Origin of the sequence: Pseudomonas citronellolis, assembly GCF_001586155.1 — a bacterium.
Taxonomy (GTDB): domain Bacteria; phylum Pseudomonadota; class Gammaproteobacteria; order Pseudomonadales; family Pseudomonadaceae; genus Pseudomonas; species Pseudomonas citronellolis.
In genome coordinates, this window is the sequence record NZ_CP014158.1 from 2,872,874 (window position 1) to 2,927,038 (window position 54,165).

58 protein-coding genes, 1 pseudogene and 3 riboswitches (2 of these 62 only partly in view) are annotated in these 54,165 nt (G+C 59.6%); of the genes and pseudogenes, 14 read left to right on the plus strand and 45 right to left on the minus strand.

Translation table 11 applies throughout. The annotated features are described in order from the left end of the window. From PcP3B5_RS12685 to PcP3B5_RS12725, 9 genes are all read right to left on the minus strand, one after another. Window positions 1-158: the 5' portion of a DUF1543 domain-containing protein gene (locus PcP3B5_RS12685; RefSeq protein ID WP_061561441.1), read on the minus strand. It extends 343 nt beyond the left edge of the window; only the first 158 of its 501 coding nucleotides appear in the window; its start codon is at window positions 156-158; the stop codon falls past the left edge of the window. A gap of 139 nt (window positions 159-297) precedes the next feature. Next, window positions 298-732 carry a TIGR03751 family conjugal transfer lipoprotein gene (locus tag PcP3B5_RS12690; protein ID WP_061561442.1) on the minus strand — a complete coding sequence of 145 codons (435 nt, stop codon included), beginning with the start codon at window positions 730-732 and terminating at the stop codon, window positions 298-300. Further along, window positions 713-2,134 (minus strand): TIGR03752 family integrating conjugative element protein, encoded by a 1,422-nt coding sequence (locus tag PcP3B5_RS12695; protein ID WP_061561443.1) that lies wholly within the window; start codon window positions 2,132-2,134, stop codon window positions 713-715. Before PcP3B5_RS12695 ends, PcP3B5_RS12690 begins: the two co-directional genes overlap by 20 nt. Next, entirely contained in the window at window positions 2,124-3,011 is an 888-nt protein-coding gene (locus PcP3B5_RS12700) for a TIGR03749 family integrating conjugative element protein (RefSeq protein WP_061561444.1), read from the minus strand. Before PcP3B5_RS12700 ends, PcP3B5_RS12695 begins: the two co-directional genes overlap by 11 nt. After that, on the minus strand, window positions 3,008-3,682 hold the full coding sequence (locus tag PcP3B5_RS12705) for a PFL_4703 family integrating conjugative element protein (RefSeq protein WP_061561445.1): 675 nt from the start codon (window positions 3,680-3,682) through the stop codon (window positions 3,008-3,010). Before PcP3B5_RS12705 ends, PcP3B5_RS12700 begins: the two co-directional genes overlap by 4 nt. Further along, window positions 3,679-4,074, minus strand: coding sequence for a TIGR03750 family conjugal transfer protein (locus tag PcP3B5_RS12710; protein ID WP_061561446.1), 396 nt, complete (start codon window positions 4,072-4,074; stop codon window positions 3,679-3,681). The genes PcP3B5_RS12705 and PcP3B5_RS12710 overlap by 4 nt, the downstream gene beginning before the upstream one ends. Window positions 4,075-4,084: 10 nt before the next feature. Continuing rightward, a complete protein-coding gene (locus PcP3B5_RS12715; RefSeq protein ID WP_082816306.1) occupies window positions 4,085-4,444 on the minus strand; it encodes a TIGR03745 family integrating conjugative element membrane protein in 360 nt (119 codons plus the stop codon). 11 nt (window positions 4,445-4,455) lie between these two features. Further along, the gene (locus PcP3B5_RS12720) at window positions 4,456-4,689 is read right to left on the minus strand and encodes a TIGR03758 family integrating conjugative element protein (protein ID WP_061561447.1); all 234 of its coding nucleotides are present in this window, start codon (window positions 4,687-4,689) and stop codon (window positions 4,456-4,458) included. After that, window positions 4,686-5,063, minus strand: coding sequence for an integrative conjugative element protein, RAQPRD family (locus PcP3B5_RS12725; protein ID WP_061561448.1), 378 nt, complete (start codon window positions 5,061-5,063; stop codon window positions 4,686-4,688). Before PcP3B5_RS12725 ends, PcP3B5_RS12720 begins: the two co-directional genes overlap by 4 nt. Before the next feature lie 175 nt (window positions 5,064-5,238). Here PcP3B5_RS12725 and PcP3B5_RS31425 point away from each other — a divergent pair, with 175 nt between their 5' ends. Both PcP3B5_RS31425 and PcP3B5_RS31430 read left to right on the plus strand, forming a co-directional pair. Beyond that, on the plus strand, window positions 5,239-5,805 hold the full coding sequence (locus PcP3B5_RS31425; protein WP_145923898.1) for a hypothetical protein: 567 nt from the start codon (window positions 5,239-5,241) through the stop codon (window positions 5,803-5,805). Between the two features lie 224 nt (window positions 5,806-6,029). Then, the gene (locus PcP3B5_RS31430) at window positions 6,030-6,440 is read left to right on the plus strand and encodes a hypothetical protein (RefSeq protein WP_145923899.1); all 411 of its coding nucleotides are present in this window, start codon (window positions 6,030-6,032) and stop codon (window positions 6,438-6,440) included. 14 nt (window positions 6,441-6,454) lie between these two features. On the opposite strand, the gene PcP3B5_RS12730 is transcribed toward PcP3B5_RS31430, so the two are convergent. The 17 genes and pseudogenes from PcP3B5_RS12730 to crcB all read right to left on the minus strand — a co-directional run bounded on the left by PcP3B5_RS12730 (window position 6,455) and on the right by crcB (window position 19,136). Further along, window positions 6,455-7,204: a TIGR03747 family integrating conjugative element membrane protein gene (locus PcP3B5_RS12730; protein WP_061561449.1), complete on the minus strand. Its 750-nt coding sequence runs from the start codon at window positions 7,202-7,204 to the stop codon at window positions 6,455-6,457. Next, complete coding sequence (gene traD, locus PcP3B5_RS12735; RefSeq protein ID WP_061561450.1) at window positions 7,201-9,372, minus strand: type IV conjugative transfer system coupling protein TraD; 2,172 nt, start codon at window positions 9,370-9,372, stop codon at window positions 7,201-7,203. The genes PcP3B5_RS12730 and traD overlap by 4 nt, the downstream gene beginning before the upstream one ends. A gap of 10 nt (window positions 9,373-9,382) precedes the next feature. Then, entirely contained in the window at window positions 9,383-9,910 is a 528-nt protein-coding gene (locus tag PcP3B5_RS12740) for an integrating conjugative element protein (RefSeq protein ID WP_061561451.1), read from the minus strand. Beyond that, on the minus strand, window positions 9,907-10,488 hold the full coding sequence (locus tag PcP3B5_RS12745) for a lysozyme family protein (protein WP_061561452.1): 582 nt from the start codon (window positions 10,486-10,488) through the stop codon (window positions 9,907-9,909). Before PcP3B5_RS12745 ends, PcP3B5_RS12740 begins: the two co-directional genes overlap by 4 nt. Beyond that, window positions 10,473-11,096, minus strand: a pseudogene (locus PcP3B5_RS12750) (TIGR03759 family integrating conjugative element protein); the annotation flags it as partial. The gene PcP3B5_RS12745 and the pseudogene PcP3B5_RS12750, both read right to left, overlap by 16 nt. 92 nt (window positions 11,097-11,188) lie before the next feature. Next, window positions 11,189-11,854, minus strand: coding sequence for a type II toxin-antitoxin system HicA family toxin (locus PcP3B5_RS12755; protein WP_061561454.1), 666 nt, complete (start codon window positions 11,852-11,854; stop codon window positions 11,189-11,191). Continuing rightward, window positions 11,851-12,378 carry a PFGI-1 class ICE element type IV pilus protein PilL2 gene (pilL2, locus tag PcP3B5_RS30640; RefSeq protein ID WP_082816307.1) on the minus strand — a complete coding sequence of 176 codons (528 nt, stop codon included), beginning with the start codon at window positions 12,376-12,378 and terminating at the stop codon, window positions 11,851-11,853. Before pilL2 ends, PcP3B5_RS12755 begins: the two co-directional genes overlap by 4 nt. Before the next feature lie 118 nt (window positions 12,379-12,496). Then, window positions 12,497-12,895 carry a hypothetical protein gene (locus PcP3B5_RS12760; protein WP_061561455.1) on the minus strand — a complete coding sequence of 133 codons (399 nt, stop codon included), beginning with the start codon at window positions 12,893-12,895 and terminating at the stop codon, window positions 12,497-12,499. Window positions 12,896-12,995: 100 nt separating this feature from the next. Next, a complete protein-coding gene (locus PcP3B5_RS12765; protein ID WP_061561456.1) occupies window positions 12,996-13,823 on the minus strand; it encodes a DUF932 domain-containing protein in 828 nt (275 codons plus the stop codon). A gap of 183 nt (window positions 13,824-14,006) precedes the next feature. Continuing rightward, window positions 14,007-14,873: a DUF3577 domain-containing protein gene (locus PcP3B5_RS12770; RefSeq protein ID WP_061561457.1), complete on the minus strand. Its 867-nt coding sequence runs from the start codon at window positions 14,871-14,873 to the stop codon at window positions 14,007-14,009. 560 nt (window positions 14,874-15,433) lie between these two features. Continuing rightward, a complete protein-coding gene (gene cfa / locus PcP3B5_RS12775; protein ID WP_082816308.1) occupies window positions 15,434-16,594 on the minus strand; it encodes a cyclopropane fatty acyl phospholipid synthase in 1,161 nt (386 codons plus the stop codon). Beyond that, complete coding sequence (locus tag PcP3B5_RS12780; RefSeq protein ID WP_061561458.1) at window positions 16,591-17,031, minus strand: hypothetical protein; 441 nt, start codon at window positions 17,029-17,031, stop codon at window positions 16,591-16,593. Before PcP3B5_RS12780 ends, cfa begins: the two co-directional genes overlap by 4 nt. Before the next feature lie 117 nt (window positions 17,032-17,148). Then, window positions 17,149-17,214: riboswitch (Fluoride riboswitch) on the minus strand. 48 nt (window positions 17,215-17,262) lie between these two features. Then, window positions 17,263-17,409, minus strand: a complete 147-nt coding sequence (locus PcP3B5_RS31820; protein ID WP_160336928.1) for a hypothetical protein — start codon at window positions 17,407-17,409, stop codon at window positions 17,263-17,265. Between the two features lie 45 nt (window positions 17,410-17,454). Then, entirely contained in the window at window positions 17,455-17,847 is a 393-nt protein-coding gene (locus PcP3B5_RS12785) for a hypothetical protein (RefSeq protein WP_061561459.1), read from the minus strand. Further along, window positions 17,844-18,377, minus strand: a complete 534-nt coding sequence (ppa, locus tag PcP3B5_RS12790) for an inorganic diphosphatase (RefSeq protein WP_061561460.1) — start codon at window positions 18,375-18,377, stop codon at window positions 17,844-17,846. The genes PcP3B5_RS12785 and ppa overlap by 4 nt, the downstream gene beginning before the upstream one ends. After that, window positions 18,374-18,739 (minus strand): DUF190 domain-containing protein, encoded by a 366-nt coding sequence (locus tag PcP3B5_RS12795; protein ID WP_061561461.1) that lies wholly within the window; start codon window positions 18,737-18,739, stop codon window positions 18,374-18,376. The genes ppa and PcP3B5_RS12795 overlap by 4 nt, the downstream gene beginning before the upstream one ends. Before the next feature lie 13 nt (window positions 18,740-18,752). After that, window positions 18,753-19,136, minus strand: a complete 384-nt coding sequence (gene crcB, locus PcP3B5_RS12800; protein WP_061561462.1) for a fluoride efflux transporter CrcB — start codon at window positions 19,134-19,136, stop codon at window positions 18,753-18,755. 145 nt (window positions 19,137-19,281) lie between these two features. Next, window positions 19,282-19,344, minus strand: a riboswitch (Fluoride riboswitch). Window positions 19,345-19,523: 179 nt separating this feature from the next. Here crcB and PcP3B5_RS12805 point away from each other — a divergent pair. The 3 genes from PcP3B5_RS12805 to PcP3B5_RS12815 all read left to right on the plus strand — a co-directional run bounded on the left by PcP3B5_RS12805 (window position 19,524) and on the right by PcP3B5_RS12815 (window position 22,230). Continuing rightward, window positions 19,524-20,066 carry a Chromate resistance protein ChrB gene (locus PcP3B5_RS12805; RefSeq protein ID WP_061561463.1) on the plus strand — a complete coding sequence of 181 codons (543 nt, stop codon included), beginning with the start codon at window positions 19,524-19,526 and terminating at the stop codon, window positions 20,064-20,066. A gap of 17 nt (window positions 20,067-20,083) precedes the next feature. Then, on the plus strand, window positions 20,084-20,884 hold the full coding sequence (locus PcP3B5_RS12810; RefSeq protein WP_061561464.1) for an endonuclease/exonuclease/phosphatase family protein: 801 nt from the start codon (window positions 20,084-20,086) through the stop codon (window positions 20,882-20,884). Window positions 20,885-20,973: 89 nt separating this feature from the next. Next, window positions 20,974-22,230 carry an MFS transporter gene (locus tag PcP3B5_RS12815; RefSeq protein WP_237143090.1) on the plus strand — a complete coding sequence of 419 codons (1,257 nt, stop codon included), beginning with the start codon at window positions 20,974-20,976 and terminating at the stop codon, window positions 22,228-22,230. A 9-nt stretch (window positions 22,231-22,239) separates the two neighbouring features. Here PcP3B5_RS12815 and PcP3B5_RS12820 read toward each other — a convergent pair whose 3' ends face one another. The 4 genes from PcP3B5_RS12820 to PcP3B5_RS12835 form a co-directional block, all read right to left on the minus strand. Further along, window positions 22,240-23,466 (minus strand): MFS transporter, encoded by a 1,227-nt coding sequence (locus tag PcP3B5_RS12820; RefSeq protein WP_203228548.1) that lies wholly within the window; start codon window positions 23,464-23,466, stop codon window positions 22,240-22,242. A 34-nt stretch (window positions 23,467-23,500) separates the two neighbouring features. After that, window positions 23,501-23,866 (minus strand): hypothetical protein, encoded by a 366-nt coding sequence (locus PcP3B5_RS31980; protein WP_061561465.1) that lies wholly within the window; start codon window positions 23,864-23,866, stop codon window positions 23,501-23,503. 31 nt (window positions 23,867-23,897) lie between these two features. Beyond that, window positions 23,898-23,960: riboswitch (Fluoride riboswitch) on the minus strand. A gap of 356 nt (window positions 23,961-24,316) precedes the next feature. Then, window positions 24,317-25,882, minus strand: a complete 1,566-nt coding sequence (locus tag PcP3B5_RS12830; protein WP_061561466.1) for an ATP-binding protein — start codon at window positions 25,880-25,882, stop codon at window positions 24,317-24,319. Between the two features lie 803 nt (window positions 25,883-26,685). Then, window positions 26,686-28,689 (minus strand): DNA topoisomerase III, encoded by a 2,004-nt coding sequence (locus PcP3B5_RS12835; RefSeq protein WP_061561467.1) that lies wholly within the window; start codon window positions 28,687-28,689, stop codon window positions 26,686-26,688. Between the two features lie 379 nt (window positions 28,690-29,068). Between PcP3B5_RS12835 and PcP3B5_RS12840 the strand changes: the two genes are divergently transcribed. Next, complete coding sequence (locus PcP3B5_RS12840) at window positions 29,069-29,437, plus strand: histone-like nucleoid-structuring protein, MvaT/MvaU family (RefSeq protein ID WP_061561468.1); 369 nt, start codon at window positions 29,069-29,071, stop codon at window positions 29,435-29,437. Between the two features lie 166 nt (window positions 29,438-29,603). Here PcP3B5_RS12840 and PcP3B5_RS12845 read toward each other — a convergent pair whose 3' ends face one another. The 9 genes from PcP3B5_RS12845 to PcP3B5_RS30655 form a co-directional block, all read right to left on the minus strand. After that, complete coding sequence (locus PcP3B5_RS12845) at window positions 29,604-29,999, minus strand: single-stranded DNA-binding protein (RefSeq protein WP_061561469.1); 396 nt, start codon at window positions 29,997-29,999, stop codon at window positions 29,604-29,606. Continuing rightward, a complete protein-coding gene (locus PcP3B5_RS12850; protein ID WP_061561470.1) occupies window positions 29,996-30,553 on the minus strand; it encodes a DUF3158 family protein in 558 nt (185 codons plus the stop codon). The genes PcP3B5_RS12845 and PcP3B5_RS12850 overlap by 4 nt, the downstream gene beginning before the upstream one ends. Continuing rightward, on the minus strand, window positions 30,550-31,329 hold the full coding sequence (locus PcP3B5_RS12855; RefSeq protein WP_061561471.1) for a PFL_4669 family integrating conjugative element protein: 780 nt from the start codon (window positions 31,327-31,329) through the stop codon (window positions 30,550-30,552). Before PcP3B5_RS12855 ends, PcP3B5_RS12850 begins: the two co-directional genes overlap by 4 nt. 162 nt (window positions 31,330-31,491) lie before the next feature. After that, on the minus strand, window positions 31,492-32,676 hold the full coding sequence (locus PcP3B5_RS30645; RefSeq protein WP_082816310.1) for an STY4528 family pathogenicity island replication protein: 1,185 nt from the start codon (window positions 32,674-32,676) through the stop codon (window positions 31,492-31,494). 2 nt (window positions 32,677-32,678) lie between these two features. Further along, entirely contained in the window at window positions 32,679-33,239 is a 561-nt protein-coding gene (locus tag PcP3B5_RS12870) for a DUF2857 domain-containing protein (RefSeq protein WP_061561474.1), read from the minus strand. A gap of 22 nt (window positions 33,240-33,261) precedes the next feature. After that, window positions 33,262-34,944, minus strand: a complete 1,683-nt coding sequence (locus PcP3B5_RS12875) for a ParB family protein (protein ID WP_061561475.1) — start codon at window positions 34,942-34,944, stop codon at window positions 33,262-33,264. Window positions 34,945-35,141: 197 nt separating this feature from the next. Next, window positions 35,142-36,005, minus strand: coding sequence for a ParA family protein (locus PcP3B5_RS12880; RefSeq protein ID WP_061561476.1), 864 nt, complete (start codon window positions 36,003-36,005; stop codon window positions 35,142-35,144). A 30-nt stretch (window positions 36,006-36,035) separates the two neighbouring features. Beyond that, window positions 36,036-36,248: an AlpA family phage regulatory protein gene (locus tag PcP3B5_RS30650; protein WP_082816311.1), complete on the minus strand. Its 213-nt coding sequence runs from the start codon at window positions 36,246-36,248 to the stop codon at window positions 36,036-36,038. Window positions 36,249-36,360: 112 nt separating this feature from the next. Further along, a complete protein-coding gene (locus tag PcP3B5_RS30655) occupies window positions 36,361-37,104 on the minus strand; it encodes a hypothetical protein (RefSeq protein WP_082816312.1) in 744 nt (247 codons plus the stop codon). A gap of 642 nt (window positions 37,105-37,746) precedes the next feature. Between PcP3B5_RS30655 and PcP3B5_RS30660 the strand changes: the two genes are divergently transcribed. Next, the gene (locus tag PcP3B5_RS30660; RefSeq protein WP_082816313.1) at window positions 37,747-38,565 is read left to right on the plus strand and encodes an SDR family NAD(P)-dependent oxidoreductase; all 819 of its coding nucleotides are present in this window, start codon (window positions 37,747-37,749) and stop codon (window positions 38,563-38,565) included. A 67-nt stretch (window positions 38,566-38,632) separates the two neighbouring features. On the opposite strand, the gene PcP3B5_RS30665 is transcribed toward PcP3B5_RS30660, so the two are convergent. After that, complete coding sequence (locus PcP3B5_RS30665; protein WP_160336929.1) at window positions 38,633-39,586, minus strand: AraC family transcriptional regulator; 954 nt, start codon at window positions 39,584-39,586, stop codon at window positions 38,633-38,635. A gap of 153 nt (window positions 39,587-39,739) precedes the next feature. On the opposite strand from PcP3B5_RS30665, the gene PcP3B5_RS12890 reads away from it, so the two are divergent. Continuing rightward, a complete protein-coding gene (locus PcP3B5_RS12890; RefSeq protein ID WP_061561478.1) occupies window positions 39,740-40,813 on the plus strand; it encodes an aromatic ring-hydroxylating dioxygenase subunit alpha in 1,074 nt (357 codons plus the stop codon). A 65-nt stretch (window positions 40,814-40,878) separates the two neighbouring features. On the opposite strand, the gene PcP3B5_RS12895 is transcribed toward PcP3B5_RS12890, so the two are convergent. Genes PcP3B5_RS12895 through PcP3B5_RS12900 form a run of 4 tightly spaced genes read right to left on the minus strand, consistent with a single transcriptional unit; the run spans window position 40,879 to window position 43,596 of the window. Further along, complete coding sequence (locus PcP3B5_RS12895) at window positions 40,879-41,322, minus strand: nuclear transport factor 2 family protein (RefSeq protein ID WP_070065496.1); 444 nt, start codon at window positions 41,320-41,322, stop codon at window positions 40,879-40,881. A gap of 12 nt (window positions 41,323-41,334) precedes the next feature. Beyond that, the gene (locus PcP3B5_RS31440; RefSeq protein ID WP_145923900.1) at window positions 41,335-41,739 is read right to left on the minus strand and encodes a hypothetical protein; all 405 of its coding nucleotides are present in this window, start codon (window positions 41,737-41,739) and stop codon (window positions 41,335-41,337) included. After that, the gene (locus tag PcP3B5_RS30670; protein ID WP_082816316.1) at window positions 41,726-42,076 is read right to left on the minus strand and encodes a c-type cytochrome; all 351 of its coding nucleotides are present in this window, start codon (window positions 42,074-42,076) and stop codon (window positions 41,726-41,728) included. The genes PcP3B5_RS31440 and PcP3B5_RS30670 overlap by 14 nt, the downstream gene beginning before the upstream one ends. A gap of 11 nt (window positions 42,077-42,087) precedes the next feature. Next, window positions 42,088-43,596, minus strand: coding sequence for an FAD-binding oxidoreductase (locus PcP3B5_RS12900; protein ID WP_061561479.1), 1,509 nt, complete (start codon window positions 43,594-43,596; stop codon window positions 42,088-42,090). Window positions 43,597-43,722: 126 nt separating this feature from the next. Here PcP3B5_RS12900 and PcP3B5_RS12905 point away from each other — a divergent pair, with 126 nt between their 5' ends. The 6 genes from PcP3B5_RS12905 to gabD all read left to right on the plus strand — a co-directional run bounded on the left by PcP3B5_RS12905 (window position 43,723) and on the right by gabD (window position 53,169). Next, window positions 43,723-44,607 (plus strand): LysR family transcriptional regulator, encoded by an 885-nt coding sequence (locus tag PcP3B5_RS12905; RefSeq protein WP_061561480.1) that lies wholly within the window; start codon window positions 43,723-43,725, stop codon window positions 44,605-44,607. A gap of 434 nt (window positions 44,608-45,041) precedes the next feature. Further along, the gene (locus PcP3B5_RS12910; protein WP_061561481.1) at window positions 45,042-46,667 is read left to right on the plus strand and encodes a DUF1302 domain-containing protein; all 1,626 of its coding nucleotides are present in this window, start codon (window positions 45,042-45,044) and stop codon (window positions 46,665-46,667) included. 13 nt (window positions 46,668-46,680) lie between these two features. After that, entirely contained in the window at window positions 46,681-48,036 is a 1,356-nt protein-coding gene (locus PcP3B5_RS12915) for a DUF1329 domain-containing protein (RefSeq protein WP_061561482.1), read from the plus strand. A 20-nt stretch (window positions 48,037-48,056) separates the two neighbouring features. Further along, window positions 48,057-49,196: a YCF48-related protein gene (locus tag PcP3B5_RS12920; RefSeq protein ID WP_082816317.1), complete on the plus strand. Its 1,140-nt coding sequence runs from the start codon at window positions 48,057-48,059 to the stop codon at window positions 49,194-49,196. 6 nt (window positions 49,197-49,202) lie between these two features. Next, window positions 49,203-51,680: an efflux RND transporter permease subunit gene (locus PcP3B5_RS12925; protein ID WP_082816318.1), complete on the plus strand. Its 2,478-nt coding sequence runs from the start codon at window positions 49,203-49,205 to the stop codon at window positions 51,678-51,680. 40 nt (window positions 51,681-51,720) lie between these two features. Then, the gene (gene gabD, locus PcP3B5_RS12930; RefSeq protein ID WP_061561484.1) at window positions 51,721-53,169 is read left to right on the plus strand and encodes an NADP-dependent succinate-semialdehyde dehydrogenase; all 1,449 of its coding nucleotides are present in this window, start codon (window positions 51,721-51,723) and stop codon (window positions 53,167-53,169) included. A 540-nt stretch (window positions 53,170-53,709) separates the two neighbouring features. Here the strand turns inward: gabD and PcP3B5_RS12935 are convergent. Beyond that, window positions 53,710-54,165, minus strand: the 3' portion of a protein-coding gene (locus tag PcP3B5_RS12935) for an aldo/keto reductase (protein WP_061561485.1). 570 nt of this gene lie beyond the right edge of the window; only the last 456 of its 1,026 coding nucleotides appear in the window; its start codon lies off the right edge, out of view; it ends in the stop codon at window positions 53,710-53,712.

The following is a 54,165-nucleotide window of genomic DNA, read 5'->3' on the forward strand; positions in this document are numbered from 1 at the left end:
ATCCAGCAGTCAATGTGCAGTCCGTCCTGGCTGCCGAACCAGGCGTTACGCAGTTGTGGGTAGGTGTCTTCCAGGCTATCGGCAACGGCGAAGACCACATCATGAACTTCGATCCTGGCCCGCGGATGTTTGCCTCCCAGCATTACGATATAGAGCATTGGGTTGTCCGTGCATGAAGGTCTGAGGAAGGGCGATTTCGCAATATTCTGGTTGAGGCAGCGAGTGAATGACCAGCTTGAATGGCTTCCTCTCGCTGGCTTTTGGTCGAATACAGCTCTACTGAAGAGGCCAGGTGTTTCAGTAGTCCTCGACCCGCTCACCGGGCATGGCGTATTGCACTCGCTGGTACAGAGGGAACACGGAGGTGTAGCCAGGCACCGGGACGGGATCGCTGCCGGCAAGATGCGGGTACACGTACATCACCAGGTCGGGATTGGGCAGGCGGTGGAATTGTCGATAGATTTCATTGGCTGCGGTGCGGGTATAGCGGGCCTGTTCCGCCATTGCCGCCTGCCGGTCGGGCGCCTGCAGAGGGCGGCGCAGCGACTGGCGCGCATCGAGCAACTGCCGGGCTGCCTGGCCGCCGCCGGCGCTGCCGCCTGTACCGGCATTCCAGACATCGAGCATGGTGGCGTCGTCGTGTGGCAGCAGTTCTTCCTTGCTGGTCGTACAGCCTGCAAGGATGAGCGTGATGGCCAGCAGCGCCGGTCCGTCAATCCAGGTCCTGAGCATGGGGCGTTCCTCCAAGGCGATGGTCGACCCGTCGGCCGGCCGGTGCGTAGTCGATAGTCAGGGGCTCCTCGAGGTGTACGGCAACCTTGGCGCCGGGCTTGACGTACACGGCGGCAAAGGCCTGTCCATACAATTTGTTGACCCACTGCGACATGTCCTGCACGCCACCCGCGAGGATGCGGCCCATGGCCTCGTTGGCACCGATGCCGACAGTGCCGATGGCGCCGTTGTTATTCACGTAGGAGAGCTGCCCGCTGCTGGTGTCGAGCAGGGAGGCGACGCCGGCTCCCGCAGCAGTGATCAGGGCTTGGCTGCCGAGGTACTGCTGGGCGTTGCTGCGCCGCTCGCCGCTGACGCAGGGAATGCCGTAGGGATCGCTGATCCAGCCCAATCCGTTCTGTGTGGAGCTGTTGTTCCCGGCGCGTTGCGAGGTGGTATTGCGCCCGTGGTCTTCCGGAAGGGTGCGAATGGTGCCGTCCTGGAACACGAAGGTGACCGAGCGCACCTGGCCGCGGACGCAAGAGAGCGTCCAATCCCCGGAGGCGGTGCCACTGATCACGGCGCCGGCGACGTCGGGAAGATCGATGCCGTTGGCGGTGAGGTTGTCCGGACCGATCAAGATTTTGAAGGGGTAGGGGTCGTTGACCGTGCCGTCCACCGGGACTCGGCCGATCAGCGCCGTCATGGCGATCGAACCGATCAGCGTGGCATTGGTGGGAAGGGTGTAGACCGCCTGCGTTGCCGGTACGCCAGCGGCCTGACGCCCCGCGTCGAGCGCGGGGCCGGCTGTCGTCTCGAGTGTCTTCTGCGCCGGGCCGAAACTGGTGGGGAAGGCGGAGCCCAGGGTGTTCTTCCCGGTACGATGCTTGTCGTCATGGGTGTCATCTGGCTCTACCCAACGCAGGGTCTCCTCGCCATCCCCGGGCTCCAATCCCAGCCCGACCGGTAGGTCCGCGGGCTTACCTTTGCCACCGCCGATGCCGTCGAGGCGTTGTTGTAGCTCCTGCAGCAGGCCCTGAGTTCGCTGACGTTCGTTCGCAACCTGGTCCCGGTCCTCGCGCAGTTGGTTGCGTCCGCTCTCAAGGGCGCCCTGGATGCGCCGATCGATGCTGCTCTCCCGTTGGCGCAGGCGCGTATTCTCTTCGCGTTGAGTCTTGTTGTCGGCCAGCGCGGTCTGCAGTTCGGTGCGCAGTTGGCGAACCTGCGCAACCAGGGTGGCCACCGTGTCGCGCGGCGTGTCGCCCTCGATGCCGAGTGCCTTGGCTTCCTCTGGTGTGAGGCGGCTGCTGGCGTCCGATGAGGGGGGGGTAGCACCGCGGCCTGAGAAGAGTTTGACGCCGACGAATACCAGTAGCAGGAGCATCGGGATCATCAGCCACTTGAGCAGGCCATTACTGCGCATCGCGGCCTCCGTCTTGCGTCGCTGGTTGGTTGAGCGAGGCATCGATGGGGGAGAGAGTCGGCAGCAACGCTCGCTCCAGGCCGTGACCGCGGGTCACGAGGTACACGACGGTGGTGTCCTCGGGCGTGCCGACGGGGCCCAGGGTGGGGTGCTGGAAAGTTGCTGCCAGAAAATCCCCCTGGAGCGCCCGTGGGTCCAGGTCAAACCAACGCGGGCTGGTATTGCGCAGCCGCACGGCGGTGACCCAGAGATCGTCCAGGCGCCAGGCGGCTAACACCTGGGCTTGTATCGGCAAGGTTGGCAGAAGGGTACCCAGTGGCATCCCCGCTGGCAGGTTGGCGCGAGCAATACCGGGCACGGGCTCGACGGTGCGCAGCGGCGCATAGAGGTTCTGTGCGGCATAGCGGGTCAGCACCACTGGGAGTGGTGTTTCGTGCTTGGATAGAGGCGTTGCTGAGTCACCGGTTTCGGTAGGTTCCTTGGCCGCCGAGGCGACACCGTACCGGGGGTTGGCGGTTGGCTCTTCGACGATGCGTACCGGTTCCAGTGGTTGCTGCTTGTCCTGTGCGGGCTCAGCCGCAATGTCGAGCAGGATGACTGCACCGGTATCGGCGTCCTGGAGCTGCAGGCGTATGGGCTTGATCGGTTCGTTTGCCAACAGGTAGACGGCGCCGGCAGCGCTCTGTACGCGCAGTCGGTTGCCCAGCGAGGTGGGAACACCGACGCGGACGTTACGGTCGATGAAGACGATGCGCTCCTGGCCCACTACCAGTGGGACGGCCAGGGGCAGGCGTTCCCAGCGCAGAATCTCGGTGGCATTGGCGGAGTTGAAGGTGGCCAGCGCGAGCACGGCGATAGTTAGCGGGATACGACTCATGGGACGTCTTCCGGTGGCGGGGGCGTGGTCTGTGCGGAGTCGATCGGAGCGGCGATACGCTGCGGGGCTCCTTCGTAGCAGTCGATGACCAGGCCGAACGGATTTCGTTGTGGATCGACGTCGAGCCGCAGGACCTTCAGCGGGTAGCGCACCAGGGCGCGCTTGACCTGTTCCGAGGCGTAGTACTCGTCAGCGGTGACATCCAGGGTGACGACCCACGCCTGGTTGGAAATCGTGCGCACGCGCAGGGTCGGGTTGTCGCTATAGCCGCGACCGAGAATCTCGTAGATGCCCCGCACACGACGGCGCAGTTCGCCGGCGTTGCGGCGATACTCGTAGTCCTGTTGCAGGAAGGCTTTGCAGGCAGGGGTGAAGTAGCTCGACAGGGCGTACAGGTTGCGGGGGTAGTCGTCATCGCCGTTGGTAGGCCAGCGCTGCAGCTGTTGCCAGACATAGAAGGCGAAGGCGTACACGCTTTCCGGTGGTACTTCCCACCAGGGGCGGGTACTGCCCGAGCGCAGGTCCGGTGGTACATGAACCGTCAGGTTGCGTGGCGCACTCCACCAGCCGATGCCCATGACCAGGGCCAGCGCGGTGAGTGCGCCAGCGCCGGTACGCAGGGTGCGAATGTGTGCCTGAAGATGCAGGACCTCGTTCTTGAATCGGCTCATGGCGCGCGGCTCCTGCGCGTCGTCCAATGGCCGGAGCGGGTCACCAGTGTGTGTCCGCCGACGAAGGCCGCAGCATGGGGCAGGTGCGTAGCGGTCCACCATTGCAACTGCCGATACAGCCAGGTCTCAGGACGGCCGCGTTTGATGCGACGGAGCGCGCCACCACCGGCGAAGATCCCACCCGTGATGGCCAGCAGCATCGCAGAGGGCACCACTGCGAGGGTCGAGCAGGCGATAGCCAGTGGAATCCCGCAGAGCAGGCCGATTGCGCCTGAGGAGCCAGCGCACACCCACAGTTCGTTAGCGGTGAGACCGCGTACCACGACCGGGTGGCGGTTGAGCCGATGGGGCAGGAAGGCCACTGTGCCGTCCGCGCGGATATCGTCGCTCATGGTGGGAGGGTCACAGCACGCCGGTGGCTTCGGTCAGCAACCAGATGCCGACCACCAGCAGCATCGCGCCGACCGCCACCGTCAGCCCGAACTGGCCCCAGGTGGCGCGGCCGGTGTGGATCTCCGCGTAGCGGGCGTAGGCGTGGTAGCACACACCCACGAACATCGAGGCGACCACCAGCAGCGCGATGAGCATCACGATGTCATAGCCGTAGTTGCGCAGCGTCTCGAGGATGCCGGAGCCGGCGCCCCGAGATGGGTTTTCCAGAGTAGGCAGGTCGGCCTGGGCGAAGGATGACAAGGCGGCGACTACGGACAGCCCTGACCAGCGACCAACATGGCTGAGACGCAGACGAAGAAAGGGCCTCATGGCGACGACCTCTACGACAGCAGGAAGAAGGTCAGCACCAGATACAGGGCGATGATGCGCACCATGACGCCTGTAAGCTGACGTTGGGACAATTGGGCTTCGGCCCAGCCGCTGTAGGCGCCTCGGAGCGCCCAGGCGCTCCACAGCAGCAGCGTGGCGAAGACGGTGCACAGGAGTACTGTTGAGACACCTGACGGCGTGAGGCCGCTGTTGGCCTGGAATGCGCTGGCTTGGGCGGCGTTCATGGAGTGCCCCCTGTGTCCGCGGGTACAACGGTGGCCTGGCGGTAATCACCGAAGAGCTGGCTGGCATCGCGCGGCTGAGCGCGGGAGGGGGACAGATAACCGTGAATGCCGGCGCGGATGCGCTCCAGGTCGGCGTTCAGGCGGGCATAGTCGAAGTAGTAGCGAGCCCGCTCGTTGAGCGGCTGCTCAGTCTGTGTCGCAACGAGCCGCTCGATGCTGTCGAGTTGGCGCAGGGCGATGGTGAGGCGTTCTTGCTCCGGCACAGCCGACGTCGCTCCGGCTGGTGCTGAAATACCCAAGCTGTAGAGGCTGAGCAGTAGCACCCGAACCCGACCGGAAGTGGATTCCTTGTTGGCTGGAAAAAAGGGGAGCATTGGCCTGCCCTCGTGGGAAGAGGAGTGGAGCCATGCTCATCTGGATGTCGATCGTTCTGCCTTAAGTAATGAGAACTTGATTCTGCCCCGATTTATTGAGTCAATGCTTATCTGAAGGGGTAGGTCCACTTTTTCGTGGTTTATATGTGTGAGGAAAAGGAGCTTTGAGAGGATAATGACAGAGTCATTTTTAGAGTCTAATGAGACTCATGACGCAAAGGTTTTGGCGGGCTGGCGATGGCTAGTATTTATTATTCGGTCGCTGCATCCTCTGCTACGTATGGTTTCTATCTTGTTGTTGGTGGTGGGGTGGAGTGTCTCTAAGTTAGAATGGCCGGGATTTTACCTGATTCCAGGTGATGTCGCGTGGCTAGTAGACTCGCGAGCAGTAGGGCATCTGGTTGGTATGACCGGTGTTGTTGTGTTTATGTGCGCTTTTGCTTTGCTAGCGCCTATCATTCAGAAAGATTTTGAGCGGCGAAAAAAATCAAGGTGGCCTATATATTGGGTCAGTAAGTATTCTCTTCGGCTTAGCCGGTGGGCTCCATTTTTAAGTGCATTGCTGGTGGGTTTTATTTTGTCTTTGGCCTGGGAACTTCTCATTCAGCCATTTATTATGGTGTATTTGGGGCCGGCTCGAGGATGGGTGCAATGGGCGCAGGTTCTGTGTGATGGTGTGGGGATAACGATTGGGTCAGCACTAGCCAAGACACTTGTGCTAAGATTTAGAAAATTTAATTGAATGGCTTTGCATATCTGGGGGGTGATTTGAATCCGTTTTGGTGGGAGAAGACTGTTGAGTATGCTTGGGTCATAGCATTGGCCTGCAACCGACGGTTGAACTTTTTTGCGCCTCTATCTGGTCGGCATGAAAGAACCCTAGGAGATGGGATCTTTGGAGAGAATGACAAATTAGTGCTTGTCGAGTTCAAAAGGGACCGGTCGCAAATTTCTACTGAGGAGTCGATGTTCTATAACTATGACTCTGCCAGGATGGCTCTGGCTGAGTACTCGCATCACTGGTTTGTCTATGGGCAGCAAACTGAAGGTGGCAAGCTGGGATTGTGTGGTGAGCACTACTTTCGCCACGGGGAGACCTATAGTGCAGTAGATTTAATTGATAATGGCGTGCCTCCTGGTGTGTTCAGGTATTACTTGGAATTGCTCCAGGCGCACAAAGAGCCTGATGCTCGAGGTGGCGGAGGAGGGCATGTATCTTCTGAAAGCATGTCTACAGTGCTAGGTATCTCTCCAGAGGGAGAGTTGGTTGGAACTATGGCGTTGTTTGAATATGCTCCTGATTTATTCCCATCTCCGCCGAGTCCCCAGTTCAACCAAAATCCACCGTCTCGAACGTTGAATATGACTATGGGTTAGTGTCTATGCACCTGTCAGAGGTATTTTTTGAAGCTACTGGCAGTGATGTTCGCCACCACAGCGAGTAGTACCGCGCATGGCAGTAGGATCAGCAGTGGGTGAACACTGATGGGAAGGGTGAGGTAGAGGATCCAGGGCATCACCGCAATGGGCATAAGTGCAGCTTTTGCACGGTGATAGACGAAGCCGGACTCATGACCAGCGCCGAACTTGCGGATGTCGCGCCGTACCAACCCATCCACGAAACCGACGAAGGCTGCCATGACGAACAGCGGCAGCGTCAGGATCAGCACCAGTAATCGCACCAGGAAGGTGAGCACGGTGAATGCCGCGGCGATTAGGTAGCCTTCCGTCCAGCGATAGACCTGGCTCAGGTAATAGCGGATGTCCCATGTGTTGCTCTGGCTTGGAGCGCGAGCGTGTGCCGAGGCGTGTTCTATCCATTCGAGCAGACCGGTTTTCACGAAGATCCACTCGTAGGCGCCATTGATGACCTGCTGTGCCGTACGGCCTGGTTCCTGGATGAGCAGGCTGCGGGTGAACTGGCTGGACAACTGCGCCAACTCGTAGTCCAGCATGCCCTGGGCGTGATGCCAGCCTTGGTCAGGCCAGAAGCAGTACATACCAACGCATTCGATGACGATGGACAGCAGCAGCGACCCCATCAGTACGCCGAGCATGCGTAGCGGCAGGGTGATGGTATTGACGACCAGGCTCTGCTGTCTGACCTGTTGGCGTTGCGCGGTAGCGGCCGGGTCCCTCATGGCCGGGCCTCGTCGTTGCCCTTGCCGGCACTGGCTGAGGGAGAAACGCCTTCGAGCAGGTCATCAGGCAGTTGGCCCTCTTGAAGGCCTGGCAGCTCCTGGCCATTCCACCATTCGCCCGCTTCGGCATAGTGCTGTCGCATGTAGCCTGCGAGTTCCTGTAGATCCGCCGGAATGGTCTCGTCCGGATCGGGGGCTGGCAGCGGCATGCGAATCTTCCACAACTGACCGCCTTGCAGAAGGGCGAACGCTTGGCCCTTCGGCAAGCTGACCAGATGTGCCGGCTCGATCAGGGGCACGCTCGAAGTGGTGACACGGTCCTGGGCGGTGGAGGTGAAGGCCGTCGAGCCATGGATGTCGGAGCTGTCGGTGGCACCGCTGACCAGGGTGGTGGTGTAGACGTCAACCTTGGGTAATTGCTTGGTCAGTAACTCGGCGGTGGCGGTTTCCCGTACCCGCAGCATGATCAGGTTGTTGAAATTGCCGATCGTTTGGCCTGCTTTGGCACGGCTGCCGATGCGCGCCTCGATATCCGAGAGTGTCTGGGTGTAGGCCGTGACCCGCAGCCCGGCTCCGCCCCCCTTGTTGATCAGCGGAATGAACTCATCACCCATCAGTTCGTTGAACTCATCCGCGTGGACGTTGATCGGCAACGTACTGCTGCTACCTCCGCCTGGTAAGCCATCGTCGATGCCGAATTTGTAGATGTGCCCAGCTACCGACACCAGGTCGGCGAACATCGAGTTGCCGACGGCCGCGGCAACCTCCGCGTCAGAGAGCGCATCGAGGCCGACATAGACCACCGCACGTTGGCGTACGATCTGCATCCAGTCGAAGATCGGCCTTGGGTCCGCGAGGTCGGCATAGTCTGGCGCAAGCAGTTGGGCGATCTTGCCGGTGGTCAGCTTCTCGAGGAGTGGTAGGAGGCTTGCAACAATCTTGTCGAAGTAGGTGCGGTCGTATCTGACCGCGCTGCGCAGGCCGTCGAGCACGGGGTCATATACCCGGACTTGCGACAGGTACTGCTCAAGCGCGACCACGCGCTTCTCCCGACCGATCATGTTGCGCGGGGTGTTCTTGTCGTTCAGCCGGCCCTCGATCTGGACGATGATCTCCCAGGCCTTGGGCTCGGTGCGGGCGAAATAGTGAGCGGCGTACTCGATGAACAGGGCATCGATGTTGACCACGTGCCGCTGGATCAGCAGGTAGTCGGGTCGTTGCCCCAATTCGACCAGCGCGCGGGCGATGATGTTGACGAAACGCCAGGCAAACTCCCGGAATGCGGCCGAGTTGCCTTCACCCGAAAGCTGTCCCGCGATACGCGTGGCGACTTCGCTGATGCGCCCGAACCGGCCCACCGCGTTATAGCGCGCCGAGAGGTTCGGCCAGCCGAGGTGGAACATGTAGAACTCACCTTCGCGGCCAGCGCGTTTGGCCTCCACGTACATCCGTTTGAGTAAGTCCCCATCGCCTTTGGGATCGAAGACGATCACCGGTTCGAACTCGCCGTCGGTATTGCGCCGGCGGATGTCCTGGGTGATGAGCAATTCGGCGAGCCTGGTCTTGCCGACGCGCGTCGAGCCCAGCACCAGGGTCTGCCCGACACGTTCGGCCAGCGGCAGGCTGACGTCGGATTCGTGAGGTTCGATACCGTGTAGCCGTGGCAGGCCGCCGACTGGAGGCAGCGGTCGCACGGGGTTGAAGGGGCTGTCCCAGCCTGTGAGCCTGGCTAGACAGGACACTGGGAAGGGCGCGAACTCCAGGCGCTCCTCCAGGTGACGGGCCAGGTTGTACGTCGCGGAGGGTTCGACGTAGCGGCGAAACTCCGGTCGGTAGGTTTGCATCAGCCGGTGGGTGTGGCGTTGCTCCCAGCGAAAGCCCCGACCGATGAACAGACGTTGCTGACTGACCGGTACTTCGCGGCTGGTCATGACGTAGCGTGGTAGGCGACGGAGATTGCGGCGATAACGGAGAATCACCAGCGCTTCGCATAGGCGGATGCTGCCGAACACCAGGAAAGCCAGCGCGCTACCCAGGCCCAGCGACGGGTTCAGCGCCAATGACCAGGGGGCCGCCAGACACAACGCGGCGGCACCTGCGCAAACCGCGACGGAATACAGCTCTACGGCTGGCCGCAGCAGCACCTCGATCGCATAGGCCTGTGCCATGGCGAATAGGTCACTGCTCGATCCCGGTCGAGGTGATCAAGGCCGGGTAGTGGCGCAGCCCCAGGCGTTGTGCCAGGTCGTCGCCGGGCGTCGGGGCCAGGTGGAGCTCTGGGGCCAGGGCTCGCAGCGCTGCCAGATCGGCGGGGTTCTGGACATTGACTACCAGCCCTACGGCGCCGAGTGACTTCAGGCGGCCGGCATGCCGGCGAAGCCAGGTGCGGGAGAGCTCGTCGTTGCCGATGATGAAAAGGGGCGGTAGCCCTGGCGCCTGGATCACTCGCCGTCCTACTGGACCTGGTGTCAGCAACGTCGACTGCACAGGCAGCATGTCGGCTTCGCTGAAGGAGTCAGTGGGTACGGGAGGCGCTTCGATTTCCAGCGCTGGTTCCTCCGGGCGTGATTGGAGATCCAGGGCCTCGTAGTAGAGGAGTGCAGAGGTGCCGCCGCGGTCTTCGACGACGATCAGAGGCTTGGCTGTGTGATCGCTGTTTGAGGTAGTGGCGAGGGCAAGGAGGGTTGTAGCGAGCAAGAACTTCACGGCCGACCTCCATGGAGGGCCGAGGCGAGCCGGGCATCGCCAAGTACCCGGGCCAGGCGCAGGCCGACGCTCTGCCGATAATGGGCGGCGGGTGCTCCGCCGGCGGGGCGGTGGTAGCGTCCGATCGTGATCAGCCAGTCCTGTCCTGGGGTGTGCTGCTCGCGCAGGATTTCGGCGGCGATGGCGAGGTTACGGTACGGATCCAGAAGCTCGCAGGGATGCTGGTAGCGCTGTTGCTGGTGACCCAGATTGATCTGGCCCAGGCCGGCATCGATGCGAGTTGGCGAGGTGTGTTGCAGGGCCTGCTGGAGCCCGGAGCAGGCTGCGGCCTGATGCGCATAGCGATAGGCCCTGCCAGCAATATTCAGCGTCCACGGCCAGGGCACCAGACGTTCGTTGAGCCAGGTACCGCTCTCCTGCAGGGCAATGGCATACAGCACGACGGAGGGGATGCCGGCCTGCTGTGCGGCGATCTGGTAAGCCGGCGGTGGTGTCTCCTGGGCTTGGGCGTCGGCAGTCAAAAGGCAGGCCAGCAGCACGCAGGTCGTCCATGGCGAGCGTTCTATTGCCGCTGCCATTGTCCATTCACCTGGTGCAGTACGGCCGGTAGTTCACCGGGCTGACCGAGTAGCAACCAGCGACCGGCATCGTGGTTGAGGGTGATGTGGCGGGCGCGCACTTTGCTCGGATCGACGCCTACGCGCTGTGCCCAGGAGCGGATCTGAGCGTCGTCGGCATGGCTACCGACGAGGTAGATGTCGAACTCCATGCCTGCAGACTGCAACTGGCGCACGACCTGATCGCAGGCCGGGCACTCGTCCTTGACGAACACGGCGGCTCGCTCATTGGTGGACGAGGCAATAGACATAGTACTGACGTCGAGTGGCGTCACCCGTGACGCGGCCGGGTATAGCTGTTGCCAGGCGTCGTCATAGGCGTGCTGGTAGGCGAGCAGCTTCTCGACCCGGCGAGCTTCGGCCTGGACCTGAAGTTCGGCATAGTGGCGCCGCTCTTCGTCGGAGCGTGCTTCGATGCCGAGAGCAGAGAGCGGATCCAGGTGAGGGGAATAGACACCCAGGGGACCATGCATCAGGGCCTGGAAACGTGCCCACTCGTCCGTGTTCAGTCCCCAGTCACGAGCCTGTTGCTCGCCGCTGGTCTCGGTCAGTGTTGGTCGTTCACGGCTGTCATGGGTGGGGGACGTCCGGCTATCCATACCCAGCACCAGTCCACAGACCAGCAGGCCGGCAATCACCCGGGAAGCGCTGTCCCAGCGGTTCATTGGGTGGGCTCGGTAGGGATCGGCAGGCGTCGGGTGTCGTCGCCATGTCGAAAGAGGGCGGTGCTGCCTGCGATGCGCTCCAGCCGCCAGCCCGCTTCTTCCTCTCCGGGATGCAGCAGTTGTAGTCGAGTGAGACTGTCGTTTGGCGTGTTGATCGGGAGCAGAAGAAGGAACTGCTCGCCTGCTCGTTGCTCGAGGCCAACTATCTGGAACGGCGCTTTGGACTTCCGTGGTTTGGGCGGAGCTGGTCGGTGGTGCTGGACTACGACTGGAGGCGTGGCGCGTTGCGCGGCCAGCTGTCCCTCCAACTGCTCAAGGCGGGCCTGCAATGGCAGCAGGCTTTCTGCTGCGGAGTGACCGTCGAGTGATTTCTCAAGGATTCTCAGCCGCTGTCCGAAGGCCTGGCTGTCTGCTTCGTAACGGGATAGGGAAAGAACATCCGACGGCGGTTGATACTCGTCGATCAGCTGGCTGAGGTGGGCTACTTGCTGATGCAACGCCTCGACCTGCTGTGCCGTAGCGCGCGTATTGAGCTGTGCAGCGAGTCGAGCCTGCGTCCTGTGTTCGATCCCCAGGACCGTGGTGAGCGACAACAGCCAGATGACCGCGATCATGTCCATCAGTCGGAGGGGACGGCGCTGTTCTGGCCTTGGCAGGATCATGGTCGCGTCTCCATAGCTGATGCCGATGGAGCGCTGGGAGTTACCTGGGCAGCAGGTTTTCCTGACTGATTCGCGTGGGTGAAGCAGACGTGGCGGGTACTGTCGTCGACATGCATCGACCAGGCAGGGCCGACCAGCGTCAGCAGCGCCTCGCGTAGGGGCAGAGGGCCCAGGTGATAGTGCGGTGCCGGCAACGGCAGGCTGTCCAAGAGGTGGGTTTCGCTCGTATTGCAGAGCTGGTAGCCGGAGCGGAGCAATGCATGCCGTAGGCCGTCACCGACACTGGCATGCAGTGTGCCGGGGATGCTGAGGTCGACTACTTGCTGCAAGAGGTCCTGTTGTGCAGCCGTTGGTGCCAGTTCGACCAGGGTGTAGCGGCCATAGCGCCCGACCGGAATCTGCCGTGGTACTTGCTTTGTTGTTGCCACTGGTGCCGGTGCCGATGGCGGAGAAGAGGCGGAGCATCCCGACACCAGAGCGGCCAGCAGCAGAGCGCTACGGTAGATGTATTGCGTGATGGGCATGGGATGACTCCCGGCTGGGTCTAGCCGGGAGCATCACCATTCTGCGAAGAGCTATCTGCGAACAAGGGGAATCTCCATGTTGCCGATTCCTGGGCGGTGGAAAGATGCCGTGGACATCTCAGGTCGCTGGAGCCGTTTCCGAGGCTTTGGGCTGACGCCGCCGCGCGTGATAGGCACGGACTCGCTCGCGCCACTCCCTGGACTGCTCGGGTGCCAGCTCCAGATAGCGAAGTGGGCATGTGTAGTAGTAAGGGTGCATCGACTCGTCCAAGGGCTTGTAGCCCCATTCGTTGCCATGCCGCTGCAGCAGGTCGCAGCGGATGTAGCGGAGCGATTGCCCAGGAGCGAGACTCGGGGACACTCCTTCCACTTTGGCGGTCACTTCGACGACGGACCACAGGACGTTGCCACGCAGTGTGTGAGCAATGACCTTGGCGCTTGCGCGCTCGGTTTCCTGCGGTTCAACCAGTTCCGCGATCAACTCGGAGCGGGATCGGGGAGAGAAGAACCAACCCATGATGAGATCTCCAGTAAATGGCCGGAGACCTCCCCGAGGGGGCGGTACCCCGGCGGGTGAGTTGATGCCGCTACTGCGGTGCGAATGGTGTTGCTGACGCTCAGGCCTTGAGCCGGCGCATGCCTTCGGCCAGCAGCCAAAGCGCGCGATTCAGGCGGACGTTCTGGTCGATGCCCTGGACTGGCCGGGTTCGTTGATGGCGGCCGTTGGCTGCACGACCGGAAAGACCGCCTTTGACGAGGTTTTCCTGGACCCGATTGAAGATCGACCAGAGGTCGGCATGCCGATCTTCGAAGCGCCTTGGTGCGAGCACCTGGTCCTCGGTGATTGGCTGCGGCTTGTTGGGATCGTCGTACTTGAGCGCCAGGGCGGAATGGGCGAACAACGCTGCTTCATCCGCGTCGAGAGTAATGGCGCGCATGGCGTCACGAGAGTCCTGGACCTGTTCGAAGCCTTGCAAGACTTCGTACGCCCCTTCGATCACCTGCTGGGCGACATTGCCTTTGTGAGGCACTCGAACATCGGCCACGGTGTCGCCGTAGACCAGGCCGTTGTGGCAGACGAACCTGAACAGGCCGGCGAGCATCTGGTAGCTGCTGGTGCCGTCGTGCGAGTTCAACAGGATGATTTCGTTGGCCTCGTCACCATTGATCTGGCTGGCATGACGAAGACGCAGCATGTGCTTGGTGAATTCGCGGCGGTCCTCATGGCGCACTCGGGTCTGGCACACCATGAAGGGCTCGAAGCCCTCCTGGCGAAGTTCGGCGAGGATGGTAGCGGTCGGAATGTAGCTGTAGCGCTCGGACCGACTTTCGTGCGGTGTTTCCGCAAAGATGGAAGGGGCCACCGAGCGAATCTGATCATCCGAGAGCGGATGGTTCGCGCGCAGGATCGGGGACTGGGGCGCAAAATGAGAGGCGAGTTGCATGATCGTTCTCCTGGAGTAATGCACAGTCGCCCGCCGAGGCAGAACCTTGGGGCGATTGTGAGGGATGACGAGAGCCCTGGACGTGGGCTGATTGCAGCGCAGGAGGTAGCCCGGGCATGCCACCGACACCGAGGTGCCGGGGCACGGGGCAGGGGAGGAAAGCAGGCTTGGAAGGCCTGTGGCTTAGAACGAAGCCGCTAGTGAGGGGGCTTCAGGCGCCTGGGAGGGCGCGTCGGTTTGTGAGCCATCACTGTCTGTCGGGACAGAGTCGATCGTTTCGGTTTCAGGGGCGTCGGATTGAGAGGGATAGACTTGCTGCCCGTCGATCTTGATCAGGCTCACGTGGATCAGCTTTGACTTCAGGCTTGCGCCGACTTCACCGGCATGCTCGCCCTTGGTGCGGTTGTAGGCCTCGGCTCGCATGTCGTTGAGCTTGAAGGCAAGTAGTACCTTCTGCTTGGCTTCAACGGCCTGGACGCAGCGCTGGAGCAATTCCTGGGCGCTGTCGTCAGCGACGACGGTCTCGATGTAGCGATACTCGGGACTGTCAGTCGGGCCGGCCAATACCGCGAGGGAGCAGGACATGAACGGGGCGCCGTCGTTCGACAGCATCCTGGGATTATTCAAATAGCCGATGCCGTTGGTGTGCAGCTCATGCTGCTCGATATCTCGCAGCACGCTGCGGTCCAGCAGTTCAGCCTTGAGCAAGCGGGCTTTCATGCTGGCTGCCGGTTCCCCCGATGAGGGACGACGGAACGGATCGAGCCACAAATCGCCGAGGCGAAAGCGAATCAACGGTCGTTGCTGACGATCTTCGATACCGAGGTAGGGTTGGACCAGTTTCTTGGCTTCGGCGCCGGAGACGCGCACATCGAAGTAGCGCAGGATGGGATCCCTGGCAGGCCCGACCAGTGCGGCTATGGTGCAGGCCAGGAATGGCTGGGCTTTACGGCCGCCCTTGACGGGAACCTCGCGGACACGCTGAAGGTAGCCGATGCCGGAGGTATGAATATCGAAGTACGACTTCTGCTCGGAAGAGGTGTCGTTCATGGCGAGTCTCCAATGCTTGAGGACAAGACGGCGGAGACACGCTGACCCTGGGCGGGGGGCGTAACCCCGCGGCGGGTTGAGGAAGGTCGGCATCCACCACCGGATGGTGGCTGTTCGCGTGAAGGATGCGATACGAACGGGCTTGGTCACGCAGCTGATGCTACGCGGCAACCTGAGAGACCGTGATTGCCTGGCATGTCGCTGATGAGGGATCAGCAGATCATGGGGGCGAGAGTGCAGAGGTGGGCTCTTGGTGGCCAGCGTGAATCGGAAACCGATGGAAATCCTATTCGTAAGATGGGCACTGTGGGTATTTTCAAGAGTCCTGCCGGCCTCCTTCTTGGCTAGCTTTCCTGGTATGCCCGAATCAAATGCAGTGCCCGCGACTAGGACGTTGGCGAATGTTCTATTTTTGCCGGTTGCTGCCGGCAAAAGTGAACCCAAGGACGAAGGTCAGGCGGCCGGCATCGTGGGCGATGCTGCCGAGCATTGAGGTCGACGATGAAGCTGTCGACGGTCTCGCTACTGCGGTGCGAGACCATCGCGTTTCTGCCGTCCGCTTACAACTGTGGGCGCAGGTAGCCGCCGGCCACGCCGCGCCTGGACAGCACCCACTGCCAGAGCTGGATGTCGCGGGCGCGGAAGGCGCCGGCGCAGGACAGCAGGTAGTAGCGCCACATGCGCCGGAAGCGCTCGCCCAGCGCCGAGAAGCGCGGCCAGGCGGCTTCGAAGTTGGCGTGCCAGGCCATCAGCGTGCGGTCGTAGTAGGCGCCGAAGTTGTGCAGGTCCTCGACCACGAAGAGGCCGTCCGCGGCGTCGCCGACCTGGCCGATGGAGGGCAGGTCGCCGTTGGGGAAGATGTAGCGGTCGATCCACGGATCGGGCCGGGCGCGGCGTTCGTTCTTGCCGATGCTGTGCAGCAGGAACAGGCCGTCGTCGGCCAGGCAGCGCTGGGCCACCTGCATGAATGCGCGGTGGTTCTTGTGCCCGACGTGCTCGAACATGCCGACGCTGGCGATGCGGTCGAACTTGCCGGTCAGGGTGCGGTAGTCCTGTAGGCGGAACTCCACGGGCAGGTCGCGGTAGCGGTCGCTGGCCCAGTTCGCCTGCTCCTGGGAGACGGTCACGCCCACGCATTCCACGCCATGCTGCTGGGCGGCATAGGCCATCAGGCTGCCCCAGCCGCAGCCGATGTCGAGCAGGCGCATGCCCGGCTCCAGCCGCAGCTTGCGGCAGATCAGTTCCAGCTTGGCTTCCTGGGCCTGCTCCAGGGTGGTGGCCGTTTCCCAGTAGCCGCAGCTGTAGGTCATGCGCGGGTCGAGCATGGCCTGGTAGAGCGCGTTGCTCAGGTCGTAGTGACGCCGGCCCACCTGCCAGGCGCGCCTGGCATTCTGCAGGTTGAGCAGGCGGTAACGCAGGGCGTGGGTGAGCAGGCGCCAGGGCTGCACTTCGCGGTCGAGCCGGGCGCGCAGCAGGCGATGAAAAAACTCGTCCAGGTGTTGCGCGTCCCAGTCACCGTCCATATAGCTTTCGCCCAGCCCCAGGCTGCCCTGGCCCAGCGCGCGCTCGAACACGCGCGGGCGCAGCACCTGCATGTCCCAGGGGCGCTCGCCGTTGATCCGGATGTCGGCCTTGTGCAATAGCTTGGCGGCGAACTCGCGCAGTTCCGGATTTTCCCTGGGCTGCGATTCCACTGACGGGGTTCCCAGAATCTCGCTCATACCAGGCTCCTCGTGTCGTCGATCGGCATCGCGGGTGTGTTGCTTTCGGTTGCGTATGTCGTTGCAAGGGCTTGGGCGCGTTGTGCAACTAGCGCCTCCCGGTAGAAACCAACGCGATAGATGTTCACCCCGATGGCCAAGCTGGCATATCGCAGGCAGCAGTATGTGTCCCAAGCTTCGCGAGGCTCCGAGAACACCAGGTAGCGGGCGGCGCTTTCGATTAGCAGGGCGGAGCGCTTCAGCCCCTGGGTGAACAACAACCGAGCGAGGTGCTCTTGTTGTTCACGGGCGATATTGAGCGCCGTGGGATAGGTGACTTTTAGAAGGATGTGTTGATCGGGAAGCTGCTGAAGGAAGGCTTCCAGGTCATCGGAGACGACACTGGTGACTGACGAGGACCAAGCAAGATCAGGCTCATGATGCAGAGGGGTTCCCACATTTACCTCCAGGTATTGGACCAGCGCGTGCTCTATGGCGAATCGCGACTGGCGAGGGGACTACCTGAACGAAGTGGGGCGGCAGATACAAAAATGCCTACCGCTCCCGCCTTCGCGAGTTCGGTAGGCATCATTAGCTGACGGCGTCAGCGGTTAACGGAGAATGCCATCTCCTGTGAAAACTCTATCACCGGCTCTCGGGCTTGCAAGAAACCCGGGGCCTTCGGGGCATCAGTCCTCCAGCAGCGCCTTGTTGCGCACGGCGTCTTTGTCGGATCTGGTGGCGAGCAGGACGTAGGCCTTGAACGCGGTGCTGACCTTGCGAGCGCCGGCCATGTTGCGGCCGTGGGTAGAGGTTTCCCAGCGAGAATCGAGCATGGTGCGTCCTGTCGGCTAATCGGAAATTTTCTTGTCTTGCAGGGTTCAGTCGTTGAGCACGAGGTGCACCAGCATCACCAGGGTCATGGCCATGAAGGGGGGCAGCACGACGCAGATGAACAGCTCCGGTAGTTCCCGGAGGGCCAGGTAGGGTTGCCCCTGCTGGTAGATGCCGATGATCTCGGCGAGCTTGGCGGAGCATGCGGCGACCCCGGCGCAGAAGTACAGCACGCCGGCGAGCTGGCGGCGGCCGGGCGCGGCCCGTTGCACCAGCAGCCAGGCCAGGAGCATGCCGAGCAGGACCAACCCGGCCAGGCCGAGGGGCGACTGGGCGAAGAGCCTGCCGGCGAGCAGTCCGGCCAGCAGGTAGCCGGCCTCCATCAGGCCGGGCAGGTGCCGCCCGGTCCGGGGTACAGCCAGTGAGAAAACCTTGCTCAATGCGCCTCTCCATAGGCCGCCACCGCCTTGCGGATTTCCTCGCGGGCGTCGTCCAGGCTGCCCCAGCGTTCCATGCGCACCCATTTCCCCGGTTCGAGGGTCTTGTAGTTCTCGAAGAAGTGCTGGATTTGTTTGAGCAGCAGATCGCTCAGGTCGCTGCACTGGCGCACGTTGCTGTACAGGGGACTGAGCTTGTCGTGGGGCACGGCGATGATCTTGGCATCCGGTCCGGCCTCGTCGGTCATGTACATCACGCCGACCGGGCGGCAGCGCAATACCGTACCGGGCGCAACCGGGCAGGGGGCGACGACCAGGATGTCCAGCGGGTCGCCGTCCTCACTTAGGGTGGCGGGAATGAAACCGTAGTTGGCCGGGTAGAACATCGGCGTGCTGAGGAAGCGGTCGACGAACAGTTGGCCGCTGGTCTTGTCCAGTTCGTACTTGATCGGCGCGTGGTTGGCCGGAATCTCGATCACGGCATAGATGTCGTCCGGGACGTCCTTGCCGGCGGGGAGGTCGGTGAAGCTCATATCGTGGTCTCCGTAATCGCCAGGTGGGGGTTGTCGCGCTCGGCCTTGTGTTTGCCCACGGTGCCCATTTCCGCCGGGGTCTTCACGTAGAACAGGGCGAGGTCCTCGGCCTCCAGACGTTCGAACAGACGTTCGCACTCTTCCTCGGAGACGGCCAGGCAGATTTCCATCGGTTGGTCGGCCTGTTCGAAGAAATGATAAGAGTGCAGCCGTCCGGCATGGCCGTAGCCTTCAGCGCCCACCACCAGAGTGGCGCCCTTGATGTTCATGCTTTGCGAAAGCTCGATCAGCCAGTCGGCAGTAGGTTTGCCCCCGTGCTGGCGGCTTTGTTGGGTGAATAGCGTGACTAAGTAGCCTTGCATGGTTGCGTCTCCATCAGCGTCCGTTGAACAGGGAGTAGCTCAGTAATCCCGCGCTAGTGGCCAGCAGCGAGCCCAGTACATGGATAGCGATGGCACCCACCGCCCAGGTCATGCGGCCGGTCTGGAGCAGTGCCATGGTTTCCGCGGAAAAGGTCGAGAAGGTGGTCAAACCACCACAGAAGCCGGTGACGATCAGCAGGCGCCACTCGGGGCTGAGCGTTGGGTTGGCGGCGAAGAAGGCCACGGCCATGCCGATGATGTAGCCGCCGATGAGATTGGCAGCCCAGGTGCCTGGCGGGATGGTGGGAAATAGGGCGTTGAGCTGCAGGCCGAGAATCCAGCGCAGTAAGGCACCCAGCGATGCTCCCAGGGCGATAGCGACAATGGATCTCAGCATGCCGAGCGATCTCCACAGGGGAGATGTTGCCAGGCGGAAGTGGGTGATGCCGGAAGATGTGTGCGTACGAGATGGGAGGCTGGCTTCACGGTCCTGTCCTTGATGGCGGGAAAGACAGGTCGCGCGCCTACGCACCCTGTCCAGGGTTCACGTAGGCATCATCAGCACGAGGGCGGTTATGAGGAGGAATGCCATCTCCTGCCGCGGAAACTAGCATTTTTACCTCTTCCGGGAAAACCCCCTAGGTGGCCGATCGCAGGTGTACAACCCCCTCATGTCGTCAAGCTGGACAAAATCCGTTTCTATCTTTCTCTCCAGCTGTAACCATAAGCTTATATTTTTTCATTCCTTTAAAATGTAACGGTCGTAACATTAGGATTGCACGTCATGACGAACCAGAACTGGCTCCTCCTCACCTACAAGGTCCCTTCCGAGCCCGCCAAGAAGCGCATAGCGCTATGGCGCAAGCTCAAGGGCATGGGCGCTGTGTACCTGCAGAACGGTGTGTGCCTGCTGCCCAAGAACGACGAACACGTGCGCCAGCTGAAGATGCTGGAGCATGAGATCGATGCCATGGCGGGTGACTCGGTAATCCTGGAAACGGTCGCCCTGGACCGGCTGCAGGAGGACAAGGTCGTCGGCCGCTTCAAGGCCGATCGTGACGAGGAATACCGCGAGTTGCTCGACAAGTGCGATGACTTCGAGGCGGAGATCGCCAAGGAAACCGCGGCCTGCCACTTCACCTACGCCGAGCTGGAAGAGAACGACGTCGACCTGAAGAAGCTGCAGAGCTGGTTGGAGAAGATCCGCAAGCTGGATTTCTACGGCGCGCCACTGCTAGTGGAAGCGGAGCAGCGCCTGCAGCACTGCGAAACCTTACTGGATACCTACGCCCAGCGCGTGTTCGAGGCGCAGGACGAAAACCGATGACCTGAAAGAGGTGCTCCATGCAGTTGAAAGTGCTGACGTACAACACCCTATTCGCCGGCCGTGACGGTGCCGATGCCCGTCGGGCCGCGGCACAGATCGGCTTGGTGCGGGAGCTGGAACCCGATGTCTTCCTGATGCAGGAGGCCCGTGGATTCGATGCGAACGGGGGGAACTGGTTGTATGACATGGAGCACCTGTTTCAGATGCGAGGCTTTTTGGCCCTGGCTCCAAGGACAGGGCAGCATCTTGCGATCTTTATTCGGCAACCTCTGAGGCCGCTCTCGTTCGAGAGCGATCCGTCCAACTTTCATCACAGCGTTGCGTCTCTGAGGGTGGCATTGCCCGGGATCGAGCAAAGCCTGCATCTGACGAGTGTTCATTTGTGCCCGAATGGCGTGGATGTCAGGCGCCGTGAGGCTGCCTATCTGGCCGTGCAGGCCATCCCCGGTGAGTATCGGCTCCTTGCAGGGGACTTCAACTCGGCGTCTCCGCATGATCCGGAGCCGCAGGGATTCGATCTGCTGGCTGCCCATCACCGTATTCGCTACGCCGGAGATGGGCGTCACGCTGACAGGACGGTACTTGCAACGCTCGAAACGGCTGGTTGGGTCGATGTAGGGCACCTTCTCCAGCCAGCGCCGACACCCACGGTACCAACGGCGGCATACACCAACGCCGAGTTCGCGCAGATGCGGTGTGACTACGTTCTGGCTACACCAGCCCTCGCCAGTAGGGCCGTCGGCTATCAAGTGATTCGTACACCTGCCACCGACAGTGCCTCCGATCACTATCCGGTCCTGGCGACATTCGAGATTTGACCATGATTCCGCCGACGTTAGTGCAGCGGCTGGGATTACGTGCTCCTTACCATCGAGATCGCATGATGAGCCAGTCTCAAGAACGCCCCTTGGAAAAAAACGACATCCCTCAAAGCAGTACAAGTCGATCGACCTGGCTCAACAGAACCGTCGCGGGGGCGGGGTTGACCAGCGCCCTGGGCGACTTCTGCTACGAGACGACCACCGTGATCCTGCCAGGGTTCCTGGCGGTGCTCGGGGTGCCTGCCGCCGCGTTGGGTACCATCGAGGGGATCGCCGACGCTCTGGCTGCCTACACGAAGATGTTCTCCGGCTACATCGCCGACAAACTGGGGCATCGCAAACTGCTGGTCCTGGTCGGCTACGGGCTGACGCCGGTCGGGCAGGTGCTGCTGGCCCTGGCGCTAGGCTGGCCGCTGATCCTCGTCGGCCGGCTGGTTTCTTGGTTCGGCAAGGGGCTGCGCGGTCCGCTGCGCGATGCCATCGTGATCCAGGCGGTGACCGCCGATACCCGAGGCCGTGCCTTCGGTTTCCATCGGGCGATGGATACGCTGGGTGCAGTCATCGGCCCGCTGCTTGGCGTCGTCCTGTTGGGGTGGGCTCAACAACTCCCCTGGAGCGATGCGAGCGGCCCCTTCCGGCTGGTGCTGTGGCTGAGCGTTATTCCCGGCGTCCTTGCCGTGCTGGCGTTCCTGACTCTGGTCAAGGATCCGCAGCACTCCGCGAACCCCGAGCTGAAGTTCTTCCAGACCCTCAAGGGTCTGCCTCTGCGCTTCAAGCGCTACCTCGGGGCGGTCGGTCTGTTCGGCGTCGGTGATTTCAGTCACAGCCTGTTGATACTCGCCGCCACGCAGTTGCTCAGCAGCACGCTGGGTGTGGTCCAGGCGGCTCAGGTCGCCGGCCTGCTGTATGTCTGGCGCAACCTGGTCCAGGTCCTGACGTCCTATCCCATCGGTGTGTTGGCGGATCGGTTGGGCTCGCTACCGGTGCTTGTCGCAGGGTATGCCCTGGGGGGCTTGACGGCGTTGCTGGCAGCACTGGCCTTCTGGTCGCGGCTGGACAGCGTGCCATTGCTGGTGCTGCTCTTCACCGTTGCGGGCCTATACGTGTCGGTGCAGGAGGCCCTGGAGTCCACCGTGACCGCCGACATGGTGGAGCCGGAAACACTGGCTCTGAGCTACGGTGCGCTCGGCACGGTGAACGGTACGGCGAAGTTCGTTTCGAGCGCTACTGTCGGTTTGCTCTGGACCTCCGTTTCGCCCGTACTCGCTTTTCTGCTGGCGGCGGTACTGATGATCGCCGGTACTGGAGCGTTGGCGCGGATGTCCGGTACTGCCGGACGTTGAGGGGCCTTGCTACGGTGGTGCTGGTGGCGAGTAGCGGTCGTCGCCTGGGGCCAGATTCCCGATCTGCTGGCCGACGTACCAGAGGATTGGAACGGCTGCCAACTGGCTGAGCACGCAGAACGCCACGGTCGCCGCCAGCGAGTGATCGTAGAGGATGCCGATGAGACTGCTGCCGGCAAACCACGCGATGCCGTAGCCGGCGGTGAACAGGCCGAAGGCCGAGGCACGGCGGGTGCTGGGCACCATGGGGGCGACGGCGGCGGGGATGATGGATTCGTGCACGCCCATGCCCATACCCCAGATCGCCGCTCCCCAGAGTGCGCACCAGAAGCCGCCGAGCAGCGTCAGCGGGGCGAAGGCGCTGCTCGCCAGCGTCAGGCCGACCAGCACCTTGAAGCCGTAACGGTCGAACAGGCGGCCGAACAGCAGGGAGCCACAGCCGCTCACGCCCATCGCCACCGCGTAGAAGATTGCTATCCACTGTGTGGGCACGCTGTGGGTGCGGCTGAAGTGGTAGGCCATCAGCGGGTAGTCGGCGAAACCGGCCGCCACCAGCAGGGCGGCGCAGAAGTACAACCAGTAGGTGCGTGGCAGGCCGTTGTGTTGCGCCGGGTTGCCTGGTTCGTTCTCCATGTCCTGGGGGCGCGGGTAGAGCCAGCGCGTCAGCAGCACCAGGCCGATGTTGAGCGCGGCCGGCACCAGCAGCAGGGCGAAGGCGCTGCGGTAGTCCCCCTGGCGGGCGAGTACCGCCGCCACCAGCAGGGGGCCGAGCATGGCGCCGAACTGGTCGAGAGCCTCGTGGATACCGAACGTCCAGCCGTAGCCTCCGACCTGCTTGGCGGCCTGGGCCAGCATCACGTCGCGTGGTGGGTTGCGCACTGCCTTGCCGACCCGTTCCAGCACGATCAGTGCGGCGGCGCTGGGCCAGTCGTGGGTCAGGGCCAGTGCTGGGACGGCGCTCATCTGCAGCAGGTAACCCACGATGCTGATGGGCCAGAACTGCCCGGTGCTGTCGGCGAGCCGGCCCGACACCAGCCTCAGCCCATAGCCGAGCAACTCGCCGAGGCCGGTGACCACGCCGACCATGGTGGCTGTCGCCCCCAGCGTCGCCAGGTACGGCCCGATGCTGCTGCGCGCGCCTTCGTAGGTGAAGTCGGCGAAGAAGCTCAGCACGCCCATCAGCAGGATGAAGCGCAGGGCGGCACGCTGCGATCCGCCGGATGGCTGCGAGGCCACGCCGGGTCCGGGCTCAGGCTGGCTCGCTGAAGACTTACGCATACAGGTCGGTGCCGGATGCTATCGCCAACGGGGTGCCCTCGACGATGCGAAAGGTCCTCCCGCCGTCGTCCTTGCGTTCGACAAGGAGGAGTAGGCTATCTTCGGGCTGTTCCCGGTACAGGCTGTCGGCGAAGTTGTGGAGGTGGGGGGAGGAGAAGGGCTGGAAGTCGTGCTCGTAGCGGTCCGCGGTGATGGTGTCGACCGCTTGACTGAGGCTGAGGGAATATGGGCGCGAGCTGGCTAGAGATGGCCGTTGCACGCGGGGGAAGAGGATGCTGTGGAGTTTGCCGGACTGTATATCCGTGCTGAGCAGATCGACCGCGGAGGGGCCTGAAAGCAGCTGTGTGGCTGATGACATGATCCATTCCTCCGGGGACGGTCTCGTCCGGGGTCATGTAGGCATCATCAGCACGGGGGCGGTTATGAGGAGGAATGCCATCTCCTGCACTCACCCTAGCAGAGAATCTCCAGTGGGGTGAGGGGCTATTTTGATCGATCAGATCATCCAAACATACTGCTAGTAGTCGGCGCGATAATGTAATTGGAGTGGCGGGCATTTGTCCTAGCGGGTCAGAGCCAGGGCTCGGCGTGGACAGTGATGCGGTCGAAGAGATAGGGAACATGAGTGCCTGCCAGTTGATCTGACGGGCTACCAGTACTTAGTAGACTCTCATCCGCAGGGCGGTGCGAACCGAGTCAGTGGAAAATCGGAAGCCGGTGGGGCTCTGATTGAATGGGCAGGCAGCGTTGGCGCTGCTGGTGATCAACGGAAAAGAGAACGCTCCCGAAGGAGCGTTCATGGCCGCGGTCAGGATTTCACCTCCAGCAGTTTCCCTTCGCTATCGAAGACCAGTCGAACTACTGCCTTGGCGAGCTTGGGCTGGGAGGCGAAGCGCAGCGCGCGAGGTAGTAGTGCTTTTACGACTTCACTGGGCACCTGTGAGCAGCCTACGGCGATGAAGGTCGACAGCGTCTCGTCATCCTCCACTTCGGCATCCTCGTCGTATCGATCATCGAAGATGTAGTCGGATACGAGTGGCGTCACGCAGTCGGCGCTCGGTGTCAGGTAGAGCGTATCGTCCTGGCGGAGTGCCTTCACCGGGTACTGGCCTGGCTCACCTTTCAAGCTGACGCTCAGCGCTTCGACCAGGACCAGTTCGAGGGCCTCGGCCAAAGGAGGCGCGTCCTCGCGATAGAGTATGGCGCCATGGTGGACGCACACCTGATCAGATGTGGTGGTTCGGCGTACCTGCCGCAGCCAGTGCTGTTCATCGAGACGAGGTTCTTCCAGCAGGAAGGCTTGCCGCGCGGCGAGGTAGCTTTCCGCTGCCCACTCCTCGCGGCCATCGCTCTCGATGGACCAGACGCCTTTCTCCTCCAGCTCCAGGCGGGTCACGATCCCACTCAGCGGATGATGGTCCCAGAAGCGACGATAGCCAGGTGGCTCGCCCTCCCAGTTGCGGAACCATGCACGGGGCACGAAGGGGACGTCATTCAGCAGGTCCGCATTCGAGGATGACAGGCAGGTCTCGGCATACGACGACACGAAGTCGCTGCCCGACAGTTGCTCCTTGGCTTCGAACAGTGCCTGCCGGTAGGCGGCGTTGATGGCGTCCCGTATCCGCCGATTGTCCGTCTCTTCGTTGAGCAGGTGCTGGCGATCGGGCAGGCGAGCGATCATGTCATCGCGCAACAGTACGACCTGCTGCCTGGGATCGGTCGAGTAACGGCCGCCAAGGGGGAGCCCCTGAAGGAAGCAGCGCCGCCGTGACGGAGGGGGGGCGAGGTTGAGTAGAACCTTACCCACGGCTGTTTCAAGCCAGGGCAAGGTGGGGTCGGCCAAGGGTCGAGGAAGGTCGACACCGTTGAACGAGATGGGCACGGGGAATGCCTCGCATAGACGCTCTAGCTGTGCCGCTGCCCATTGCGACAAGGTGAGCGTAGCCTGCGGTGATTGCACGCCCTCCAGCTGTATTTCACTACCGAGGCGCGGTATGGCGGGATGAACCTCGATGGCATCGCCGTGGATGATGGCTGCAGTGGCCGCGCGGAAGGCCTGGTCGCGCGAATGTACCGACAGGTATTCGGCGAAGTAGAGGGTCGACAGGACACCGAGGCCGAATGCGTTCTCCCGCTCTTTCAGCTCTTGGTCCCAACCGGACTCGGCGATGAAGATCAGGGTTTGCAGGTCGGCAATGCCGGTACCGTCGTCGCGCACGATGAGCGTGTTGTTGTCGACGATGACCTCGATGTGCTGAGCCTTGGCCCGGCGAGCGTTCTGCAGCAGCTCACCCAGCATGGAGGCCGGGGTGAAGGCATGTCGCAGGTTGGCGATAAACTGATGCTGGTTGGTCTTGAGACGAATCGTACTCATGGCGTAGCTCCTGCTTGAGGGCCCGAAGGGGCGTGAAAGAAGAGGCCCGTGGGGCAGCGCGAGGGCGCTGCGGATGATTGAGGCGCGGAAGTAGATGGCATCGACGCCGAGGGCTGGCGTATGTCCGCAAAGGCGATGCGGGCGGACGGCTGTGGTCACTACGGGACGTAGCGCAACCTTGAAGACCTTGGTTGCCGGGGACGCTGACGAGCAGCGATACCTGCGGCAAGACTGGGGAACCTGGTCTGGCGTGTCGTGGAATTATCGGAAGGTGGGCGTGTCCGGTTCCTGTCGGTCACTGGGCTGCGCCTTCAATTGGTTGCGTGAGCGGCAGGAGAAGGCCGCCGAAGGCTGTGCCTCCGGCGTTTGAGGAAGTCGCCACAGTGGGCTGGTTGAACGGTCTGGCTGTCGTCAAAGCCATCCGTTGTCGCAGCAATCGCACTCGGCCCGTGTCGTGGCTGGGGCCGATACCCTTCGGCACGCATCCGCGCACAAAAGGAACCCGTTGTTTCGCCGGTAGGCGCCGGCACCGATTACCGTTTGACCCGGATGGGTCTCCTGGCAACTCGCTGGTAATTCGGCAAGGTGCCAGGGGACCCATCGCGGGCAACGGAAGAGACTGATCAGCTGAAGGGGCGTTCCGCGATTCTCGGAGGAGTGACCTTCGCACCGCACAGAGACAGCTGCAGGCTGGCGGGGGCACACCATTGCGGAAGGGAAGGTGTGCTTGGGAGGTCCCACCGGGCCGGCGGGACGTCTGCCGCAGTACCGAATACTGGCACGACAGAGGGGCTCAGGAAGTCTTAGCGCGTGACCTTCGTACGTGGCGAGCCTTGTCCGGCTGTCGGCTGCTCGATGGGGCGGGAACCCTTGCAGTCTGGGTAGCGACTGCATGACCAGAACGCGCCATTCTTGCCGGTGCGTTGGCGCATCGGTGCCTTGCATTGGGGGCAAGTGGGGGCTTTGGGTAGCAGGATGGCCAACGTGCTGTTGCGGTACTGCTGGACCAGTTGCCTCACCCATGAGGCCTGTCTGGAGATAAAGCTCTCCAGCGTCATCTGCCCGGTTTCGATCATATCCAGCGCCTGCTCCCAGAGTGCTGTAGTGCCAGGATCAGCAATCGCCGCAGGTACTGCATCGATGAGCGTGAAGGCGGCACCGGATGCGCGCACGGCACGACTTTTCTTCAGCAGGTAACCACGCCCGAGCAGGCCGTTGATGATGCTGGCACGCGTCGCCTCGGTGCCTATACCCGCAGTCTCCTTGAGCTTCTGCTTCAGGCGCGGATCGGTGACGAACTTGGCGACGCTCTTCATGGTCTTGACCAGTTCACCCTGGGTATAGGGCTTGGGCGGCTGTGTCTTCAAGCTCTTCAGGTCGACCTTGTTGACCTGGCAAGAAGTGCCAGCATGCAAAGGCGGCAGCACTTGACGCTGTGCCGTTTCCTCGGTCTGCGCGTCCTCTTCTGGGGGCATTGCCAGCGCTTCGCGCCAACCCATTACGGCAACCTGTTTACCAACGGCAATCAGCTGTTGCCCAGCACAGGTCAGCCGTACCTCTGTGCGATCGAACTCGCGGTGCGGCAGAAACTGCGCGAGGTAATGCCCGCGGATCAGGCGGTAGACCGCGAGTTCCATTTCGCTCATGGCCGACAGATTGGCGGGCTCCTGCGTCGGAATGATGCCGTGGTGAGCGGTTACCTTGCTGTCGTCCCAGGCGCGAGATTTCTGTGCCCTGTCCAGGCGGCCAAGCACTGACTGCAGGCCGGGATCGGTGGCGAGCAGGGCTGCAAGAACCGCTGGCGCTTCAGCGAGCATGTTTTCGGGCAGGTGGCCTGAATCTGAGCGAGGGTAGGTCGTTGCCTTGTGCGTTTCGTACAGGGCCTGCGCGATATCCAGCGTCTCCTGGACACCCAGCCCCAGCTGCTTGGAACACACCTCCTGAAGCGTCCCGAGGTCGAACGGCAGCGGTGGACCTTCGCATACGCGCTCCGTCTCGGCCGACTCGACGGTCGCACTGCCAGTTGTGCGAAGGCGCTCGTAGGCCTGTTGTGCCGTTGTCGGCTGCAGGCAGCGGCCGGCTTTGTCCACCGTGCTATTGGGAGGCGTCCAGGTCGCGATGAAGCTCTTTCCGCCATGGGACAGCTCGACATCGATTGCCCAGTAGGGGGCGGAGACAAAACACGCGATCTCACGGTCGCGATCCACCACCAGCTTCAGCGTTGGTGTCTGCACCCGGCCAACCGACAGCACACCGTCATATCCGACTTGCCGACCGAGCAGGGTGAACAGTCGGCTCAGATTCATGCCGATCAGCCAGTCCGCCCGGGCGCGGGCGAGCGCAGAGTGGTACAGCGGTAGCGTTTCGTTCGCTGGCTTGAGTGTACTCAGCGCCTTGCGGATGGAGGCATCGTTGAGGGCTGACAACCACAGTCGCTGGATGGGACCGCGGTAGCCACACAGCTCGATGAGCTCGCGGGCGATCATCTCGCCCTCACGGTCTGCGTCCGTGGCGATTACCAGTTCGGAGGCCTTGGCGAGGAACTGTCTGACGATCTTGAACTGCGCGGCGGTTGCCGGCTTGGGCTCGACACGCCATTGCTCAGGGATGATGGGGAGTTGGTCGAGCCTCCAGTGTTTGTACTGCTCACCGTAGCCTTCTGGCGGAACCGCCTCGACCAGGTGGCCGATGCACCAGGTGACGATGAGTCCGGTGCCGCTATAGCACCCAGCTCCGCGTTGCCTGGCGCCTAACACGCGGGCGATGTCCTTACCTTGGGAGGGCTTCTCGCACAGGAACACACGCATAAGTTCTCCAGGTCGCTGGCGATCATGGAATGACTGCCAGGGTTCCCGGATGTGGTGTACGGAGCAGCAAACTAGGCGGAGACAGTGAGCCCGCTTTCAGTAGAGAGAATGGCGAGTAGCTCGGTTGGCGAGTGCAAGGGTCAAAGGATCTTGGTCGAAGCTTGCGCCGTCATGAAAAGTCCAACTCCGATTGTCGTGCCAACAAACATGCGCTCATTGATGAGGAGAGGGGGCTCAACTCGTTATGTTGGATTGCATGAGTGTCTTTATATTTTATATAATTATCTCTTGCTTTCACTCTGGCTGCCATTAGGTTGGTTGTCTTATAATAATTTCGTAAGTTCATGCTTTTCCCTCTATCTAATAATAGGAGTCCAATATGTCCCGTCTGGCAGAGTTTCGTGCCGCCGAAAAGGCTCTTGCCGAGCAGCTTGCATACCTGGAGTCGCTCAAGAACGACTCGAGCCTGAAGAAGGAAATCGAGTTCGAAGAAAAGCTGAAGAAGCTGATGAGCACTTATGGCAAAAACCTGAAAGATATCATTGGGATCCTGGATCCGGCAGCTGGCGTTGTTGGCCGTAAGGTCAACCACAAGGTCGATGCGCGGCGCAAGGCGCGTGTCGTAAAGGTCTACAAGAACCCTCACACCGGTGAAACTGTGGAAACCAAGGGTGGGAACCACAAAGTGCTGAAGGCATGGAAGACCGAATACGGTAACGATACCGTCGAGTCCTGGTTGGTCAAATGATGGGAGGACCAGTGAGTGGTCCTTCCGAATGGGTCTTGGTTGTAGGGGGCGAAATCGTGCCCGGTGCTGCTGACCAGTAATATCGTTTAGAGAGCGCGCTGGAAATCCGTGGATCTCGGTGTAGCTATCCCTGGGGGATAGCTACACCGAGTTCTTCGACCTTCAGTTATTCGCCTGCGGTACCTGCGTCGGCTATCGGTTTCGGGCTCAGCACGACCGACTCCAGCCGATAGGGCAGTATCCCGACCCGTCGAGCCTCGATCTTGAAGGTCACTCGTTCGTTCTCGTCGGCATCTTCCCACTCGTCACGTGCAGTGCGTCCTTCGACGAGAACGCGCATGCCTTTCTGGTATAGCGACCGCCAGTGCTCGGCGTCACGATGCCACAACTCCACAGGCGCCCAGTAGCCACCGCGGTCCTCAAATCCGTCCTTGGTCGGAACAGGATTGTCGAAATAGACGTTGAGGCGCAGTAGGCGTCGCGGCTCGTCGTTGCCGTTAGGAAACTCCCGGTATTCTGGCGCCGAGCCGATATTGCCCTCGCCAACGAAATGAGTGCTCATGGTGATTCCTCGGGGTGGGTGGTGCGGATGGGCAGGTCGTGACGGTAGACACGCTGCAGGTAGGTCGATTCGGCGCGGGCTACCTTGTTGGCGCATTCCTGGGCTTGGCGGCCCAGCGTGTGCAGCAGGCTGATTTGCATGTTGAGGACGATGCGCTGGACTTCCATCGCATGGAGGTCGTCGATCAGCGATTCGGGAGTGGAATGGCTGGTGATCAGTTCTTGCCACAGGGCCACGCCCATCGCCGAACGGTCGGGCTTGCGCCAGCGCAGAAACACGGTTCCTGCGCCAGTCGTCTGCTGGGCCAGTTGTACAGGCAACAAGCGGAAGGGGTAGGCGTTGGCCTGCGCCAGTACGCTCCGCTGCGCCAGCGCGATCAGCTCGTCACGTAGCGCGTGGCACTGGCTGGCCCACTCAGTCAGCGTCCCCTTACCTTTAAAAGGAAAGGGACGTAAAAGGCCTTTTAGAGAGGCTGCGTGTTCCAGTCTCTGGAAGTCAGCCTGTTCCAGGGGGATAAAGCGACGGGCTGCCGCAGATGCCGAGGTGTTCGTCATGCTGGCGCATCTTCGCTGTCGTTCGCCCCAGTCGCCGGCTCATCGGCGCTTTCAGCCGGGAAGTCGTCATCGCCTGCGGCAAGTCCTGCAGAGGTCGTCAGTGCCGAGCGCCGAACGATGGGTGGCGCATAGCGAGAACGACGGACACCTTCGAGCACGTCTTGCGGCAGTTCGCCGAACTTCTCGATCGCCGCTCGGGCTGCGGCATTTTTCGCCGCGAAGTCGTCTCTGGTGCAGCCAGAGAATCGGTATTGCTGGGCCAGGCTGAACAGGCTGCGCAGCGCGTGGGCGCCCTCGTTGAGCCACCGCTCCAACGTCGAACGGTCGATCAGCGCGGTATGGTGCGCAAGGATCAACTTGCGGGCCAGGTTGTCGTAGTCGGCCAACAGATAGATCGCCATGAAGCCCAACTGCGCATTCACGAACAGCTGTAGCCGGACTGGCTGGATATTCAGATTTTCCCCTAGCGAGATGGCTGAGGGGATGTCGGCCAGAGCCAGGTCGATCTGTTCGCGCAGGGCCTGGAGGGTTTCCTTGGTCTGCGCCAACTTTTCCTCGATTCGCAGCATCCACCAGTCGCTGTAAGGATCGTCCTGCTCGGCGCCGCGCTTCATCTTGTTCATCACGGCGATGAAGCCATTGAGGCCGACGATACCGGGCCGACCTTCCGCGGGGGCGCGGCCGTGCCAGACCCGTGAGGCATGATGGGTATGCAACGTCAGCGACATCGGTGCACGAAGGGACCCAAGGTTCAGTTGCAGGGTGTCGTTGGCCATGAGCTCGACTCGCCGTCAGGGGAACGAGTCGTCAGCGTGCTGGGGGAGGGGAAGGCCGTCAGTCAACTAACCGTACCGACACACAGCCAGGTTTGCTGGTAGAGGAAGTCCCCCTGTTCCACCTATCCCCTGGGGATAGTGCTACTGAGTTCTAGTGGGCTTTCATCTCTTTCGCCCAAGTAGTGCATGCAACTGCGCTAGATGCATCTGGGCAACACCGGGAGTGGCTGGCTGCTGGTCTGGAGGCTCGATATTTTCATCGCTCTCGGAGGTGTTCCTACCTTGTCCAGCCCAGACCTTGAATTCGCCGCGGATGGCTTTTTGGATGATGCCGAACAGATAGCCGGCCGGCTTGCGCACATCATTGCCACGGCAGCGCGCCGCCCACTCATCCAGAACGGCTTGTCGCAGCTCGGCTTCTACTTGTTGCAAGGCCACTAGTGCCCCGGCCTGTTGTTCATCCTTCAAGGCCAGGAAGCGTTCCGGTAACCGCAGGTCCTGGTGAGCTCGCGCGTACGGCTCCGTACGTACAGATCTTTTTATACGAGTACTCAGTACTTCAGTACGGTCCTGCTTCGGATGCCGAAGAGGGCCGGTTTGACGGGATTTGCCACCTACTTCGGAATCCGAAGAGGGACTTCCACCATTCCGAAGAGGGGACTCGAGGAGCTCACCGGATTCGTGTTTGTCCGCCTCTTGGGGAAGGACGTTGCCTGCTTCGACTCTGCTTTGCGCCATGCGCTGGGCCAGCACCTGCAGTCGTGTCGGCAGAGGGCGGCCACTGAGCAATGGGTCTTCGGCGAGCTCCCGAATGGCGTAGTACCCGACCTGTCGGATCGCTTTGCTGGCATGGTCGAGTGAGTGGCTGACCAGGCCCAGATACTCTGGATCGAGCTGCATGGCTTCGTAGGGGGTCAGGGGCTCGTCGTGTAGAACGTAGAGGTTGCCGAGGAGGCGACCACTTTTGCTGTCTCGCCGCCGGCGCACGAGGCTGAGCCAACGGGTCAATCGCAGCAGGGTGAGCGTTCGGGCTACCGTTTCGTGCGAAGCCTGCTCCGCACAAGGGGTCGAGGCTAGGTACAGGCGTAACTGGTCGTAGGTTGGAAATGCGGTCACGCCGTCGGCATTAAGCAGGAGTCGAAACACCTGCCAGGCATTGCGCTCCAGCGGGGTCAGACGCCGGTCGAGGAGTAGGGCGCGGGGGACGCTCTCCTGGCGGTTGCCACTGTAGAGAAAACCATCGCCGACTGACGACGAACTCTGAGGTGGCGCCAGGCCTCGTAGCGCGTCCTCGAGCAGAGCGGATAGAGGCGAGGGACCGACAGGTGGCCAATCGGACGAGGCCATGGTTACACCAAGCCTTGGTCGATCCAACTCCGTATCGCGGCCCAGATGACCGACATGGGCAAGGACAAGGCTTCGGCCAGATCCATCGTCAACGCAAGCATGGCACTGTCGTCTTCCAGCGGAATACCACGTTCACTGATGCCAGATTTCCAGTGTTTCCATAGAGATGTTTCCTGCTCTTCGCTCAGTACCGGATGACGCCCCTTGCGCTTGGGCAGGCCGATGACGTCACGACGTAGAGCAACCTCCTGGTGGGTCAAGCCGTAGAATTTGCTGACCATCTCAGTGCTGGCGCCCAGGCGCAGCATGCGGTCGACCGTGGCGATCTCGTGCTCGATGTCGTCCAACTGACCGACCAGCCGCCAAAGGATCTCCGTATTGACCTTCACGGTGCACCAAGGCACCTGAGCGTTGGTCAGCAGGCTCACCAATGCCGGTTGCTTCAGGACATCCAGTTCACGCTCGCTGAATCCCATGGACAGGCAGCGGCGAAGCTGGCCGTTGCGTAAGTCGTGCAGAACCTGCGCGACAACAGCCTGGTTCAGCGGATGAGGTGCCGACATAAGTGTGTCCCTCCAGCCTCACTCAGTGGTCAGGGTCGTCAGGCTTGGTCTCCAGATCGAAGAGGCGGCGCGCGAGCCGAATCAGGCGGTACAGCTTGACCAATCCATTGTCACTCAGGCGGGGAGAGGGGCCCGAGGTCATGTTTCTGTTGCCCAACAGCAAGCCCCCAAGATGGTTCTCCAGATGGCGGTATTCCTGATCTAAAAGGGGAGATCCGAGGGAGTTGCAAAGGGCGTGCATGAGCTCCAGCAGTGCATAGCCAAATACGGTCATTGGACTGGCCGCCGAAGGTGATACGCAAAGGAAGCCGATGCCGATGTCGGCGGCTTCAATGAGGTCAGCCAGACCGGCCTCCGAAGCAATCTCACGAGCGAACTGGGCAATGTGGATGCGTAGCCGATCAGGTGTGTCCAGGCTCGTATCGATGCGCCAGATATCGGTGATCGGGAAGAGCCCCCCGGCCTGCACGGGGATAGCCTGCAGCACATTGTCAGCAAACACGGGCACGGACTCTCCGGTGTGCTCTGCGACCAGTTGCTGGATGGTGTGCAGGCGCTCCGTATTGGGGGCAGGGGAGACAATGCTCTCCCGGAGACACTGCTGCATGCTGTCGTCTGACAGCGGCGCCTCCTGTTGTGCGTGCACAGGCTGAGGAAGCGCTGCGGGCATCTCGGTTGATGTTGAGGGCGTTACCGAAGCAGGCTTTCTTACACCTTTATCGCGCATGGGCGAGGGAGTGGAGTCGGGATGGACAGGCTGGCTCGATGGCTCCATGAGCTCAGCAGGCGAGGTAATCACTGGGGGGCTGGTAACGACCTGTTGGCGATGTTCGATGTTGTCGATATCCAACTCCAGAGCGTTGTAATCGACGCCGAACAACTCGGCCATGCGACCGATGAGTTCATCCCTGGCCCGACTGACAGAGAAGCTACCGGGCATCGCATCGAAGGGGATCAGGACATCATGAAAGAGTGTTTCGAATTCGATACCAGGTGCTTGTTTGCCGGCTTGTTTCTGCCAGGTGATCTCGGCGGCCTTGCGCAGTACTGCCAGCTTCTCCACCTGGTGCCGTCCTAGGCCGCTGTAGAGGATATTGGGTATCACCGGTAGCAGGTAGCGTACGGTGTCCTGCATGCGGCTGATGTGAGACTGCTGGATTGGGTAGCCATCGGCGCTGAGGCGACGGGCTAGTTCGGACTGTGACAGGGGCTTGCCATCTTCCTGCTCGTAGAGTTCTCGGGCGTTCTCGACCCCGAGCGCCCGCTCAATGAAGGTCAGTCCGCCATGCAGTTCGCTTTCTGCCAGGTGTCCGGTCAGCGCGATGATTTCGCCGCGCTCGGGCCATGGACGGAACAGGCAGGGAATGCGGAAGAAACGCTCATCCTTCGTCTCGGCCCAGAGCTCGCGCAGAATGGCCAGGCGGGTGTTGCCGCCATTGCGGATGATGTAGTGAGTTGTTCCAGGACGCTGGGTAATCGAAGGAGGAGCATCGAGGCCGCGTTCCCGGATTGAAGCCTTGATCGCATCGTATAGAGGATTCCGGACGATCCGCGGGTCGAGTTCGTAGGGGCGCAATTCGTCCAGAGTGACCACCATGGGTGTCTCGACGATAGGGGCACTCAAACTTTCTGCCGTTGGACCGGTGTGTGAGAAGCCTTCGGCCAGGAGCTTGCTGGCGAGTTCCTGCGACGTGAGGTTAGCCATTCCAACCTCCCGACCGGTAGCGCTTGCTGTCAGTTCGTAGGAGGTAGGAAGTCTTGCCCATTGCCATGTAGGTAAAAATCAGTGGTAGGTCGTGCTTACGCAGTAGCACTCCCCCAATCGGGCAATGGCGTACCTCCCGGCCTTTGTCCAGTGCGAACTCAACGAGCCGGAGTAGCCATTTCTTGCACTGGCAAAGGTCATGAGCGCTCGGCATGAGGAGGCCTGCCAGTGACTCGCCCGGTCACGCCGAGAAACCGTTCCTGCCACTGTGGGCAAAGCTCGATAGCCAGAGCTCGCATGGTTTCCAGTGCAGCAGGCGCCTGGCGTCCCCATGGCCGCCGATACTCGATCCGGTGTGCTGGTTGGCCGGATGTCGCGGCACGCGGAAAGGTCTCAGTGGCAGGTATCTCCGTATCCAGTACCTTGACCTCGCTGTGCTCGCGGAAGATAAGCCGCAGTGTTTGCTGAACCAGCCTTGCGTTCGATGAAATGGCAGGCACTCGGTTGATCAGCAACTGCAGTGAGGGGGGCTCAATACCCAGATAGCGATACGGGGCTATGGCGTCGAGCAGTTGCAGCGTGCCTCGTTGTAGTTCGCGTGCCGCGAGAATCTCCGGCGTGATAGGGGAGATGGCCATATCGGCGGCCAACATGGCCATCTCCAATATGACGCTACGTGCGCCTTGGGTATCGATCAGCAGCAGGTCGTAGTGCGGTTGAAATAGGGGAAGCAGGTTACGCAGGCGTAGCCGGCCATCTGCGGCGTGGAGCAACAAGGAGCCCAACTGCTGGTGCTCGTCGTTGGACAAAACCAGATCGAGGCCTGTGATGGTTGTACTCGATACTAGTTGCGGCAAGGCTCGCTCGTTGAAGGCGAGCAACTCGTAGATGCCGCCGGCGGCGCGGTAAGTCAACTCGTAGTAAGAGGACAGCGTGGGCTGTACATCTAGGTCGACTAGCAGTACGCGCAAGCCGGCATCGGCAATGAATCCGCCCAAGTTGGCTGCCACTGTGGTTTTCCCCACGCCGCCTTTGGTCGAGATGATGGCGATCACTTGCATTGCATGTTTCTCGCAAACTGTTGTTCGGCGTTAAGCTTTTTCTGTGAGGCGTTCAGAAATCCATTGTGCGATTTCCATAGAGTCCCAACCTACTGCACGTAGCCCTATTCGCCTGGCTTTGGGGAATTTTCCTTGTTTCATCAGGTTATAAATATGCGCACGTTTAAAACCAGTTATCCGTTCTACCTCTTCGCGTCGCATGATGTGGCGTTCGGCTGACTGCGTAGTAACTGGATGGTCCATGGCATCACTCCTCGGCGCTCGATAGCGCATGAAGGGAAGTGGAGGCCAGTCAATAGCATGTGTACGGTGAAGTCATTGCGCTGCAATAGTTGGGATTGCAGTGCAACAATTCTCAGATGTCAGAAAGACTGCGCTTTGCTGCAGCAAATTTTTCGTCCAAGGTACGCTTAGTAATTCCAGGGACGTTGTCGAAGTAGGCGATGAGCGCAGAAACGATGGCTGATTGATTGCGGAAAACAGAGTGTGGTTTTCCGGATGGGGAGCTTCCCAGCAGCAGGGAGAGCATGGTGCCAATGATATGGAGATAGACCTGTTCGCTACGGTTGCTGAGCTTTCCTTGCGATTTGAGGAGAGCTTTGAGGCTTTCTCGCTCGAGTCCGACAGACTGTAGTTCGCTCAGAAGCTCGCGATAGGCTGTCTGAATTTTGTCGAGTTGCAGTTGGAGTGCATCTCGATCGGCCTGTAGCGCGAGGTAGGAGCCAATCTTGAGCTCATAGTGAATAGCGGGGGACTGTTCGAAGAGGAATGCCGGTCGCTGGTCGGGATAGTGGACTGACATCCAGCTCTTCAAGTCTGTGTGGCGTACCGTCAATAATGTGTATTCAACATCTGTTCCCATGGGGACGGACGTGCCAAGACAGCCGTAAGGCAGCTCGTGATTTCGTACTGCATCGAAGATTTTCTCTGTATTGGCATGTAGGCATGGCCATTGCGGAAAGGTACGAGCTAGCAATGCAGGGCACTGCCAAGAGTTTTCCAGTATCTGGGCTTCATGTGCTATCAGGTTGCACCAGCGTAAAGCTGCTTCGATTGGACGATAGTACAGCTTGGCAAGTGGATTGTGGTGCTCTTGCATGCCAGCCGTCTCCCGTTAGTTCCTTGAGTAGACCTCCCGCTAAGTTCTTGCCAGTTGCTGGTGTGCTTATAGTGGCTTCCGTGCGGGTGACTACAAAATATGTTATTGATCCTATGCCACTCCTAGGAGGCCGTTACTAGGATGAACTGCAGGATTCTCCGATTGGTGGCTTTTTGCCATGCGCGTTAGAAAGCTGCTAAGCAAGAAAGGTCCTGCGTTGGGTCTGAAGCCTTACGCGCCGAGATAGGAATGGCCTATCGTATAGAGCATTTTATGTTGGCAGTAAACATTTCTGCTTGAGCGAGTTTCACAGTCTCCTCTATTTCGGCGTGTACCAGAGAGGCTCTGGATGGTCATGCTGATCACCCCATGTGGATAGTGGCATTATGATGCTTAGGGACGTGTCGCTGTAATCCATTTTCTGATCATGTGACAAGGTGTAGATCACCATCTAACCAGTTTAATTATAAGCAGTAATTGGAAATATCTTGGCTGTCTTTGTCAACATCATGGGATGCTCACGCTTCGTCCCCGAAAGCTCTGCTTTTGTGAGGGGTGTGTATGTTACTGCCGATAGATAGGTGATCTTTAGAGCTCAGAGACGCTTTGCTCATGCTTTGCGCACGAGAAAAGGAGAGAGGCATGAGCGCTGAGCAGTTGTTTGATGTGAGGAGCTTGGTCTGCATAGTTACTGGTGGGGCCAGTGGCATTGGCTTAGCATGTGGAGAGGCGATGGCAGAAAATGGGGCTACCGTGATCCTGGGGGATGTCGACAGTCAACGTCTTGCTTTAGTTGTTGATCGGCTTCGCGCCAGGGGCTTCTCTGTTGAAGGGAAGAGGCTTGATGTCAGCTCTCGAGTCTCTGTGGCTGCAGCATTCGATGATGTCCACACGACACATGGACGATTAGATGTTGTGTTTGCTAATGCAGGGGTGGATGTTGGTGAGGGATTTATCGCTCGAGATGGTAGTCGGAGTGTCGAGGGTGCTCTGGAAAATATTACCGATCAGCACTGGCGGAAGTATCTAGGTATTAATTTGGACGGGGTTTTACACACGCTGCAAGAAGCTGCTAGGCATATGAAGCCTCAGGGGAGTGGCAAGATTGTTGTTACCACATCTGTTGCTAGTTTCTGCAATATTGGTGGCGTAGGTACCTCCTATTTTGCGGCCAAAGCTGCCGCGTCACATCTTATGAGGCAGGCTGCATTGGAGTTGGCGCGTTACAATATCCAAGTAAACGCAATGGCGCCTGGAGCCTTTGCAACTAACATTGCTAATGGGCATGTGCGTGACCCCGAGACAAGACAGCTCTTGGAGTCATCAAATCCTCAGCATCGGGTAGCGGACCCTGAAGAGATTAAAGGGCTGGCATTATTGCTTGCATCAGGGGCATCGTCGTTTATCACCGGGAGCGAGATTGTAATCGACGGGGGGAGCTTGCTCGGACTGGCAGACTGAGTGTCTGTTCTCATTCTGAGGCATAGGCTGGCTGGCGGTGGAGTATCGGCCAGCCTTTCGAAGTGGCTTAAAGGTCAGTAGTCGAGCCTCGTTGCTTTTTGGCATAACGCAGAGGTGGGTGACCAAATCTCTTCTTGAATACCTCTCGGAAGGCTCTTTCCGATTGGTATCCAACCTCTTCCGCGATACGAGCAACAGAGTGCTGCCCTTCCAACAACTGCTCGGCGGCTACTTGCATACGCCAGTCAATCAAGTACTCAATTGGCGACTGGCCAACCAGCTTGGTGAAGCGGCGACCGAAGGTGAAGCGAGACATTCCAGCTTCCTCTGCGAGGCTCTCGGTAGTCCATGGCTTACCGGGGTGGGTGTGGATTGATGCCAGTGCTTGACGTATACGCTTGTCTGCCATGCCACGAAGCCAGCCGGTACTATCTGGTGGCACTGATAGGGCGTGGGCGCGAATGAAACTGGTCAAGATCAGTTCGGCCACGTGGGTTGCGGTTGCCAAGTAGCCTGCCTTTGCTGCGGTGGTTTCGTTGGCAAGAAAGGTCACGAGCGTTGAAATCCAGGGGAATAGACCACTTGCACTGTCCCTTAGCAGAATCATTGATGGGAGCGAGCGGAGGAGAGGGTTGTTACCGTCTCCATGCAGTACGAAAGCGAGAGTCAACATGCGCTTCTCCCTCGGTTCATCACCAAGGGCCAAACCTGCAACTGGGGCCCCTTGCCGGGACTCTGGGGTCAATATTGGCAGGTTGTGGCTGCTCCAGTATTCATGCAAGTTGATGCAGTCGGCATCTGGAGACGATGCCATCCGAAATCCGGCCCCATGCAGCAATAGAGCTGAATCTCCTGGCCGAAGGAGCAGCGGGGGCGCGCCTTGAGGCAGGATCCACATTGGCGTGTCTATGCAGCAAAGAGCAAAGGCGTACTCCGCGGAGGTGGCCGGCACATCAAGCCCCCATGTCGATCCTAGGGAATAGATTCCGCCGGAGTTGGCTTTCACCTTCAGCGACAGCAAGACCTCTCCAAGTAGATCCATTAGCGCTCCAGAAGTGATGGAATGAGCCGAAATTGGGCTCAATCTATCATAGATGGTGACGTTTACTCCTCTTATTCTGACCTCGTCGTGGCGCTTGCTGCGGAACAACAACAAGACTCAGAGGAGATATCCATGTACCTGCACAACTGCTGGTATGTCGCTGCCTGGAATTATGAAATCGAGCCTGAAGGCCTGCTAGCTCGGACTATCATCGACGAGCCGATTGTCTTCTTCCGCAAGCAGGATGGAAGCATTGCAGCGCTCCAGGACCGCTGCTGCCATCGTTCCGCACCGCTTTCGATTGGCCGCAAGGAAGGCGATGCAGTGCGCTGTATGTACCACGGACTGAAGTTCGACAGTTCCGGTGCGTGTGTGGAAGTGCCAGGACAGGACAGCATTCCACCGCAGGCTTGCGTTCGTAGTTTCCCCGTAATCGAACAACACAGTTGGGTGTGGGTATGGATGGGGGACCCAGCCAAGGCTGATCCTGCGCTGATTCCGCCGGCAGTTGCCCTTGATGATCCCAATTGGATCTTCCGCTCCGGAAGCATTGAGTACGAGGCCAACTACCAGTTGGTCAATGACAACCTGCTGGATTTCTCGCACCTGTTCTTCTTGCATCCTGAAAGCTTCGGTGTTGGCTCCGACTGGGCTCATGTTCGTCCGAAGGTGACTCGCTTGGAGCGGGGTGTCCGAGTTCAGCGCTGGCTACCGAATCAACCGATCCCGAATCATATTCGCGAAGTTGTCGACAGCGATACGATGGACCTCTTCAGCACTTATGACTACTTGGTACCTGGCGTCATGGTGATGCGATCCTATGGATTCCCGAAAGGCGCACTCGAAAAGTTTAATGGTGAGGAGCCGAGTGGAATGGAGCCGGTGACTCACGATGTCACCTGTCAGGCAATCACTCCCGTTACCGGCGATACTTCTCGCTACTTTTTCTCCTGGGCCCCTTACAAACACGCCTTGGCAGGCTGCAGCGAGGAACTGGCTGACGGTATGATCGCAATTGCTCGTATGGCTTTCGAAGAAGATCGTCAGATGATTGAGGCTCAGGCTCGTGTGTTGAAGCTGACACCTGATGCGAAGCAGGTACCGATTGCTTTCGACAATGCGTTGTCCCAACTGCGTTGGGTGCTCGACAAACTGATCAAGGAAGAGTCGCAGTCGCAACTATTGCGGGTTACAGAAAAAGCCTGATTTAACCAAAGCCGATGCCGCTCAGCATATTCGTATGCTGAGCGGTGTTTAGTTAGTAAGCGGCTTCAGAACATTGGATGTTTGCTCACTGCCTGTTCCGGTATCGGTTGAATTACGTCCCAGTGTTCGACGATCCGGCCATTCGTTACCCGAAATATGTCAACTATGGACACGCCGAGATCTTCGGGAGTGGTCCGAGCATGGACGTGTAGGAAGACCAAGTCTCCCTCGCTGGCAGAGCGCTGGACTTCATAGCTGGAGTTCGGGAACTGTTCCTGAAATTTTTCGAGGAACTTGATCGCTGCCTTGGCTCCATCTGCCGCTTGCGGATTATGCTGGATGTAGTCTGGTGCGACGTACTGTTCGAAGGCCTGATGCAGCTGTTTTTTCGTGAAGGCAAGGTTAGTAAAGTCGAGTGCTAGCTGCTTGTTCGCAGCAGTGTCGGCCTGGGCATCAAGACAGGCACAAAGCAGTAGGGCGGAAAGCGGTAGAGATAGATAGCGAATCATCGGTAGTGCTCGTCAGAGAGTGGCATATAGGACATAGCGTGGTGCGCCAGGAAGCGCTGCGATTCGCTGTTCGGCATGTAGTTCTGCACCATGCAAGCGTAGGGTGTCTAGCAGTAGGCAGTGATTGGCGGCACCCAGCAAGCTGCGCAGTTGAGTACCAGTTCTGTTATGTAGGCGGGCGAGGTAGTCGTCCGGTTGCAGCAACTTGTCAATGGGCAGGCGCCAGACTTCACCATGTTTGCTGGATGTCTTGTCTCGCTCGGTGATCAGGCTGTCTATGTTCATGCTGTCTTCGAGCAGGGTGATTAGTGGCATGGTTTGTGTTTTCGTCCAGGCCAGACTAGCCAAAGGTTGTCCGCTTACTAGCACGCCGCTGCCAAGTAGCAACGCACCGCGTATCAGGTCACGGCGCTGCATGGGGCTTTTCCTCATTGGTAGGAGACGGCTGGTGGTTGAGCCACTCGGCGAGAGTGGCCAACTCTGCATCGCTGATCTCGCTTTCACGAAATGCTGGCATCTGCCGTACTCCATAACGAGCAAAGGTCTGGATCATCGCGGTCGGCAGTTGTCGACCGCGCAGCTCCGGGCCGATTTGGGTGGTATGACAGTAGGCGCAGGTGTCAACCCAGACCTGTTCCGCGCTGCGTTGTGCCAGGGCGGGTAGGGGCGTGGCACTGAGTGCTAGCAAGCATGCTAAGAGGGGCTGTCTGGTCGGCGACACAATTCGGCAACGATGGATGGTGGTTGTTCTCATGTTGTCGTTCCTCACAAGCGAATACCGGACTTGCCTGGGGCGAGAATGCCGTTTGGGTCGAGTGCTCGCTTGATTGCGCGGTTGACCTCTTTCTTTACAGGTCCATAGGCGTCTGCCAACTTATCCATGTAGCCAATGCCGGTGCGGTATACGGCATGGCCGCGTTTGGCGAACTCACTCATCAGCCCCTCAAAGCAGATATGTGCGCGACGAGTTTCCTCGGCGTCAGTACGGTCGTACTCCAGTGGCATGACATGATGCAAGGCGCGTCCACTGAGGGCTGGGGCGGACATGTAGTCGAAGCCGAACTCCTCATAGATCGAGCGGGCCAAGCGTGTCTGCTCGACAAAGTCGCGGCCGCGAGCCGGGCAGATCGGAGAGAACCACATGGAGCCTCCACCGCCGCGCCAGTTGTATAGGCGAAAGGCATCGAGTGATAGTTCGTTTACTTGCATCGGGTCATGAATATCGGGGATCACCCGACCGCCTGTGTGCTCGAAGGCTTGGCTAACCAGCTTGTAGTCAGCGGCTATGCGCTCTTCGTTGCCATATAGAGTGAAGATGATATTCCAGTCGGCCAAGCCGACCTTCTTCGCCTCGGCGCGGAGAATGTCCTGTGGTACGGCTCCGGTGCCTTGGTAGATCTCATGGCGGTTCTTTACTGAGGTCAGTGCGATAGTGGCGTTGGCCATTACACCGACGTTGGGGATGTGGCCGGCGATGCGCAATGGTGCGAGAGTGTCGATGGCGGTTTCTAACTGTTCCTCGTCGTACTGCACCATCACCGTGCGATGGCCGGCTGGAGCAGGCATTAACCAAAGACCGAGCTTAGTGACTACGCCGAAGTTGGATTGGGTGAAGAGACCGTCCAGATAGGGACCGAAACCGTATTTGAACACTTGCCAGGAGTTCGAGTTGACCAGTCCGCCGGTGCCGGTGCGTAGCACTTCGCCGTTGGCTAGTACTACTTCCATGCCACAGGCACTGTTGAAGTGATCGCCGTAGGGCGTGTTGCCTTCTCCGCGTTCCAGTGTGTTACCAACTGGACCTGCGATTGGGCCCGGGGCGGGGAAGGACAGCCATAGCGGGATATCGCGCTCCTTTAGGTAGTCCTGCAGTTGCTTGTAAGTGACTCCTGGCTCCACCAGTGCGGTGCATAGCTGCGCATCGACTTCGAGGATTCGATTCATGCGTTTTAAATCGAGAACAACTTGGCCGCGCTCTCCTGGAGCTGCTGAGCCGTAACCGAAATTACGCCCAGTGGATATTGGCCAAACCGGCACCTTGAATCGATTGCAGATTTTCATGATGCCTTGTACCTGCTCAACTGAGTCGGGTAGCAACACTGCAGAGGCGGCGTAGTCATTTTCGTCGTGGGGCAACATGATTTTGCGATAGGGTGCCAGCCTCTGCGCTTCGGTGATCACTTGAGTAGTACCGAGTAATAGTCGGAAGGCGTCAATGGCTTGGCCAAAGACCTCCTGTGTCAGGCCGAGAGGCAGTACCGGATATCTGGTCATTCGAGTGCTCCGCTTGTTCTTGTGGAAACCCTGTACCAGTTGGAACAGTGTCTGGTGGAAGCATAGGGAGGTGGATGTATAGAGATAAGCCAGGTAAAAGCTATTTAAACTATTCAAGGTATCTATATGTCAGCGCCTTCGCTCGATCAGTTGCGGGTTCTCGCCGAGGTAGTGGATTGCGGCTCGTTTTCCGCGGCAGCTCGCCGTCTAGAAAGGACGCAACCGGTGATCAGTTACACCATCGCCAACTTGGAAGCCCAGCTTGGCCTAACGTTGTTCGAGCGTGGGAAGCGCAGGCCGATCCTCACTGAGAATGGAGAGGTTGTGCTGGCTTATGCTCGGCGCATGTGTCTACTTGCAGATGAGCTGAGGGCTGGGGTGGAAAGTCTGGGCAGAGGGCTGGAGGGGGAGGTCAGCCTGGCGGTCGATGTGCTTTATCCGGTCGAGCGATTGGCGACCTTGCTTGGCCGCTTTGCTGTCGAGTTTCCTGGGGTTGCGCTCCGTATAGAAAGCGGCCCTTTGGGGCGGGTGCTGCAATTGGTTGAATCGCGTACCTGTGTGTTGGGCATCAGTGGTCTGTTCCATGACTGGCCAGATGATATCGAACCGCGTGATTTCGGCTATCTGCAAATGGTTCCAGTCGCAGCGCCGGATCACCCGTTGGCGGTCTATTCGAAGGCTCCGTCAATGGCTGTTCTGCGTGAGCATTTACAGCTGATTCTCGATGATTCCAGTGGGTTGACTCATGGGTGGCCGTTGGCTATCAGCGGCGTACGCACCTGGAGGGTCACTGACCTTGATACTAAGTTGGCGTTGTTGCGTTCCGGGTTCGGTTGGGGGCACATGCCGTTACACCGAGTCGAGGAAGATTTGCAGCAAGGGCGCCTAGTACGTCTGAAGGCGCCAATCCGCCAGCTTGGTACCCAGTCCTTCACCTTGATTCATCGTGTCGATACGCCTCCGGGGCAAGCTGGAGGTTACCTTGCGCAGCTTCTGATTGAGCACGGATGAGCGACTTGGAGGCTGGCAACTATCTTTGCTCTATCTTTCGATAGGAGAGCACTGCTAAGGATTGGGTGATTGTAAGGTCATGCCTTCCTCGAGGTCTGTTGTCGGGGGAGAGCGTGCCCAAGCTTCGATGCTTGGTCTGTCCAGAAACTACAAGGAAAACAGGACATGACAGCTTCCCCACCATGCCTCTTTGCGCGCCTGTCCGATGGCGCCGCAAGCGCCGTTCTGCCGACGCCTCAAAACTCCGTCGTGACTCGTTCTCGCCTGGATTGCTCCCCCATTGGGATGCAAGGCCGCGAATTGTCCGAACACTACTAGTCGCCCCTAGGTTCCTCTCCAGCACGTACAGTCAGGTCGCCTTCGGTGATCTGTCAGAGGCTGGCTGCGCCCGCATTTCAACCTCGTTGCCACCGCTACCGTAGGTATAGAAAGAAATGACAAAACAAGAACAACGAATCTGCCGCACTGCCCTTGCAAGCATTATCTCCGCGCTTGCCGCCAGCGCTGTCGGTCAGGCTCAGGCTGCTCAACTTGCGGATAACGATAACTACCAGATCCGCTGGGATAACACGGTGAAGTATCAGATCGGTCAGCGTACTGAGGCACCGTCGACATTCAATACTAGCAACCTGAACACCAACGATAGCGATGCGGCATTCAATAAGCATGACTTGATCAGTAATCGTTTCGACATTCTCTCCGAGTTCGATTTCACGCTGAAAGATCAGGCCAATAGCGGCTTCCGTATCAGTGCGGCAGGCTGGTACGACAACGTCTATAACCGTGACCATCGCTCGATCGCGGCAGATACCTACAACATGACCTCGGTAGACAACCACAGTTTCACTGAGGACGCGAAGGTTCAGGCGGGGCGTAATTTGGAGGTGCTCGATGCCTTCATCCACAGCGGCATGGATCTCGGCGATCACTACCTCTCCTGGCGCCTTGGCCAACACACGCTGCTTTGGGGTGAAAGCCTGTTCATGGTCACCAACGGCATTTCTAACGGCCAGGCGCCGAACGATGCGAACAAGGCCCTCTCTGTGCCCAGTACCCTGGCCAAAGAGGTCTTCATGCCAGTGAACCAGTTGTCGATGGCGCTTTCGCTGACTGACAACCTGTCTGTAGAGGGCTACTACCAGTTCGAATACGAGCAGACTCGGGTAGCGGCTCCCGGCACTTACTGGAGTGTCGGTGACATGGTGTTCAAGGGAGGGGAGAGCTTGTTGCTTGCACCCGGATTCGGTGTGCCGCACGGCCATGACATCAAAGCTCGCAACAGTGGTCAGTGGGGCTTGGCATTGAAGTACCGTGATTTCGATCGGGACTGGGATTACGGCGCTTATTTCTTGAATTATCACGCCAAGACTCCCCAGGTCTTTCTGCACGCCTCAACGGTGGCTCCTGGCGTCGTGGTGCCTGACGAATACCTGTTCGTCTATCCCGAAGACATCAAGCTGTTTGGCTTGAGTGCATCTACCAAGGTTGGAGATGCGAACGTGGCTGGTGAGATCTCGTTCCGCGACAACATGCCTTTGGTCAGTGATGCCAGCAAGTTGCTGGTCGTGGACGATCAACGCATCGATGGCAACCATCACCCGGGCTATGCAGTTGGCCAGACCATTCATGCTCAGGTTTCGACTATCTGGATCTTGCCTCGAGTGTCGCTGTGGGACACCTCTCAACTTACTGCTGAACTTGGCGCCAACCATTTGTACAAGGTGACCGAGAATGGTGATCTACGTGACAAAGACAACACCGTCCGCACGGCTGCAGGTTTCCGTGGAGTCTTCGAGCCAACTTGGTATCAGGCGCTGCCGTCCATCGATATCAGTAGCCCGATCACCCTGGGCTACAACTTTACCGGCAAGTCGGCGATAGATCCGGGCTTCAACGTGACCGGCGCTGCTCACGGTGGCGATGTGACTGCTGCTCTCAACTTCAAGTACGCCGGCAACCTTCGGGGTGGCATCAGCTACACCAAGTTCCTCGGCGATGACGACAACAACGCCTACCACGACCGCGATTTTGTTTTGCTGAACGCTGCCTACTCGTTCTGATGGGAGATGTGCCATGAAATACAACAAGAAGTTCGCTCTGCTTGCCCTGTGTGTTACTACCGCCGTTCCTCTGCATGTTTTTGCCGCAGTAAGTGAGACTGAAGCTGGGCGTCTGGGCAATGATCTGACACCAATGGGGGCAATAAAGGCGGGTAATGCCGATGGCTCGATTCCTGCTTGGACCGGAGGCCTGACCAACTCGGCTCCTAAGGAAAATCCGAACCTACCGCCAAAGCTGTTCACTGACGAGAAGCCGCTGTTTAGCATTACGGCCGCCAATGTCGATCAGTACGCCGGAAAGCTGGCAATCGGTACTGTGCAGATGCTGAAGACTTATCCAGGCTATCGTCTGGATGTATATCCCAGCCACCGTACGGCAGCGGCTCCTCAGTTCATTTACGATCGCACGAAGCAGAATGCGACCCGCACTACACTGACCAACCAAGTACTCAACCGGGATACCTACGCCGGCGGCATTCCTTTCCCTATTCCTCAGAATGGTGATGAGGCCATCTTCAACGTGCAATGGAACTGGCGCGGTTCCGATAGCACCGTCAAAGGCAATACCTGGTTCGTCTCCTCGAGCGGCAAGCGGGCGCTCACAGCGGGCAACATTCTGGAAGTCACCACGCCACACGGATACCCGAACGATCGCAAAGATCCCTGGGATCACAAGCTCTGGGGCGCGACCTTGGTAACGGCCACTGCCCCCGCGTATTCGGCGGGCGAGAAGCAGTTGGTGCACGCCCCGAATGACCAGATCAATACCCCGGTAAATGCTTGGGCTTACCTGACTGGGCAGCGCCGGTTGCGCAAGGCGCCTAACGTACAGTACGACGTGCCGAACAACTTCAGCTCAGGCCTGACCAACTTCGACGACAGCTGGGGTTTCAATGGGGCACCTGATCGTTATCAGTGGAAGCTGATTGGCCGACAGGAGATGTATGTCCCCTATAACGACAACAACATGTCCTATGCCCCAGCCAACGATTTGATCGGCGAGAAGTATGTGAATCCGGCGCTGATGCGTTGGGAGCTACACCGTGTTTGGGTGGTAGAAGCAACATTGAAACCAGGTGCGCGCCACGTGGTGCCGAAGCGGCGCATGTACATCGATGAGGACAGCTGGACCATTCTCGCCAGTGACCTGTGGGATGCCAAGAATCAACTCTGGAAGACATTCCAGCTTCCGCTGCTGACTTGCCCTGAGGCGCCGGTCAATCTCAGCGTAGCAATGTTTGTCTACAACCTGCAGGCTGGCGACTATACCGCAATGAACATTCTCAACGATGGTGGCGAGGTGAACTTCAAACCGCTTGCCGCCGAGATGTTTACTCCCCAGCAACTAGAGCGTTCCGGCGTTCGCTGAATCCAGTGCAGGTGATACGCATGAAACGTCTTGACCTCCAATGGCTGGTTGCAGGGGCGGTCATTATGGGGGCTGCATTCGCAGCTCCCATGACGAATGCTCAGATTGTCGACTCCGATCCCATTCATGTGGCTGCCCTAAAGCGACTTGAACAACCGGCTGTCCAGGCTGCCAGGCCGGAGCGAGCGATGCTGCTTGCCATCGCGCGAGCCGGCAAGCGGCTTATTGCTGTTGGTGAGCATGGGACCATCACCCTCTCAGACGATGATGGTCAAAGCTGGAGAAGTGCCAAAGTTCCAGTAAACGTGAACCTGACTGCAGTTGCCTTCGCCGATGAGCGCAATGGTTGGGTTGTAGGGCAGATGGGAGTCGTTCTGCACAGCAGCGATGGTGGTGAGAGTTGGCAGAAGCAACTGGACGGAATCGGTGCTGCAGCGTTGATGCAGGAGTATGCCAAGCATCAGGCTGCTTCCTTGGACCAGACTGCACGCGAGGATTTGCTGAGCAGAGCCGAGGATTTGGTAGCCGACGGTCCGGACAAGCCATTCTTGGATTTGCTGATCGAAGACAAGAACACCATAACGGTCGTCGGTGCTTTCAACCTGGCACTACGTAGCACAGACGCAGGCCTGACTTGGGAAGCTTATTCTCAGGAATTGCAGAACCCTAATGGCATGCATGTCTACGCCCTGAAGAGGGTGGCTGGAACGCTCATGGCCGCAGGTGAACAAGGTCTGCTGCTGAGCGCTGATCATGCTAATGCGAGCCTCCAGGCTCGTTCATCGCCCTATGACGGAAGCTATTTCGGTTTACTACCCATGGGCCTGCGGCGGGTGCTCGTTTATGGCCTGCGCGGAAATGCCTTCGTTTCGGAAGACGCCGGCGGTAGTTGGCAGAAGTCCAATATTCCCGATAGCCATAGTGCGACCTTCAATGCAGCGCTTCTGCGTAGCAATGGAGATGTCCTGCTCCTAGACCAGTCCGGACGTATCCATCTCAGTCATGACAATGGACGGGACTTCCGAACCCTTGCGTTCGAATGGGGGGCGCCACTGACCGGTGCGGTCGAGACCACTCATGGGGACGTCGTTCTCTCCAGCCTTGCCGGCATTGTGCAGATTCCTGCGGCTACCTTGGCCGATTCTGCTTCCAAGGAGTAACACCTGATGCAATCCACTCACGAAGAAGCGCCCGTCATCGCCAATTTGAAGGACTTCGATCGCACCTCGGGCTCGCGTCTGGAACGGTTGTTGTTCAACCACAGGGCATGGGTATTGTTGTTTTGCCTACTTCTGACGGCGTTCTTCGTCGCGCAGTTCCCTGGCCTCAAGCTGAACGCGAACTTCCTGCGGATGATTCCCAATGATCATCCCTACGTGCAGAACTTCACTGCTCACCAGGATGATTTGGCGGGACAGGGAAATGTCATGCGGATCGTCGTAGAGAATCGCAAGGGCAGCATCCTTGATGCAGGATACCTAGCTACGTTGCAGAAAATCAGCGACGAGGTCTATCTGCTTGCGGGGGTCAATCGACCGTATATGAAGTCGCTGTGGACACCCACGATGCGCTGGCGCGGGATTACCGAAGTGGGTATCGAGGCGGGACAGGTCATTGATTCCAACTATGATGGTTCGCCTGAGGCTCTCGCACGGTTGCGCTTGAACATCGAGCGCTCCGGTGAAATAGGCAGCATCGTTGCTCCTGACTTCAAGTCGAGCATGCTGCTGGTGCCGTTATTGGATATCGATACCGAAACGGGTAAACCACTCGACTATGGCGAGTTCAGCCGTAAGCTTGAACAAATACGAGCCAAGTATCAGAGCGATGCCATCGGCGTTTACATGGTTGGCTTCGCTAAAGTAGTTGGCGACCTGATCGATGGGCTGGGTCAGGTACTGGTTTTCTTTGCCATTGCTATCCTGATTGCCGGGCTTCTGGTCTATAACTACACCCGCTGCATCCGTAGCACGCTGGTGGTGTTGTTGTGTTCCGTAATCGCTGTTCTTTGGCTACTGGGCATGCTTCGGCTACTTGGCTACGAACTGGATCCCTATACTATTCTGGTGCCGTTCCTCGTGTTCGCTATCGGTATGAGCCATGGGGCTCAGAAGATGAATGGCATCATGCAGGATATTGGCCGTGGCACCCATCGTCTGGTTGCTGCGCGTTATACGTTCCGACGTTTGTTCATGGCAGGACTGGTGGCGCTGGCATGTGACGCTGTGGGCTTCGCAGTGCTTTTGCTGATCCACATCGAAGTGATACGCCAACTGGCGACCACCGCTAGCATAGGTGTGGCTTTTCTGGTTTTCACCAACCTGATTCTGCTACCTATCATCCTCAGTTATGTGGGCGTGGGACAGCGCGCGGCCGTACGCAGCTTGCGTAATGAACAGGCTGATATGAGCGGAGGTGCTCGACATCCGCTTTGGCGTTTTCTGGACCTGTTCACACGGCGTAAGGTAGCTGCACCGACTCTGGTGGCTGCGCTTGTGCTCGGTATCGTGGGCTCTATAGTCGGCCATCATTTGAAGATCGGCGATCTTGACCCGGGTGCCCCTGAGTTGCGTACCGACTCTCGTTACAATAAGGACAACGCCTACATCACTTCGCATTTCGGTAATGCGAGCGACGTTTTCATCGTTATGGTGACTTCCCCCGCGGGGCAGTGCATGAGCTATGAGCTGCTGGAGAAGATCGACCGTCTCGAGTGGCAGCTGCGCCAGCAGCCAGGCGTAGCTGCTACCGACTCATTTGCTTCCTTCATCAGCACTATGACCGGGCAACTCACGGAGGGTAATCCGAAGTGGATCGGTCTCATACCTAACCAGGCGGTTATCAATAACCTAGTCAAATACGCCCCCCTGACATTGGTCAGTCAAGTTTGCGACATGTCTATGCTGCGGGTATTCCTTACCGACCATAAGGCTGAGACCTTGGATGGGGTGGTAAAGATAGTTGAGGAGTTTGCTGCCCAGAACAACACTGCGGAGCAGCAGTTCAAGTTGGCTGCAGGCTCATCGGGGATTGAAGCCGCAACCAACATTGTCGTTAAGAAAGCCAACCGCGAAATGCTGTTCTGGGTTTATGGGGTGGTGGTCCTGCTGTGCTTCATCGTGTTCCGCTCCTGGCGGGCCGTAGCTTGCGCAATCCTGCCGCTGATCCTTACGTCGATTCTTGCAGAGGCGTTGATGGTCTGGCTGAACATTGGCGTGAAGGTCGCAACGCTCCCAGTGATTGCGCTTGGTGTAGGCATCGGCATCGACTATGCACTTTACGTGTTGAGCATCCTGCTGGTTCATTTGCGCAATGGCGAATCACTGTCCACATCTTACTACCGGTCATTGCTGTTCACCGGGCGTGTAGTGTTGCTCACTGGTGCCACCCTTGCCATTGGTGTGGCCACCTGGGCCCTGTCGCCAATCAAATTCCAGGCTGACATGGGTATCCTGCTGGCATTCATGTTCCTTTGGAACATGCTAGGTGCGCTGATTCTGCTGCCGGCACTGGCCAGCTTCCTGCTCAAGCCTCAGGTACGTTTGCCAATTAGTGAGTGCTCGAAAGAGTCTACGGAAGTAGGGACTGATTTACAGGTCCGTAGGGATGCTGTTGAACTTCAGGCACACAGTCTTTCCCATTGATATATGCGCCCCCTGTGTCAGGGGGCGCTAGAGGTATCTCATGCTGTTGCAAGATCCTAAGCTGTTTCGTCAGCAAGCCTATATTGATGGCGCCTGGCGGGATGCCGACAGTGGCCAGGCCATCAAGGTCAACAACCCGGCCACCAACGAGATCATCGGCAGCGTGCCGAAGATGGGCGCTGCAGAAACCCGTCGTGCCATCGAGGCCGCTGACCGCGCGCTGCCGGCCTGGCGCGCGCTGACCGCCAAGGAGCGCGCCAACAAGCTGCGCCGCTGGTTCGAGCTGATGATCGAGAACCAGGACGACCTGGCCCGCCTGATGACCATCGAGCAGGGCAAGCCGCTGGCCGAGGCCAAGGGCGAGATTGCCTACGCCGCCTCCTTCCTGGAGTGGTTCGGCGAAGAAGCCAAGCGCATCTATGGCGACACCATCCCGGGCCACCAGCCGGACAAGCGCATCATCGTCATCAAGCAGCCGATCGGTGTCACCGCGGCCATCACCCCGTGGAACTTCCCCTCGGCGATGATCACCCGTAAAGCCGGCCCGGCCCTGGCCGCCGGCTGCACCATGGTCCTCAAGCCCGCTTCGCAGACCCCGTACTCCGCCCTGGCCTTGGCCGAGCTGGCTGAGCGCGCCGGCATTCCGAAGGGCGTGTTCAGTGTGGTGACCGGCAGCGCCGGCGAAGTCGGCGGCGAACTGACCAGCAACCCCATCGTGCGCAAGCTGACCTTCACCGGCTCGACCGAAATCGGTCGCCAGCTGATGGCCGAATGCGCCCACGACATCAAGAAGGTCTCGCTGGAGCTGGGCGGCAACGCGCCCTTCATCGTCTTCGACGACGCCGACCTGGATGCCGCCGTCGAAGGCGCGCTGATCTCCAAGTACCGCAACAACGGCCAGACCTGCGTGTGCGCCAACCGCCTGTACGTGCAGGACGGCGTGTACGACGCCTTCGTTGAGAAGCTCAAGGCCGCCGTCGCCAAGCTGAACATCGGCAACGGCCTGGAGCAGGGCGTGACCACCGGCCCGCTGATCGACGCGAAGGCCGTGGCCAAGGTTCAGGAACACATCGCCGACGCCGTGAGCAAGGGCGCCAAGGTCGTTGCCGGCGGAAAGCCGCACGCCCTGGGTGGCACCTTCTTCGAACCGACCGTGCTGGTCGACGTGCCGAAGCACGCTGCGGTGGCCAAGGAGGAGACCTTCGGCCCGCTGGCGCCGCTGTTCCGCTTCAAGGGCGAGGCCGAGGTCATCACCATGGCCAACGACACCGAGTTCGGCCTGGCCTCCTACTTCTACGCCCGCGACCTGGGCCGTGTGTTCCGCGTGGCCGAGGCCCTGGAGTACGGTATGGTGGGCATCAACACCGGCCTGATCTCCAACGAGGTCGCGCCGTTCGGCGGTATCAAGGCCTCTGGCCTGGGCCGCGAAGGTTCGAAGTACGGTATCGAGGACTACCTTGAGATCAAGTACCTCTGCCTAGGCATCTGATCTATGTGGATGGCAGTATCAATCACTCTAGGGTAGTGGTGGCTGATGGTGTCGACTACTCGGTATGAGGGCTTCCGGTCGTCGCCCGGCTTACCTCCGATGCTTAATGTTGCCTGAGGGATCCCAGGAAGGGGCCCTTAGGTTATCAATGACAGACGTTTATCTTCATCCTAGTCATCTCCTTCTGCTCGCGAAGCATTGGCGCGAATGACCGGCGGCGGATTTTCGTTAACAACTTTCTTTAGATAGGTTCTCTACTGAGGAACAGCAGATGTAATTGAACCTCAACTATTGCCGAGAGCATAGCGATGAAAACAAAAACAATACTCGCCACGTTCTGTGGTCTATCCCTGTTTGTGCTGGCCTTGGTGTTAATTCTTAATCAGACACCGCGCTCGCCACACACAAGCATGCCGCAGGGATGTCAATATCCAGGCTACCCTTGTATTGCACTGCCCGTGGGGTTTCGCGGCTGGCCACAATTCTGAACATCTGCCTCCTCTCCCTGCTGCCTGCTGGGGGAGGAGGCGGATATCTAGCTTAGCGCTGTGGTGGTGTCAGTCGGTCTTGGCTGCTGAAAGCAAGCATCCAGCCCGGGTATTCGGCTGGGAGTTCGCTCGCTTGGTCCAGCAAATCCAATTGTTCTGGGCTTAGATCAAGGCTGGTCGCAGCCAGGTTGCCCTCCAACTGTTCGCAGGTGCGAGCGCCAATAATCACGCTGCTCACGGCGTTTCGCGAAAGCAGCCATGCAAGGGCTACCTGAGCCAGGGTGGCGCCATCATGCTGATCGGCTACAGCTTCGAGTGCTTGGAGACAAGCGTCCCCTCGTTCTTGTGAGACCGGTGGGAAGTTGGCGCCGCTACGACGACCTTGAGTTCCCTCTGCTCGGTACTTGCCAGATAGCAGCCCTCCCGACAGTGGGCTCCAGACAAGCATCCCCATGGACTGATCTCTGATCAGAGGCACAATCTCCCGTTCTACGTCGCGCCCCGCCAA

What these genes read in the sequence shown, in the direction of transcription:
- PcP3B5_RS12690 (WP_061561442.1), bottom strand. Translation starts at nt 732, where the DNA reads ATGCTCAGGACCTGGATTGACGGACCGGCGCTGCTGGCCATCACGCTC.
- PcP3B5_RS12695 (WP_061561443.1), bottom strand. Translation starts at nt 2,134, where the DNA reads ATGCGCAGTAATGGCCTGCTCAAGTGGCTGATGATCCCGATGCTCCTG.
- PcP3B5_RS12700 (WP_061561444.1), bottom strand. Translation starts at nt 3,011, where the DNA reads ATGAGTCGTATCCCGCTAACTATCGCCGTGCTCGCGCTGGCCACCTTC.
- PcP3B5_RS12705 (WP_061561445.1), bottom strand. Translation starts at nt 3,682, where the DNA reads ATGAGCCGATTCAAGAACGAGGTCCTGCATCTTCAGGCACACATTCGC.
- PcP3B5_RS12710 (WP_061561446.1), bottom strand. Translation starts at nt 4,074, where the DNA reads ATGAGCGACGATATCCGCGCGGACGGCACAGTGGCCTTCCTGCCCCAT.
- PcP3B5_RS12715 (WP_082816306.1), bottom strand. Translation starts at nt 4,444, where the DNA reads ATGAGGCCCTTTCTTCGTCTGCGTCTCAGCCATGTTGGTCGCTGGTCA.
- PcP3B5_RS12720 (WP_061561447.1), bottom strand. Translation starts at nt 4,689, where the DNA reads ATGAACGCCGCCCAAGCCAGCGCATTCCAGGCCAACAGCGGCCTCACG.
- PcP3B5_RS12725 (WP_061561448.1), bottom strand. Translation starts at nt 5,063, where the DNA reads ATGCTCCCCTTTTTTCCAGCCAACAAGGAATCCACTTCCGGTCGGGTT.
- PcP3B5_RS31425 (WP_145923898.1), top strand. Translation starts at nt 5,239, where the DNA reads ATGACAGAGTCATTTTTAGAGTCTAATGAGACTCATGACGCAAAGGTT.
- PcP3B5_RS31430 (WP_145923899.1), top strand. Translation starts at nt 6,030, where the DNA reads ATGTTCTATAACTATGACTCTGCCAGGATGGCTCTGGCTGAGTACTCG.
- PcP3B5_RS12730 (WP_061561449.1), bottom strand. Translation starts at nt 7,204, where the DNA reads ATGAGGGACCCGGCCGCTACCGCGCAACGCCAACAGGTCAGACAGCAG.
- traD (WP_061561450.1), bottom strand. Translation starts at nt 9,372, where the DNA reads ATGGCACAGGCCTATGCGATCGAGGTGCTGCTGCGGCCAGCCGTAGAG.
- PcP3B5_RS12745 (WP_061561452.1), bottom strand. Translation starts at nt 10,488, where the DNA reads ATGGCAGCGGCAATAGAACGCTCGCCATGGACGACCTGCGTGCTGCTG.
- PcP3B5_RS12755 (WP_061561454.1), bottom strand. Translation starts at nt 11,854, where the DNA reads ATGATCCTGCCAAGGCCAGAACAGCGCCGTCCCCTCCGACTGATGGAC.
- pilL2 (WP_082816307.1), bottom strand. Translation starts at nt 12,378, where the DNA reads ATGCCCATCACGCAATACATCTACCGTAGCGCTCTGCTGCTGGCCGCT.
- PcP3B5_RS12760 (WP_061561455.1), bottom strand. Translation starts at nt 12,895, where the DNA reads ATGGGTTGGTTCTTCTCTCCCCGATCCCGCTCCGAGTTGATCGCGGAA.
- PcP3B5_RS12765 (WP_061561456.1), bottom strand. Translation starts at nt 13,823, where the DNA reads ATGCAACTCGCCTCTCATTTTGCGCCCCAGTCCCCGATCCTGCGCGCG.
- PcP3B5_RS12770 (WP_061561457.1), bottom strand. Translation starts at nt 14,873, where the DNA reads ATGAACGACACCTCTTCCGAGCAGAAGTCGTACTTCGATATTCATACC.
- cfa (WP_082816308.1), bottom strand. Translation starts at nt 16,594, where the DNA reads ATGAGCGAGATTCTGGGAACCCCGTCAGTGGAATCGCAGCCCAGGGAA.
- PcP3B5_RS31820 (WP_160336928.1), bottom strand. Translation starts at nt 17,409, where the DNA reads ATGCTCGATTCTCGCTGGGAAACCTCTACCCACGGCCGCAACATGGCC.
- ppa (WP_061561460.1), bottom strand. Translation starts at nt 18,377, where the DNA reads ATGAGCTTCACCGACCTCCCCGCCGGCAAGGACGTCCCGGACGACATC.
- PcP3B5_RS12795 (WP_061561461.1), bottom strand. Translation starts at nt 18,739, where the DNA reads ATGCAAGGCTACTTAGTCACGCTATTCACCCAACAAAGCCGCCAGCAC.
- crcB (WP_061561462.1), bottom strand. Translation starts at nt 19,136, where the DNA reads ATGCTGAGATCCATTGTCGCTATCGCCCTGGGAGCATCGCTGGGTGCC.
- PcP3B5_RS12805 (WP_061561463.1), top strand. Translation starts at nt 19,524, where the DNA reads ATGACGAACCAGAACTGGCTCCTCCTCACCTACAAGGTCCCTTCCGAG.
- PcP3B5_RS12810 (WP_061561464.1), top strand. Translation starts at nt 20,084, where the DNA reads ATGCAGTTGAAAGTGCTGACGTACAACACCCTATTCGCCGGCCGTGAC.
- PcP3B5_RS31980 (WP_061561465.1), bottom strand. Translation starts at nt 23,866, where the DNA reads ATGTCATCAGCCACACAGCTGCTTTCAGGCCCCTCCGCGGTCGATCTG.
- PcP3B5_RS12830 (WP_061561466.1), bottom strand. Translation starts at nt 25,882, where the DNA reads ATGAGTACGATTCGTCTCAAGACCAACCAGCATCAGTTTATCGCCAAC.
- PcP3B5_RS12835 (WP_061561467.1), bottom strand. Translation starts at nt 28,689, where the DNA reads ATGCGTGTGTTCCTGTGCGAGAAGCCCTCCCAAGGTAAGGACATCGCC.
- PcP3B5_RS12840 (WP_061561468.1), top strand. Translation starts at nt 29,069, where the DNA reads ATGTCCCGTCTGGCAGAGTTTCGTGCCGCCGAAAAGGCTCTTGCCGAG.
- PcP3B5_RS12845 (WP_061561469.1), bottom strand. Translation starts at nt 29,999, where the DNA reads ATGAGCACTCATTTCGTTGGCGAGGGCAATATCGGCTCGGCGCCAGAA.
- PcP3B5_RS12850 (WP_061561470.1), bottom strand. Translation starts at nt 30,553, where the DNA reads ATGACGAACACCTCGGCATCTGCGGCAGCCCGTCGCTTTATCCCCCTG.
- PcP3B5_RS12855 (WP_061561471.1), bottom strand. Translation starts at nt 31,329, where the DNA reads ATGGCCAACGACACCCTGCAACTGAACCTTGGGTCCCTTCGTGCACCG.
- PcP3B5_RS30645 (WP_082816310.1), bottom strand. Translation starts at nt 32,676, where the DNA reads ATGGCCTCGTCCGATTGGCCACCTGTCGGTCCCTCGCCTCTATCCGCT.
- PcP3B5_RS12870 (WP_061561474.1), bottom strand. Translation starts at nt 33,239, where the DNA reads ATGTCGGCACCTCATCCGCTGAACCAGGCTGTTGTCGCGCAGGTTCTG.
- PcP3B5_RS12875 (WP_061561475.1), bottom strand. Translation starts at nt 34,944, where the DNA reads ATGGCTAACCTCACGTCGCAGGAACTCGCCAGCAAGCTCCTGGCCGAA.
- PcP3B5_RS12880 (WP_061561476.1), bottom strand. Translation starts at nt 36,005, where the DNA reads ATGCAAGTGATCGCCATCATCTCGACCAAAGGCGGCGTGGGGAAAACC.
- PcP3B5_RS30650 (WP_082816311.1), bottom strand. Translation starts at nt 36,248, where the DNA reads ATGGACCATCCAGTTACTACGCAGTCAGCCGAACGCCACATCATGCGA.
- PcP3B5_RS30655 (WP_082816312.1), bottom strand. Translation starts at nt 37,104, where the DNA reads ATGCAAGAGCACCACAATCCACTTGCCAAGCTGTACTATCGTCCAATC.
- PcP3B5_RS30660 (WP_082816313.1), top strand. Translation starts at nt 37,747, where the DNA reads ATGAGCGCTGAGCAGTTGTTTGATGTGAGGAGCTTGGTCTGCATAGTT.
- PcP3B5_RS12890 (WP_061561478.1), top strand. Translation starts at nt 39,740, where the DNA reads ATGTACCTGCACAACTGCTGGTATGTCGCTGCCTGGAATTATGAAATC.
- PcP3B5_RS12895 (WP_070065496.1), bottom strand. Translation starts at nt 41,322, where the DNA reads ATGATTCGCTATCTATCTCTACCGCTTTCCGCCCTACTGCTTTGTGCC.
- PcP3B5_RS31440 (WP_145923900.1), bottom strand. Translation starts at nt 41,739, where the DNA reads ATGCAGCGCCGTGACCTGATACGCGGTGCGTTGCTACTTGGCAGCGGC.
- PcP3B5_RS30670 (WP_082816316.1), bottom strand. Translation starts at nt 42,076, where the DNA reads ATGAGAACAACCACCATCCATCGTTGCCGAATTGTGTCGCCGACCAGA.
- PcP3B5_RS12900 (WP_061561479.1), bottom strand. Translation starts at nt 43,596, where the DNA reads ATGACCAGATATCCGGTACTGCCTCTCGGCCTGACACAGGAGGTCTTT.
- PcP3B5_RS12905 (WP_061561480.1), top strand. Translation starts at nt 43,723, where the DNA reads ATGTCAGCGCCTTCGCTCGATCAGTTGCGGGTTCTCGCCGAGGTAGTG.
- PcP3B5_RS12910 (WP_061561481.1), top strand. Translation starts at nt 45,042, where the DNA reads ATGACAAAACAAGAACAACGAATCTGCCGCACTGCCCTTGCAAGCATT.
- PcP3B5_RS12915 (WP_061561482.1), top strand. Translation starts at nt 46,681, where the DNA reads ATGAAATACAACAAGAAGTTCGCTCTGCTTGCCCTGTGTGTTACTACC.
- PcP3B5_RS12920 (WP_082816317.1), top strand. Translation starts at nt 48,057, where the DNA reads ATGAAACGTCTTGACCTCCAATGGCTGGTTGCAGGGGCGGTCATTATG.
- PcP3B5_RS12925 (WP_082816318.1), top strand. Translation starts at nt 49,203, where the DNA reads ATGCAATCCACTCACGAAGAAGCGCCCGTCATCGCCAATTTGAAGGAC.
- gabD (WP_061561484.1), top strand. Translation starts at nt 51,721, where the DNA reads ATGCTGTTGCAAGATCCTAAGCTGTTTCGTCAGCAAGCCTATATTGAT.